This window comes from Ferruginibacter lapsinanis, assembly GCF_020783315.1.
GTDB classification, from domain to species: Bacteria; Bacteroidota; Bacteroidia; order Chitinophagales; family Chitinophagaceae; genus Ferruginibacter; species Ferruginibacter lapsinanis.
In genome coordinates this window covers 2,931,269-2,988,939 of sequence record NZ_CP086063.1, presented here as the reverse complement: position 1 = coordinate 2,988,939, position 57,671 = coordinate 2,931,269, and the positions used below count along the sequence as shown (strand labels likewise).

The following is a 57,671-nucleotide window of genomic DNA, read 5'->3' as shown; positions in this document are numbered from 1 at the left end:
ACAGATGGCAGACCTGCAAACGGGGATACTTCGAAATGGAAAGCTACCAAGATTGGAAATAATGTTACACTTGGTTCTAACGCAACTATTTTGCCTGTAACTATTTGTGATAATGTATTAATAGGAGCCGGAGCAGTTGTTACAAAAGATATTAACTTACCTGGTATTTATGCAGGCAACCCTGCAAAGTTTATCAGAAAAATTTAGTTTAAAAAAATGAGTTCAATCACACATAACGCAGCCGATAAGCATGAACATTGGGATTTAGTAATTACTCCCAAGAATTCCTTATTTAACCTCAATCTGAAAGAAGTATGGAGTTATCGGGATTTAATGTGGCTATTTGTAAAAAGAGATTTTGTAGCACAGTATAAACAAACTATTCTGGGGCCATTATGGCATTTTATACAGCCATTGTTTACAACCCTTATGTTTTTTATAGTTTTTGGAACTATCGCAAAAATAAAAACAGATACGGGGATGCACCCGATTCTATTTTATATGAGTGGTGTTACAATCTGGAATTATTTTTCTGCTTGCTTGTCTAATACCTCAAATACATTTGTAGCAAATGCTGGTATTTTTGGTAAAGTTTATTTCCCACGTTTAGTGATTCCTTTATCAGTAGTTATTTCAAATATTGTAAAGTTTGGGATACAGTTTTTATTACTGTTATTGGTAATGGTATTTTTTTCATTCAAAGGATTCCCGATAAAATTTGGATGGGCATGGTTATTAATACCAGTATTAATAACCATGATGTCTGGATTGGGATTGGGGTTGGGAATTATTATTTCTTCGCTTACAACCAAGTACAGAGATTTTTCTGTTTTTATAGGGTTTGCTGTTCAGTTATTGATGTACATCACTCCGGTGGTATTACCAATGTCTTATTACAATCAAAGTAAATATAAGTTTTTGGTTACCTTTAATCCATTGTCGTCTATTGTAGAAGCATTCAGGTATGCGTTGTTTCAAACAGGCACGCTAAATACAGGAGGACTTTTATATAGCTTGGCATTCATCGTTGTGGTTATTTTCATAGGATTGATTGTTTTTGCCAAAGTAGAAAGATCATTTATGGATACGGTTTAATTTTTTTTAAGAACAAGAAGAGAGGAATATTATGTCAGTAGTTATTAAAGTAGAAAATGTTTCAAAGCAATATCGTTTAGGACAGGTAGGTACCGGATCATTGTCACATGACCTGAATAGACTATGGTATTCTATCAGGGGTAAAGAAGACCCATACCTAAAGATTGGCGAGGAAAATGATAGAACAGCAAAAGGCGAGAGCCAATATGTGTGGGCACTGAAAGATATCAATTTTGAAGTTGAGCAAGGAAAAGTATTGGGCATCATCGGAAGAAATGGGGCTGGGAAAAGTACGCTTCTAAAAATTTTGAGCAGAACAACCACACCAACAACCGGAAGTATAAGAGTTAAAGGAAGAATCGCAAGCTTGCTTGAGGTAGGAACTGGTTTTCACCCCGAACTAAGCGGAAGAGATAATATCTTTTTGAATGGAGCAATACTTGGAATGACAAAGGATGAGATCAAAAGTAAATTTGATGAGATCGTAGATTTTGCAGGTGTTGAAAGGTATATTGATACACCTGTTAAAAGATACAGTAGTGGAATGTATGTTCGCCTGGCATTTGCCGTAGCAGCTCATTTAGACCCCGAAATTTTAATTGTAGATGAAGTATTGGCGGTAGGTGATGCTGAATTTCAAAAAAAATGTTTGGGCAAAATGAAGGATGTGAGTGTTAATGATGGCAGAACTGTTTTATTTGTAAGTCATAATATGTCTGCAATCAGAAATCTTTGTGATGAGGTTTTATTAATGAGCAGAGGTACAGTCGAAAGTATTGGGCCAACGGAAGATATTATTAATGCCTATTTCAAAAAAAATATCATTGACCTGGTTTTAAAGGACAGAACGGATAGAGTAGGTTCTGGATTGATTAAATTTACCAATATTGTTTTTCTGAATGCCCAAAATGTACCGGTGGAAAATATTTTTACCGGCGACTATTTGAAAGTAGAAGTTTATTATGAAGTGAACGGTGAATTTGATCTGAAGGATTTAATAGCTGCAGTGGTTTTTCAAGATGATTATCAAAAACCAGTGATGATGTTTGTTTCAGATGAGATGGTGGTAGAAAGATTGTCTCATACTGAAAATAAGATCACATTAGAAGTAAACGCTCTGCCACTTAGAGGAGGGACTTATTCAGTTAAATTATTTTCTTCTCATAAAACTACAGCCCCTACAGATTTTTGTGATGTTATTGAAGATGCCGGTTCAATAAATATTTTATCCTCAGATTTTTGGGGTGTTGGAAGAAATGTAAGAAATGAGCTTTCTGCAGTAACACCATCAAAGTTTATATACTATTAATTATCATGCATTCAAATATACCTTTTAATATACCTTATATTTCAGGCACTGAAATAAACAAGGTCACTGAATTATTTAACTACGCCAAATTTTGTGGTGATGGGAAGTTTACTAAATTATGTAATGAGATCATAACTGAGCAAACGCAATGTAAAAAAACTTTACTTACAACTTCCTGCACACATGCACTGGAAATGGCTGCAATATTGTGTGGCATTGCTCCGGGGGATGAAGTGATCATGCCTTCTTTTACATTTGTTTCTACGGCCAATGCATTTGTATTACGTGGCGCCAGGATAAAGTTTGTAGATATCAGGCCTGACACAATGAACATTAATGAGCTGTTAATTGAAAATGCGATCACCGCAAAAACAAAAGCAATTGTTGTTGTTCATTACGGTGGCGTAGCATGCGAAATGGATACAATATTGACCATCGCTCAAAAGCATGGTCTTTTTGTTATTGAAGATGCAGCTCAGTGTGTACAAGCATTTTATAAAGGAAAGCATTTAGGAACAATAGGTGAGTTTGGTACATTAAGTTTTCATGATACAAAAAATATTCATTGCGGCGAAGGTGGAGCCTTATTGATCAATGACGAACGATTTACAGAACGGGCAGAGATAATAAGAGAAAAAGGTACAGACAGATCCAAATATATTGCAGGGTTAGTTGACAAATACAGTTGGGTTGACCTAGGATCCAGTTATCTTCCTAATGAATTGTCTGCCGCTTTTTTATCGGAGCAATTAATTAATGCACAAAAGGTTACAGCCAAAAGAATTGAAATATGGGATCAGTATTTTAAGCGACTTAGTGTCCTTAAAGATTCCGGAAAAATAATGCTTCCATTTATTCCGACTGATTGTAAACATAATGCTCATTTGTTCTTTATAAAATGTGCAGATATTGAAGAGAGAGCTGCGTTGATGGCTTACCTTAAAAATAAAAATATAACTACAACTTTTCATTATATACCCTTACATAGTTCCAAGGCTGGTGCAGCATTTGGTGATTTTGTTGGAGATGATGAATTTACGACAAAAGAAAGTAACCGGCTTTTAAGATTGCCTATGTATTATTCTTTAAATGCTAATGAAGTAGACTATGTCTGCGATTCAATCCTTTCATTTTATAATTAATTATTCATGATCAACTTTTTAAAAAAAATATTTAAAAAGCACGATTTTAAAAGTATCGAATACTGGAGAGACAGAGCTTCAAAATTCGGGAATAAATCTGTTGTAAATATGTCATATAGTGAATCGGAGGCAGAAAAGATCACTCAGTTACAAAAGGATAGCATTTTTCCTATTGTAAGTAAATATTTAGCAGGTACGACTGAACAGATCATGTTGCTGGATTTTGGTTGCGGGCCTGGTCGGTTTACAAAAGATTTATCTGTGTTGGTAAAAGGAAAAGCAGTAGGTATTGATCCGGTTCCAAGCTTTATACAAGCTGCTAAGGAGAGTGATCATCATTCCGGTAACGAATATGTTGTGGTAGATGATTATACAATACCTTTCCCTGATAAGACTTTCAATGTTTTATGGGTATGTTTAGTATTGGGTGGAATTTCTGAAAAAAATTTAGTTACAGTAGTGAGTGAATTAAAAAGAGTTTCTAAAGATAATGCGATATTGGTATTAACTGAAAATACTACTAATCAAAAGAATAATGAGCATTGGTTTTACAGAAGTGCAGATTATTACAAACAACTCTTTGCTGATTTTTCCCTAACAGTAGAGAACAGTTATAACGAATTAACTGAAAATATCACCATTTTAGCAGGAGTAAAGAAGTAAGTATGGTTATCTTTCACTTAGTAGAGGTTTACTTAAGAATTACAGAGACTTTTATTTACAATTACATTTGTAAATCTTCCGAAAATTCGAAACATAAAGTTTATATCATTTCTTTTTCTTCAGAAAACAGGCCTCTATTTCCCCTGCCAGATAATGTAGAAGTGATTTTTTTAGATAAGGATGTACGAAGAAAAAGAACACTTCTTGATAAAATTACTAGAAAGATAGATACTACTCCCAAATGGTATGATGATTTCAAAACCTTGCTGCTTAAACATAAACCCGGTGTAGTACATTGTCATTTTGGTACCATGGGAGTGTTGATGAATGATTTTGTAACAACAACATCTGTCAAACAAAAATATGTTGTTTCTTTTTATGGAGCAGATGCAGGAAGATTGCCAGAATTAATTCCGGGTTATAAAGAAGATCTGATCAAAATGTGGGCTACCTGTAATGCTGTTTTTTGTGAAGGCCCTTTTCTGAAAACTACTTTGGTTAAACTTGGAGCAGATACTGAAAAAGTATTTGTCAATCCAATCATTATTGATACTACAAAATACCCACGACGACCATTTTCGAAATGGAGCGGAGTTGTAAAATTTCTGGTGATCGGACGCTTCATTGAAAAAAAAGGTATTCATCTGTTTTTAACCGCAATAGGGAAAATCAAAAACAATGGCTTTAAAGATTTTGAAATTACCCTGATCGGCGATGGTGATTTAAAGAGTAAGTATCTTGATATAATTGAAGAGTATCATCTCAATGAGAATGTAATTTTCAAAGGCCTGCTTCCGCTAGAGCAGTGTAAGGAGTTTCTTCTATCTCATGATGCTCTGGTCCATCCGTCTATGGAAGCCCAAAATAAAGATACGGAAGGAGGAGCCCCTACGATCATTTTAGAAAGTCAGATAGTTGGCTTGCCTGTTATTACTTCTGATCATGCAGATATTCCTAATGTACTGGGGTACACCCAATTCATGTGCAAGGAAAATGATATTGAAAGTTTGGTTGTAGCAATTGAAAATTTCATAAACAGTTCTTCAGAAGAATTGCAGGCGCTTGAAATCGCTGGTAGAGATTTTGTAATAAAAAATCATAGTTTCAGTAATTCAAAATATATAGAATTATTAGGTAATGTCATTAACGAATAGTTGTCTATAAGTGTCATGAAGACCCCAGCCCCGATTTTATTATTTGTTTACAACAGGCCGCTTCATACTGCGGCGGTGTTAAACGCTTTACGCAATTGCGATGGGATAAAGGATTCTGTGTTATACATATTTGCAGATGGCCCTAAAATGGGAGCGAATGAGAAAGAGGTAAAGAAGATCGATGAAGTAAAAGCGCTTTGTAAACATATAGATTGGTGCAAAGAAGTTGTTCTTTATGAACAGAAATTTAATAAAGGATTAGCCAATTCAATAATAGCTGGCGTAACAGAAATAGTGAATCGTCATGGAAAAGTAATTGTACTGGAAGATGATATACAGCCTGAAAAAGGTTTTTTAACATACATGAATCAGGCGCTGGGCCTTTACGAAAGTGATGATAAGGTAATGCAGGTAAGCGCTTATATTTATCCGCTAAAAAGTGCACCTTCAACATCCTCTTTCTTTTTAAAAATTTTATCATGCTGGGGATGGGGAACATGGGCAAGAGCATGGAAAAATTATTCACATGATATTGATGCTCATCTGAGTTTTTTAAATGATACTGACAAACGAGATGAATTTAGCTTAAATGGACAGGCCGATTACTATGAGCAATTATTATTGAATAAATCAAAAAACATTTATTCATGGGCTGTAAGATGGTATGCATCATGGTTTGAAAAAGATGGGCTTTCACTTTTCCCTGCTACATCTTTGGTAAAGAATATTGGCTTTGATGGTTCCGGAGTACATTATACAGAAAGTAATAACGTTTTTATTTCTCCTACGACAGAATATATCGATCTGCAAAAAATAGATCTTATTGAAGAAGATAGGCAGATTAGGAACAGTGTAATTGATTTCTATGCCAATCGACCAGATAGGAAACCGCATGAAAGGTTGCCCCAGCCTGGTCTTTATCAGCGACTGAAAAATGGAATCAAACGACTGATCCCATTTTATTCTACCTACACTTACTACAAAAAAAGGGCGAAGGAAATATTGAATTTCCCATTTGATCTGTACAGGCCTTCTAATAATTCATCTACGATAAGTACATTAGCGAAGATGTATCCTCCATATAAGATCAGTCATTCAACTATAGATGATTATACCTACGTATCTATTAATTCAATTATTAATAATACCACAGTTGGAAAATTTTGTTCTATTGGCCCTAATTTAGTTTGTGGCTGGGGTATTCATCCTATCGACGGAATCTCAACCTCTCCTTATTTTTATTCTACCCATAAACAAAATGGAGATACTTTATCTGATTACAATAAAGCAGTTGAGCAAAGGCCAATTTTTATTGGTAATGATGTGTTTATAGGAGTGAATGTAACAATACTTGATGGTGTTACAATCGGAGATGGTGCAGTAATAGGTGCAGGAGCTGTGGTGGCAACGGATATTCCTCCTTACGCTGTGGCAGTAGGGGTTCCGGCAAAAGTGGTTAAGTACCGATTTGAGGAAAGAAAAATAAAAGAATTACTTGAAATTAAATGGTGGGATTTTTTTGCAGAAAAATTGAAGGACGTAGAAAAAGATTTTTTTGATATAGAAAAATTCATAGAACAACATAAAAATGCCTGATCAGCAGATAATAAAGAGGCAATTGCCAGTTAATTTTAAAAATGAGGATATTTCTATTTTTAAGAAAGCGATTGACTACAAGATTGCAGGAAATTCGATAGAAAAAAATGCATATTTTGTTTTGTATAACTTTAATTTATTTAAGACATACAACAAGATCGATTTTTTTACTAAGAACAAAATGCAGGTTAGTACGGGGAAGATCAAATTGTTGGAAATAGTGAGATTAAAAATTATTTTTAATGAATACATTTTTTTTAATCATTGGAGTCTGAATTATTTTCATTGGTTTACAGAAGTGTTACCGAAAATATACCACGTTTCAACTGCTGCAAAAAAAGTGATCAGTGTATACATTCCTAATTGGTTATACAAAGTTGATTTTATTTGTAAATCATTATCACTCCTGCCTAATATAAAAATTTGTATTTGTAATAAGACAGCCTTGTTCTTGAATGCAAAAATTTGTGATTTACAAGTTAGCTCCGGGAATTATAATGATATTTTTATAAAGCAATTATTTGACAGCATCACGCCGAAAATTAAGAAACTAAGCGACACAAAATATAAAGGTATTTTTATTTACAGGAAACCGGAGGAAAAAAGAAGTGTTACTAATTACGAAGCATTTTCTGCTGTTTTGAATAAGTATGATATTTTATCAGTTGATTTTTCCAGGTACAGCTGGGAAGAACAGATAAGTTATGTAACTGGCACGAATTTATTAATAGGAATACATGGAGCAGGACTTACCAATATGCTGTTTATGAAGGAAAATAGCAATGTTCTTGAATTGCGCAGAAAAGATGATGGACATAATAATTGCTATTTTAGTCTGGCAACAACTTTAAAACATAAATATTGGTACCAACTATGTGATGTTGATGATTATTCAATTGACACACAGAAAAATAATTTCCATATTGATGTATTCCATTTTGAAAAAATACTTGTGGAAATTTTTAAAAAATAAGTTAGAACAATAGCTAAGTTGGTGTAGTGGTTTTGGTACGCTTTTTTCTGTGCATCGGAAGATCCTTGGTATTTGATTTTATTATTAGTTTGGAAAGATGCGACACAGTAATAACTGATATTTCTCTTTGATCTGTAGCTGTTGCTGTGCACGTAAAAGTAGTTAAATACAGATTTAAAGAAAAGAAATTATTTTAAATTAAATAGGGAATAATTCTACTGAAAAAATTTATACGATCCCAAAAATAAAATGGATTTGATAAAGAGAACAATTAAAAAAATTTTGGGTATTAAAGATTTATTACCTGAAGAACCGAATATATCTTTTGATGGTAAAACTGAGTCGGGGTATTGGAAGGAAATAGTTTCTTCTGATAAAGCCAATCTATTTATAAAAAATGCTGTTGTAAGTGATATCCCTTGCATGATTTCTAGAATTGGTGCTTCAGAGTTGAAAGTGATCAATAATTACATTGTAAAAAATATAAGCGGTTATACAAAGTGGAACGATCATGTTATTGAAGAGCTGCATACACATTCGGGTGTATTTCCTCCAACAGAACAAATGGCTGACGAGTTTAGCGCTATTTTTATTGATGCATTAAGAGATATTGATCTGCTTGGAGTTTGGAATAATGTCGGGGAAAATATGGTAGTAAAATTATTAGCTCCCGAAACAACTTTATGTAAATTAAGCGATTTAGAGCCTTTTTTTGTTGATGACCCCTGGTCTCAATATTTGCAAGGGAAAAAAGTTTTAGTAATACATCCCTTTGAGGAATCCATAAAAAGGCAATATGCTAACAGAGAAAAGTTATTTACTAGTCAAAAATTTTTACCTGACTTTGAACTGACGATCATTAAAGCTGTGCAATCGATAAGCGGTAATGATGAACGGTTTAGTAACTGGACAGAAGCACTTCGTTATATGGAAGCAGAAATAGCAAAAAAAGAGTTTGATATTGCCATTATAGGGGCGGGGGCTTATGGACTACCACTTGCCTCTTTCATAAAAAAATCAGGCAAAACCGCTATTCATTTAGGAGGTGCATCGCAATTGTTATTCGGGCTTAAAGGAAAGCGTTGGATAGAGATCGAAAAATACAAGCCTTTATTTAACGAACATTGGATCTTCCCGGTTCAGAATGAGAAACCGGAAAGTGGAAATAAGATTGATAATATAGGACCATACTGGGCCTGATTTAACGTAGTACTTTTTAATGCTTTTCAATAGTATAGAATTTATCATATTTGTAATATTAACGTTTGGTATTTATTATCAACGTTTTTTAAAAGGCAGCCAGGTTGGTGTATTAGTTGTGGCAAGCCTTTTTTTTTACGCATGGGAAAATCCCTGGTATCTACTTTTATTATTTGCTTCGGCGGGTATTAATATACTTTGCAGTTATAAAGTGGTGCATACCGACAATGTTGCTATAAGAAAAAGATGGGCTGTTGGTGGAGTGATAGTGAATTTGGTTATTTTATCTTTTTTTAAATACAGCAGGCTGCTGTCGGTTACTTTTTTTCAGCAGGAAAGTGAAATAGGCCGATTCTTATTACAAGTGCCTCTGGCAATCGGTATTTCATTTTTTACATTCGAAGGAATCAGCCTGGTTGTTGATGTGTTCAGACAAAAAGAAAAACAGGGATTTACAGCAATTGTACCTAAATCACTGTTGCAGCATTCGGGCAATGTATTCCTGTTTATTGTATTTTTCCCTCATTTAATTGCAGGGCCAATATTAAAGGCGCATGATTTTATTCCGCAAATAAGTAGAAAATATTTTAAAGACATTGACTGGAACTTTTGTTTCAGGCACCTGGTATTGGGGTATTTTTTGAAAATGGTTGTTGCAGATAACCTCAAAGACCAAACGTTTTGGATATCATTTCCATATTTTGAAGGACATTCTTCATTTACACTCTTCATATTACTTATTGGCTATTCTGCCCAGATATTTGCTGATTTTGCAGGGTATTCGCTGATCGCTCTGGGCTTGGCAGGTTTATTTGGTTACAGGCTGGAAGAAAATTTCAATTTCCCCTATATTTCAAGATCGTTCTCTGAATTTTGGAGAAGGTGGCATATCTCATTGTCAACTTTCCTGAAGGAATATTTATATATTCCATTGGGAGGGAACAGGAGAGGTAATTTCCGTACCTATTTAAATTTAATGATAACGATGTTTCTCGGAGGCTTGTGGCATGGGGCGGCATGGAGTTATGCTATCTGGGGTAGTTTTCATGGGATCGCACTGGCTTTTGAAAGGTTTTTTCAGCAATATATAAAACTGCCAAAATGGAAAGTGATATCATTTTTGCAAATGATTGTTGTTTTTGCATTTGTTACAATGGCGTGGCTATTATTTAAGCTGCCGGAATTTTCTCATGTTATCAAGTATTGTAATGCATTTTTTGTAAATACGGATAAATACAACGATTATAAAATTATTACTTACACACTATTATACACTATTCCGGTATTTGTTTTTCATGGAGTTTATCTTTTAAAAAATACTGGTGTGTATCATTGGGGCTTTAAAAAAATTGAGTTTGTATGGTATTCAATTTTATTGTTTTTGATATTGGTTAACAGTGGTAGTTCAGGTACATTTATTTATTTTCAGTTTTAAGAAATGATTTTAAAATCAATAGGTACAACTTTTTTATTACTGGCAGCATATTCTTTATATCTGCATAATAGTGTTGCGGATAAAAAGATAGAAGGGCAACATCAATGGCAGGATAATACGATCAAGGCACAGGATTATTTATATGCAAATGAAGTTCCTGATAATATTATAATCGGATCTTCATTGTCATGCAGGATCGAGAGTGAATTATTACCTGAAAATTTCTATAATTTATCCTTGGGTGGTCAAAGTGTGTTTGATGGATTAGAAATTTTAACGCATCAGCAAATATTTCCTAAGAGAGTCTTTGTTGAAATGAATATGGTTAAACGGGCAGGCGATCCTTCATTTGGGAAATCTTTATTTAATCCGATACTATTTTTTCTTCGAAAAGAGGTTGTTCCCATGAGGGAAAAAGACCAGCCGGCAGTGTATGCATTACATTCGTCTATTACTTTTTTGGGAGAAAAAATATATGACCCATTTACAAGAAGGCTTGTAAATCCTATGTTAAATAAATTAAATTTTTCTAAAAAAGAGGATAACAATGCTTCGGTGGCAACTGACAATTTTTATGATGATCTTATAAAAAAACAAAAAACTGAATTTGATATGCCATTTAATGAAGTGGCAATAAATGATCGATTCAAAGAATTGAAAGCCAAGATAGCGTTATTAAAAAAGCAAGGAACTGAAATAGTATTTTTTGAAATGCCTTTGCATCCTGAATTAGAGAATACTATCCAGATGAAAGAAATACGAAAATTGTTTTTGCAAAATTTTCCTGCAGATAGCTTTGTTTATCTTGATAAACCGGTGTATGCTGATTACACTACAACTGATGGGTTACATTTGGGCGGTGACAACGCAAAAAAATTCACTCATTTTTTTATTGATGATGTAACAGCTAAAGTTTCCAAATAATAAGATGGCACAACTTCCTAAAATATCAATTGTTACGCCTTCATATAATCAAGGACATTATATTGAGCAAACGATCCTGTCAATTATTGATCAGGGATACCCAAATTACGAACTCATTATTATTGACGGAGGAAGTACAGATAATACTGTTGAAATAATAAAAAAATATGAATCTAAAATCGCATATTGGGTTAGTGAAAAAGATAACGGTCAGGCAGATGCGCTGAACAAAGGCATAGCAAAGGCTACCGGTGATATTTTTAACTGGATCAATAGTGATGATTACCTGGAGCCAGGAGCGCTGGAAACTGTGGGCCAATATTTTAAAGAGAATCCCAATAAAAATGTTTTGTGCGGATTTACTCATTGTTTTTATGATGAGGATAATTCTACCAGCCATACTTACAGGATGGGAATTCAAAGTACAGCAACAGATACTATTTTAAATATAGCAATGAATCAACCCGGTACATTTTATCGTACAGAAGTTGTACGATCTGTTGGTGGGATCAATCCGAGTTTACGATATATCTTCGATAATGAATTATGGTTTAAGTTTTTAAGCAAATACGGTGTGGAAACGATCGGTACTACCGATAAACTATTAGCCCAATTCCGGTTGCACAAAGATTCAAAATCTGTATTTGAAGGATTTGAGCTATTCAATAAAGAATCAAAAGATATCTGGCTTTTTTTAGCGAAGAAATTTTCTTTCGATACTACGCTTATTGGTTTAATGGAAGATGAGGTGCCTGCATCAAAATATGTATCTGCTGACTGGGATTATTCTTTTGTTGACAAATTACAAATCGAAGCTCATTTTGCCGGTAAGTATATGCTTACCTTATTACAAAAAGGCAAATACAGTGAGGCAAGATTAGGTTGGAAATATCGGTTTAAAAACGAGTTTCCAAAAGATAGCAGACTATTATTTTCTACTTTTATTAAGCTGTTTGTATTGCCGGGTTATTTAAAAAAATAAACGATGCCAAAAAGAATACATATAGAATGCTCAATGAGGAAGGGGGCCAATGTTTTATTTCGTTTAGCCACTAAATGGAAAAAAATATGGAAACGCCATCTGAAAAATGATAAACAAATTCCTGTTATCATCAATAATTTTAACCGGTTAGAATATTTTAAACAATTGATAGAATGGCTGGAAAAGGCGGGGTATACAAATATCTATATCATAGATAATCATTCAACCTACCCACCATTATTAGCATATTACAAAACATTGCCGTATACAATTTTTGATTTAGATAGAAATAAAGGTCATTTCTCTTTATGGGAAACGATCATCTTCAGTAGGTTTTCTGATGATTATTATGTGTATACCGATCCGGATATACTACCTGTTGATGAATGCCCTGCTGATGCATTATCTTATTTCAAATCATTATTGGAAAAATATCCCAGGTTTAAGAAAACAGGTTTTGGATTGAAGATCGATGACCTGCCTGATCAGTATAATTTGAAAGAGCAGGTTGTAAAATGGGAATCGGAGTTTTGGAAAAATGAATTAGAAAAGGATGTGTATGATGCATTGATCGATACAACATTTGCTTTGTATCGTCCTGGAGCTAAGGGTGGAGCTGATGGACCAGCTATCAGAACTGCAGGTAGGTATGTAGCAAGACATTTACCATGGTATGAAAATTCAAATGATCTGTCTGAAGAGACTAAATTTTATTTGCAATCTGCAACTGCTGCCAGTTCATGGTACAGTGCTGTAAAAGGAGAAAATGAACAGTATTTTAAATAAGAAAGTATTTGTAATAATTGTTACTTATAATGGAGAACAATGGATTGACAAATGTTTAAGTTCATTGAGAGAGAGCTCTGTGCCTCTTGAAGTTTATGCACTTGATAATTGTTCTACTGACAATACGGTATCGGCTATACGTACTAGATACCCTGAAGTAAATCTGATTGAAACTGGTTCTAATTTAGGTTTTGGTAAAGCAAATAATATCGGATTGAAAATAGCAATTGAGAAAAATGCTGATTTTGTTTTTTTGTTAAATCAGGATGCCTATTTTTTACCCGATACGATGCAGGCTTTATTAATTGCATATCAAAATAATCCAGAATACGGTATACTTAGTCCAATTCATCTGCATCCGAAACATGGCGGACTAGAATGGTATTTTTCAACGTATGTAGTGCCGGAAAAATGTAAGGAATTTTATAGTGATATCTATATGCGAAAGCCCAAAGAGATATATGAATTACCTTTTGTAAATGCGGCAGCTTGGCTTATACCTGTTCATTATTTGAAAATAATAGGAGGCTTTGATCCGCTGTATCCGCATTATGGCGAAGATGAGGATTATTGTAGCAGGACGTTGTATAAGAAAATAAAAATAGGTGTAGTGCCTTCTTCAATAATTTATCACGATGGAGAGGTCAAGAATTGGGAAACTGTAAAGTTTAATTTAAAAAGACAGCTGATCGTTGTATTTATTGAATTAAAAAACATACAGCTTTCTTACAAATTTCTTTTATTGAATTTTCTCAAGACTAAATTTGACAGATGTGTATACCTGTTGATATTTAGAAAATGGAAAGAATTGTTTTTTACAATTAAGCTGACATTTACTTCAGTTACATATTTTCGAAAAATTTCGAAATCGAGAAAAGAGGCGAGGACAAGTATGGCCTATTTAAAATAAAAACTATGTCTTTGTTTAACAGAGCTATTGATAAGTTTTTACGATTGTTCCCTTCTGTAAAGAGACTTATCGCAGAAGTTGAGCATCTCCATGAATTATGTGGATTTCCTCCCGGCCATTATTACAGTTGTATTGTGAATGCCGAAGAATATTATGCTCAGCAGAAAACCCGGGAGGCATCTGATACTTATTTACCTATTGAGATCGACTTTAGAGAAAATGACCAAATTGAATTACTCAAGCTGTTTCAGAACTACTATAATGAATTGCCATTTGGAGATTCGGTAAAAGACGGATTAAGGTATTATTACAATAATGAATTTTTTACTTATGCAGATGCCGTAACCATGTTTTCAATGCTTAGGCATTTCAAACCTAAAAAAATAGTAGAGATAGGAGCCGGTTTTTCATCTGCATTGATTTTGGACACAAATGAAAGGTTTTTGTCAAACGAAACATCGATCACTTTTATTGAGCCCAATCCCGAAAGATTAGAAAGTATTCTTAAGCCCGGCGAAAATGTTAATATTCAAAAGAAAAAAGTGCAAGATGTTGACATTTCATTTTTTGAAACCCTCGAATCAGGAGATTTTCTTTTGATCGACACTTCTCATGTATCAAAATCTGGCAGTGACGTTAATTATATTTATTTTAATATTTTACCCTATTTAAAGAAAGGAGTAAAAATTCATATTCATGATATTTTTTTTCCCATGGAATATCCTGAAAAGTGGGTAGTGAAAGAATGGAGAGGTTGGAATGAAATTTTTTTATTGAGAGCTTTCCTTGCGTTTAATGCTGATTTCAGTGTATTATTTTTTAACTCCTTTTTGCAAAAAAGACACAAAGAGTATCTTTCCGAAAAGATGCCCCTGTTTTTAAAACAAGGCACTACGGTTAGTGGAGGGATTTGGATTGAAAGAGTATAAGTAAATTATGGTCTCGATTATAATGCCTTTATATAACAGGCAGGATTTTTTACCTGAAACATTAGATTCTATTGTCAGGCAAACCTACACTCATTGGCAATTGGTGGTAGTGGATGATGGCTCTACCGATAGTTCAGTGGACATTATACAGCAATTCGGTAAGATACATCAGGGTAAGGTAAAGCTGTTGCATTCATCCGTAGCGCAGTCTGGTGCAGCTGCATGCAGGAATATTGGAATAAAAGAAGCGGATGGTGATCTGATCATGTTTCTGGATTCAGATGATAAATTGGCTGATTTTTGTTTAGAGCAGCGGGTGAAAGTGATGAGTGAAGATGACGGTATTGATTGGGCCGTTTTTTTACAATACCTGTGGAAGCCCGAAGGTCCATTGCCTTATGCTACATTCAACAAAATAATTGACAATAAGTTTGCAGCGATCGATTGTTTTTTTCAGATGGATCCGGCATGGCAAACAATGGCTCCGATATGGAAAAGATCAGCTTTAGTAAAATTGGGAGGGTTTGATGTTACATTGATTTACATGGAAGATCCGGATCTGCATTTAAGGGCATTACTAGATACCTCCTTAACTGTTTCAATTAATTATCATTTACCACCCGATTGTTTTTACAGGGTAGATAATATGGATGAAACAAAGGCCAAGCGATTTTATGAATTAAGTATCGTTAGCAGGTTTTCTTTTTTGAAAAAACTGCCGGAGTTTTTCCAAAATATTGATTCTAAAGAACAGATGGGGCGATATAAAAAACAGGTTAGAAACGGATATTTTGCTTTTTTGAAAGGATTTGTTTTATCAAGGATCAATCAATATACGTTGCCTTTGAATCAATCAATAACATTATTAAGATCGTTAAAAATTATAAGTACATACGACATAGTGAAAATAAAAATTCTTCAGTTGGTTTTTGGCAATAATTCTTGGGTCATTACTAAATTAAGAATAAAGGGCTTGTTGTATAGAATAATAAATTAGTTGATGCAGGAGAATAATAAGAAATTTTCGTTAGGTCATTTGCCCGAGTTAGATGCATTGAGAACTTTTGCTGTGTTGCTAACAATGGTAGCACATCTTCTTCCTGCAGTTGGATTTCCGCTTATACCTTATACCTGGTATGGAGTAGAGATATTCTTTACCATTTCAGGTTTTTTGATCACCACGATTTTAATCTTATCGTTACAAAAACAAGCAGAAAGTAAATTAATGATCATAAAGAAATTCATGATCAGAAGGTTATTAAGATTATTCCCCATTTATTATTTATTTCTTTTACTTTTCTGGGGGGCAAAACATTTGTTACATATTGCTATATGGCAGGATATTTTTACGCCGTATTTTTTTTCCTATACACCTAATTTTTTGATCTACCAGGTAGGTTTTGGAGCGGTGGCGTGTTTTTCTCATTTATGGTCGCTAGGAGTGGAGGAACAATTTTATTTGTTTTGGCCATGGGTATTACTTTTTACTCCATCTAAATACAGATTGAAAATAATTATAGCAATGGTGCTGGTGTCGTTGGTTGCTTACTTTTTGTTTTTTAAAGATGCCCGTTTACATGTACTGCCTTTTGCAAATTTCCATACACTTGGTATGGGGGCTTTATTGGCGGTCTTTTATGTAGATCAGGGTGCTGTTATAAACTGGCTAAAAGACAGACGGCAGACAGTTTTTTTAATTACTTTATTAAATCTTTTGGTAGTACTCTTCTTTTATACAGAAGGCAATCCTTTTCTTACAATTTATCGGGAGTTGAGTTTATGTATTTCTACTTTTTCTTTTGTGCTGATGAGTATTTTCGGATGGAAGGGATGGGTGAAATTTTTAAGTACGAATAAGGCAATTCAATATATAGGAACGATCAGTTATGGAATATATCTTTTTCATATGGTGATCCCTGTCATATTTCAATTGATCCTGGGTAAAGTGGCCCCTGGGTTACATATTCCATCAGTGCCGTTATTGATTATATATTTCGGACTTACATTCGTTACAGCATATTTATCATATCGATTTATTGAAACTCCTTTTTTAAAATTAAAATTAAAATTCTCTTAGGATTTTATGCCGAGAATAAGTATTGTGATCCCTGTAAAGAATGGGCAACAAACATTGGGAGATTGTTTAAAAGCTATTTCAGAACAATCTATTTATCCGGAGATAGAAATTATAATACTTGATTCTGAATCTGTTGATGGTAGTGTTGAAATAGCAAAAAGTTTCGGAGCAAAAATTATTACCATTCCGAATAATACATTCGATCATGGTCTAACAAGAAATATCGGAGTGGGATATGCGCAAGGCGAATTGATTTTTTTAACTGTTCAGGATGCAGTATTAGCAGACAAGGTGATGTTGGAAAAAATGGCTGCTCATTTTCAGGATGCAAACGTAATGTCTGTTTGTGGGCATCAGGCAGTTTCGCATGATAAAGACAAAAATCCCCTTCTTTGGTTTAAACGATATTCTGAACCTAAGGCAATTGTCAAAAAATTTTCTCCGGAGGAGTTCAATCAACTGTCTATTCGTGAAAGGGTCGATAATGCACGCTGGGATGATGTTGTAGCCATGTATAGAAAAGAAGCTTTAATTGAACAACCATTCATTCAAACTGAATTTGCAGAAGATTGTGTGTGGGCTTATCAGGCTTTATCAAAAGGGTGGAAACTGGTGTATGATCCATCAATTTTGGTTTTCCATTATCATCATAGTGGATATAAATATGCTTATAAGGTAGCTTTTTCTATTAACTATCATTTTTATCATTTTTTTGGATATTTGCCCTCATTACCTATTTCGATGAAGCCAATACTACAGGTACCTTATCAGTTAATAAAGAATCCGGCTTTAAGTATACGAGAAAAAATATATTGGCTGGTATACAATTATTCAGAAATGCTGGGTAATTTTTTTTCTCATCTTTATTTTTTAACGATATATAAATTAAAAGGTGGAAATGGAGTAAAGAAAAGCTTTGAAAAAATTTGCAAACAGATTCCACAAGGTCAGCAAAAGAAATTGTAAATATGAAAAATTGTATTAAAATAAAATTCACCGATTTTTGGCCCGGCTTTGACAAGGAGAATAATATGTTTGTACATTTTTTGCAGAACTATTATCAGGTGGAATTTTCAGACGATCCGGATATAGTGATCTATTCTTGCTATGGATTCGATTTTTTAAAATATACCTGTTCTAAAATCTTTTATACTGCAGAGAATGTAAGACCAGACTTTAGAGAGTGTGACTATGCTTTTACATTTGATTATCCTGATTACAGCAATCGTAATTTTAGATTGCCGCTCTATCGTTGGAGAGGAGATCTGGATAAATTAATCCAGGTAAAAGATGCAGAAAAAATTGTAGCAGAAAAAACTAAGTTTTGTTGTATGCTCGTAAGTAATCCTAACGGGAAAGAAAGGAATTTATTTTTTGAAAAGTTATCAAAATATAAGCAGGTTGATTCGGGGGGAAAGCATTTGAATAATATCGGTTATAGAGTGCCCGACAAAAACGCCTTTATTGCTCAATATAAATTTACATTGTCTTTTGAGAATACTTCTTATCCGGGATATACTACAGAAAAATTAGTTGAACCTATGCTTGAGAATAGTTTACCGGTTTATTGGGGCAACACATTAGTAGGTAACGATTTTAATACAAAAAGTTTTATAAATATTCATGATTTCGCTTCGTTCGATGAGGCGATTGAAAGAATAATAGCAATTGATAGCAATGATGATCTCTATATCCAATATTTGAATCAGCCATATTTTAAGAATAATGTATTCCCACATGAATTAGAGTTTAAAACCATAGAAGATAAATTTATTGAAGTGGTAAATACATTATTGCATAACAAATCTGTTACTAATGGCTTTAATAGATGGTATAGTGTTGGAAAGATGATCAAAAAGAAATTGATTAGTAAGGTCACCAAAGAGCCGCTTTGGTATTGCTGATAACAAAATTTATATAAAGTGGGATTACTTAGATTAATACTTGCATTAGCTGTAGTTATAGCACATTCGACTGATTTTTTTGGATTAAAATTTGTCGGTGGCCAAATTGCTGTTCAGGCATTTTATATCATTTCAGGTTTTTATATGTCTTTGATATTAAATGAAAAGTACATAAACAAAAATGGATCGTATAAACTCTTTATCACCAACAGGTTTCTCAGGCTGTTTCCGATATACTGGCTTATACTTTTCTTTACCATATTGTTTTCAGCATATCTTTATTTTAGTACCAATGGAACTCAATCAGGGGCATTGTTTTCATATACACATTATTCGGGCCACTTAAATTTAAAAACATTTTTCTTCCTGATCTTCACTAATATTTTTCTATTCTTTCAGGATATTGTAATGTTTTTGGGACTAGATAATTCCGGAGCTCTTTTCTTTACAACTAATTTTCAAAATTCATCTCCTCCTGTATTTACTTTTTTACTTATTCCTCAGGCCTGGACTGTTGGAGTGGAAATTATGTTTTACATTTTTGCTCCATTTATAGTAAGACGGAGTATAAAAGTAATTGCTGTATTGATCTTTATGTCATTGTTATTGAGGGTGCTTCTGTATCATAATGGATTGAATTTTGACCCATGGACATACCGTTTTTTCCCTACAGAATTATTGTTCTTTCTTTTAGGTAATGTATCTTATCGGATATATACTAAAATGAAAACTGTTAATATGCATCGGTACATACCTACTGCGATGTTAGCCTTGTTATTTGTATTTACTTTTTTCTACAATCAAATTGTATTTCCAAAAAAAATGTATGTATACTTTTTAGTATTCTTTTTGTTTCTTCCGTTTGTTTTTCAAAAAACAAAAAAGTGGAAATGGGATACTTTTATCGGAGATCTATCGTATCCGGTTTATATATCTCATGTGTTTATTTTATCCCTGATTCACTATTTTAAAGCACCGTTACTATTTAACAATCTTGGTATCACCTTAGCTATTTATACCATAATTTTTTCGATTCCGATAAATCTATTAATTTCTAAAAATATAGAGAAATACCGTCAACGGAGGGTGTCTGGGGTTTGATTTTGTTGATAGCGAAGGATAGTAACATTTATATCTTATTTCAATAGTATATGAACAAATTAATTAGTGTTCTCATGACTTCCTATAATAGGGAGAAATATATAGGAGAAGCAATAGAAAGTGTTTTAAGATCTACTTATCAAAACTGGGAATTGATAATCGTAGATGATGCGTCGAAAGATAGAACTGTTGAAATAGCAAGGTCTTATGCAGAAAAGGATGAAAGAATAAAGTTGCATGTAAATGAAATTAACCTTGGAGATTATGCAAACAGAAACAAAGCCGCTGGATATGCAAAAGGAGAGTATTTGAAGTATTTAGATTCGGACGATAAAATATGCCCATGGGGGTTAGGGGTGATGGTTGAGTGCATGGAAAGTGATGCTTCAATAGCAATGGGATTTTCTTCGAACATTCTTATAAATTGTATGTTGCCTGTGGTATTATCTCCTGAAGAAAGTTTTAAACTATATTTTTTCAGAGGTTTTTTATTAGGAATCGGCCCGTCGGGTACAATCATCCGAAGAGATGTTTTTGAATCGTTTAATGGTTTCAGTGGTAGACAATTTGTAGGAGATACCGAACTGTGGTTTAAAATAGCATCTAAACATTCGGTTGTTTGCATGCCAGCTAATTTGGTGTATTGGCGTGAACATGAACAGCAGCAGATTGTTCTGGAGCGAAAGGACTTTCATATAGAGTCAGTAAGATTGGCGATGATCAGAGAAACGCTTGTTGGGGGTGATTGTCCATTACAAAAAAGTGATGCAGATGCAGCATATCGGAATATTGTAAATATAAAATGCCGCGGTTTAATTAAAAGTTTACTGGCTGGCAAATTCAGGGAGTCTTTTGCCAGAATAAGAACACTGAAATTAAGTTTTACCGATTTTCTGCTTTCGCTTAAGAAAAACGTTATCCCGGTTTTACGTACCCCTATTCATGATTTTAATAATTAATGTCGAGTTTAGTAAGCATAATAATTCCCTGCTATAATGCAGCAGCGTATATCGGTCAAACGCTTGAAAGTATATTGTCTCAAACATATACAGATCTTGAAGTGATTGTTATAAATGATGGATCTAAAGATGATTCAGAGAAGATCATTCAATCTTTCAGCGATAAAAGAATAAAATATTTTTCAATCCCTAATCAGGGGCAATGTAAAGCCTCCAATTTTGGATTATCCAAAGCTACGGGAGAGTATATAAAATTTTTTGATGCCGATGATCTGATGAATGATACTCATATAGAATTGCAGCTAAAAAAATTAGATGGAAGAATAGATGCAATGGCATCTTGCGAATGGGGACGCTTTTATGATGGGAATCCTCAATCTGCCGTCTTTACTGCTGAATCTGTTTGGAAGGATATGTCTTCTCTAGAGTGGCTGAAAAGTTCACTCAGTCAAAAGTATGATATGATGGGTGCCTGGGTATGGCTAATTCCCAAAAAAGTGCTAGATAAAACTGGAGGGTGGGATGAAAGACTTTCACTTAATAATGATTTTGAGTTTAGTATAAGATTATTGACCAATGTGAATGATGTGCTTTTTGCCGAAGGCGCAAAAGCATTCTATCGATCGGGCATTAGCGGTTCTATTTCCGCTTCATTATCCGAACAGGCATATAAAAATGCGATATTATCTACTGATCTTGGATGCACATATTTGCTGAATAAAGAAAATTCGGTTCTCACACGATCACTTTGTGCTGATAGATATAATATTTGGTTACATCGGATGTACCCAGATCACCCCTTATTGTGTACTTATCTGGAAAATAAAATTAAGGAATTGGGAGGAAGTAATCGTCAAATAGAAGGAGGGAGGTTTTTTATATTGCTCAGTAAAATTGTTGGATGGAAATTCGCTAAAAAATTAAAATTACAATTGTCCAGGATCGGGATAAAAAATCCTTTTAAATAATTAATGCATTTCTATTCAAGGTTTATTTTATAAAATTTTAACCTGACTTATATGACGAGTTCCCCGCTTTTTAGTATTCTAATGACTGCATATAATAGAGAGAAATTAATTGTTGAAGCCATTGAAAGTGTTTTGAATTCAAATTATACTAACTGGGAATTGATTATTGTAGACGATAGATCCACCGATAATACATTTGCAATTGCACAAAAATATGCTATGCAGGATGAGCGGATCAAAGTGTATATAAATGAACAAAATTTGGGAGACTATCCAAATCGAAATAAGGCGTCAACTTATGCCAAGGGAGAGTTTATGTTATATGTTGATTCTGATGATGAAATATATCCTGAAACAATTTCTAACTTGATCGAAGTATTGAAAATATATCCGGATCTGAATTTTGGAATGTTTTATGCTCATTCCCCTTCTCCAATAAAAGTCGAATCGGCAGAAGCAATCCATAATCATTTTTTTAAACAACAATTTTTATATATAGGTCCCGGGGGAACTATTTTACGTCGTTCGTTTTTTAATGAAATAAATAGATACCCTGAAAAATATGGCCCTGCTAATGATATGTATTTCAATTTGAAAGCATGTTGTTATTCTCCGATAGTCCTTTTTCCTTTCCAATTGGTTAATTACAGGGTACATGACGGCCAGGAAATTAATAATTCATACAGTTATTTATATAATAATTACAGGTATGAAAAGGATTCTTTCAATGAATTGCCCCTGCCACTATCTAAAAAAGAACGTCTTTGGTTGATAAAAAAAATGAAGCGACGCTTTTTAGTAAATGTTACAAAGTATTTTATCAAAACAAAAGATTTAAAAAAAACATACAATGCAATTAAATTGACAAATTATAAATTTAGTGATGCGTTAATTGGCATTTTTCAATAAATATTTTAATAACACTGTCTACAAATAAGATTGGCAGTTTTTTAATACTGGTTTTAGCAAGTATAAAAAATCAGAATAGTAATAAAGAAAATCATAATAGACATTGCATATACTATTTATTACAACACACAATTTTGCTACCAATCCTCGTCTGGTCAAAGAGATCAATTTAGCATTGACCAATAATTATAAGGCTACAGTTGTATGTTTTGATTTTGATAACTGGAGTAAACAATTAAATAATAAGTTCAAGTCTGATTTTAATGATAAGGGGGTTAGTATTATTGAAATACCTGCAGGAAGAAAGCCATTTTTGTCCTGGCTTTTTAGTACTGTTGTCAATAAACTTTCAAAAGGGGTATCTCTACTTAATCCTTCCTCAATTAAACTTATTGCATATCAGTTTAATAAAAGATCCTGGCTATTAAATAATGCATTAAATAATTTGTCCGGTGATTTTGATCTGATTGTAGCACATAATCCGGGTAGTTTTTACCCGGCATTTCATTTTTCAAAACAAAAAAAAATACCTTTTGGTATTGATATAGAAGATTATCATCCGGGAGAAGCATCAAATGAAGCCCAAATTGGCATACTGAAAAAGCTTCAAAACGAGATATTCCCTCATGCAATGTATTGCAGTGCAGCTTCTCCATTGATACTTGAATATTGTAAAGCGGATTTAGCACCTGCAGAAATGCCCAATGATGCGGTCATTTATAATCTCTTTTCTGCGGAGGAGTTTGTTGCACCCCAATATATTGATAATGCAAGAGTTAAAATTGTGTGGTTTTCTCAAAATATTGCAGCCGGGAGAGGATTAGAAGAGGTTGTTCCTGTAATAAAAAAATTAGCTGATAAATTTGAATTACACTTATTTGGTAATTTAAATAAGGCATTTGCCAATGAATGGCTGACGAACGCTGAGAATATTTATACGCATGATCCACTATTACAAAGTGATTTGCACAAACAATTAAGTCTATTTGATATCGGCCTTGCGATTGAACCCGGGAAAGACCTGAATAATAATCTGGCAGTATCAAATAAAATATTCGCTTATATGCAGTCAGGGCTGTATATAATAGCATCATCAACCATGGCACAAAAAAGATTATTAAATGATTTCCCGGATATAGGAATTATCACTTCATTAGATAATAATAGTTTGGAACAAACTTTTTTAGATTGTTATAACAGAATGGAGTTAATTCGCAGTCAAAAAGCAAATAGGTTTCAACGGGCAGGTTCTTTTTCCTGGGAAACTGAAGGGAATAAACTATTGTTACTATGGAAACTAATAAAGAAATGAAAAAAATACTTATAATATCGCCTCATTATCCACCATCCAATCTTGCCGCAGTACACAGAAGCAGATTGTTTGCTCAACATCTTCCTGAATTTGGCTGGGAGCCAATTATTTTAACTGTTGATGAAAAATACTATGAGGAAAAGTTAGACTGGAATCTACATAAATTATTACCTGCCAATCAGCGGATCGAAAAGGTAAATGCTTTCAATGTAACAAAACCGCGGATTATAGGAGATGTCGGCTTAAGAGGTTTTTTTCAATTGTATAAAAAGGCCAAGGCGCTTATTAAAAGCGAAAAAATAGATTTTTTATATATTCCTATACCCTCATTTTATATTGCTTTGTTGGGTAGATGGTTGCACACCTCTACCGGAGTAAAATATGGTATCGATTATATTGATCCATGGGTACATCATTTTCCCGGAAGCGATAAAATATTTACACGTCATTGGTTTAGTACTAAAATTGCAAAATTTTTAGAACCGATTGCGATTAAAAAAGCATCCTTAATTACCGGTGTTGCAGAGGGATATTATAAAGGCGTAATTGAAAGGAATCCGTATTTATTAAAAAGCTGTTTATTTGGGGCGATGCCTTATGGGGGAGAAAAAACAGATCATGAAAAGCTGGCCGGATTAAATATTGAACCTTATCTTTTCGTAAAAGATCCTGCTAAATTTCAAATGGTGTATGCAGGGGCTATGCTCCCCAAAGCATACGAACCACTTGAAGCAATATTCAAATCAATTGCCGAAAATCCAGCTGCCTTTGCCACCTGTGAAATTCATTTTATTGGCACAGGTAAGTTGCCTAATGATCCTAACAGTTATAATATAAAGCCTTTGGCAGAAAAATATAACTTATGGAATACGGTGGTTTTTGAATATGCACAAAGAATTCCATACCTGGATGTATTGGTGCATTTGAATGCAGCTCAGGGGGTATTTATTTTGGGTAGCACCGAACCTCATTATACTCCTTCTAAAGTATACCAGGCGGTATTATCGCATAAACCGATATTTGCAATTTTGCACATGGCAAGTTCTGCTAAGAATGTTATAGAAAAATCAAATAGCGGAATTGTGTTGGGATTCAATGGTGAGGCTGAAATAGAAAAAATCGCTGCAACATTTACTGATAAGTATAAAATGTTCCTTTCATTTTGTCAAACTTTTTCAGAAGATAAAGTATTGTATGATGTTTTTGAAGAATATTCTGCTAAAAGTGTTACAAAATCACTTAGTGATCTTTTAAATAAATTACCCTGATATTAATACACAAAAAATGAAGCTACTTACGTTAGTATACTCGATTGGAATGGGAGGCACAGAGAGGGCTGCAGTGAATTACGCTATTGGATACAAACAATTTGGTAATGATAGCAGGGTGTTGGCTTTAGGTAGTGGAGACGAAAGGTTACCAGAACTTGTTAGAAATAATGTGGATACTATTTTAATGAGTAAGGAAAAAAGGTCAATTGAAGAGGTGGAGAAAGAACTTAAAATTTGGGAACCAGATGTAATACATGTACATAATTTTTCAAAAGAACTCATACCTCATATTGAAAGGATTAAGGGTAGTCACACGATCGTTGTAGAAACAAATGTATTTTCAAGGCCCAATTATGAAAAGGAATATGCTATTGTGAATTTGTCGATGCAATTATCCAATTGGGGGTATTGGAAATACGTAAAATGGATGCGAAATGAAAAATATTCGCCGGAGGTGGCAACCATTCCATATATAGTTCATGCAGAAAATTTTGATATAAAGGTTGATAGAACGAATTCAGATTTCAGAAGAAAAAACAATATTCCGGAAGATGCATTTTTAGTAGGTAGAGTTGGGCAGCCGCATCCATCCAAGTGGTCTGTAAAATTGGTCGATGTGATCAAGAATACAATCACTGATGAAAATAGAATTTATTATGTATTGGTAGGACCCCCAAAAGATCTGCTGGCAAAGATCAACGAATTGTCAGATGCTCAGAAGAAAAGGGTTATTTGCCTTGATGTAATCCATGGAGATCATGCCTTATCTGATTTTTATAATTCTATTGATTGCTTTGCACACATGGCCAATATTGGCGAAAGTTTTGGGTATGTATTGGCGGAGGCCATGCTTTTCAGCGTTCCGATCGTTACATTACTTACACCATTAAAAGACAATGCACAATTTGAGATGATCGGTCATTATTATGGAGGGATATGTGTTACAAATAAAGAAGAATTTTCAAGAGCTATTCTGCAATTAGCTAAAGACGGAGAGTTGCATAAAAAATTAAAAGAAAATTTGACCAATTGGATTGTTGATAGGTTTAGCCCTGAAGTTGTTATTCCAAAACAACTAGCAGTTTATCAATCAATTCTTGCAGGGCAAAAATTAAAAAAAGAAAATCACGATGGGTTGATTAATGATCAATTCAAATTGTGGGGAGGTAGAAAATTTTATTACCAATTTTTACTCCAGGTTATTCAATCCCCAACCTTTAAAAAATCTATTTCTTTTCTAAAAGGAAAACTTAAAAATATAGTATCAAAGAGTTGAAAAAGCTAGTAATAATAACAACACACCCAATACAATATAATGCTCCGCTTTTTAAGTTAATAAGTTCGAGGAAAAATATTGACTTAAAGATATTTTACACCTGGGGCCAAGCTAAAGATAAAGTGTATGACCCTGGATTTGGAAGAGAAAGAGAGTGGGACATTCCTTTACTTGATGGGTATGATTATGAATTTATCGATAATGTTTCAAAAGCTCCTGGATCAAACCATTTTCAGGGAATTGTAAATCCTTCATTGATCAAAAAGATAGAAGATTTTAATCCCAGTGCTATACTTGTTTTTGGATGGTCATTCAACAGTCATCTGAAAGTGTTACGTCATTTTAAAAATAAGATTCCGGTTTGGCTTAGAGGAGACTCTAACTTGTTGGATATGTCTTCTGGGGTTTCCATAAAAAAGAATTTACGTAAACTTTTTCTAAAATGGGTATTTAAACATATTGATAAAGCATTTTACGTGGGTACAGCTAATAAGAAATATTTTCTTGAATATGGGGTTCCTGAAAATAATACCGTCTTTGCTCCACATGCAATCGATAACAACAGATTTGCAGATAATAACGGGGAATATGATAATAAGGCAAAAGAATGGAGAAAGGAGCTTGGTATAATGGAAGAAAATGTGGTCTTTTTATTTGCCGGTAAGTTGGAATCCAAAAAGAATCCTGCATTATTGGCCATGGCATTTGAAAAATTAGCTGAGGATAATGCCCATTTAATAATTGTAGGAAATGGAGTGCTTGAGCAGGAATTAAAAGAAAAGTTCAAAAGTGTAAAGAATTTACACTTTATTGATTTTCAAAATCAAAGTTTAATGCCGGTTGTTTATAGATTAGGAGATATCTTTGTATTACCCTCAAAAGGCCCCGGGGAAACCTGGGGATTGGCAATTAATGAGTCAATGGCATGTGGTAGATCTGTTTTGGTTAGCGATAAATGTGGCTGTGCTGTTGATCTTGTTCAGAACGGCAAAAATGGGTATGTTTTCAGATCCGATGATATGACTGATTTGTGCGAAAAAATGAAAATTATGATCTCACAAAAAAAGAATTTTAAAGATATGAGCGCTGTTTCATTATCAATCATAAAAAATTGGAGCTTTGAAAATGTTGCTAAAGCAATTGAAAAATCCTTGTGTAATTAATTTATTATATAAATTTTGAAAAGCCTTTTTCCCAGTAATTTCAAGTGGCCCCTTTTTATAGGACTAGCTCTGCTTATCAGAGTTGCGTTTGTGGGGATGAGCTGGACTTCTTATTTCTCAGTTTTAATATCACTACATCATTTCCTGTTATTTTTTGATGCGGTAGGTAAAATAATACCTGTAAGATATCTTTTAGGTGTTTTCATGTGTTTGCAATTTTTTATTGGCCCATCATTGTCTTATAACGGGTTTGATGAATACCAATATATTGTTTACAGAATGAAAATTCCCGAAAACGAATATTTTGCATATGCTATACCAGCAGTGCTTTCTTTTATTATCGGGCTACACCTGAATTCCAAAGGACTGGCGGGAGAGTCTGTCGATCAGGAAAAAGTGACAAAATTTGTAAATGAAAATCCCAAGCTGCCTTATTATTTTTTGGCGATCGGATTTGTTGCCAGTATCACTTCTGGCTTTTTCTCTTCAGACCTGGCTTTTGTTTTTTACCTAATCGGAAGTTTTAAATTCATTGGTTTGTTTTTATTGGTGTTGGGAGGAAAGTATCTAAAACCTTTGCCACTTACCTTAGTGATTGGATCAATTGTATCATCCTCGCTTGGGGATGGTATGTTTCATGACTTGTTAACCTGGGTAATATTTGTAGCATGTGTGTATGGAGTTAGATATCGTTTTGGAGTTAATATTAAACTAATGGGGTTGGGGATATTTATTGTGTTTGCAACAGTTATTCAGCAAATGAAAGGTATTTACAGAGAGTCTATCGGTAGTGAAGGGGCCGGTATAGAAACTTTTGGTAAGCTATTAGAACAACAAAATGAACAAAATGGGATCTTTAGTTTTGAGAGTTTGGCTCCGTCTGTTACAAGAATTAATCAGGGGTTTATTATTACCAATATAATGAATACAGTACCGGATAAAGTACCATTTTCTAATGGAGAAGAAATGAGGCAAATATTTGAAGCCGCTTTTTTACCAAGGATTCTTGCACCTAATAAATTAAATGCCGGAGACCGAGAGGTATTTACCAAATGGTCTGGTATTAAGCTTAGGGCCGGAACGTCAATGGGCTTAAGTTCTCTGGGAGATGCATATTTAAATTTTGGTGTTTTGGGAGGCTGTATTTTTATGTTTCTTTTGGGGCTATCCTATAATAATATTCTAAAAGTATTTCATAATCAAGGGAAAACCTATCCAATACTTCCATTATTTACCACGTTGGTTTTTTACTATCCAATCAGGCCTGATTGTGAATTACAAACAATCCTTGGTCATTTGGTAAAATCGTGCTTCCTTATTTACGTCATGATCTTATTTTCTAAGGATATGTTTTCACTTAAGAAAAAAGAATCGTTTCTGAAAGAAACAATTTAATTTCCATCTCATCTTAAACACAAGTGTTGAAATCCTTCTCAAAATATTTTTTTAAATTCATCCTGATCTTTTGTTTCTTATATTTTGGAACACAGTTAATAATTGGTCTCACAGTACCGGGTAATCACTATAGTAGTTTTGTTCATCATTATCTAGACTATATATCCTTGCTTCGAAAATCATTATTAAAAGGATCTGAATTAATTATTGATGCATTAGGATACCGGTCATTTGTTGTTGATAATTACTTTCTTAAAATTGAGAACGGCAGTTATGTCCGTATGGTTTACTCATGCTTAGGTATAGGGATCTTCAGTTTTTGGGCAGCTTTTGTAATTGCAAATGAAGGTAAGATAGTAAAGAAGATAGAATGGGTCTTTATAGGTGTAATAATTATTTGGCTTATAAATATTGCAAGAATTTGTCTGTTATTACTGGCACATAATAACAAATGGACTGTGCCCTCATTTATCAATCACCATACTATCTTTAATATAGCGGCTTATGGGGCTGTTTTTTTATTGATGTATGCATTTGATCGTTCTCAAAAAAAACTGTCTTAATTATTGTGATACAAGAAAAACGTAAAAGAATATTGATTCTGATTGATTGGTTTGCTCCCGGATATAAAGCGGGTGGACCTATTCAATCTTGCGTAAATATTGCATTTGCTTTAAAAGACGAGTTTGAAGTTTTTGTACTTACAACTGATACGGATCATGGAGAAATTGTTCCTTATAGTAATGTAAGTACCAATGAATGGATAGATTATGAACAATCAGGAATAATGGTTTATTATGCCAGGAAACGATCTTTAAGTTTTGATCAGATCAAAAATGAGATTACATCAGTTAATGCCGATTTCGTATATCTTAATTTATTGTTTTCGCCATATTTCGCTATTTATCCTTTGTGGCTACATTTCAGGAATAAAATATCAGGTAAAGTAATTCTTTGTCCAAGAGGAACATTATATGAAAGTGCATTGTCTTATAAGGCGTATAAAAAAAGACCATTTGTGTTTTTGTATAAATTAATGGGTATTGCGAAAAAAATAAAATTTCATGCAACCAATGAAAGAGAATTCGAAGCTATTCAAAAATATTTCCCCGGAAGTAATGTTGTAATTGCTGATAATCTGCCCAATACCAACCAGCCGGCATTTACCGGTTGTATTAAAAATGTTGGCAGCTTACATTGTATTTTTATTGCCAGAATAGTAGCGATCAAAAATTTATTATTTCTATTAAATGTATTAGAGAATGTGAAAGCAGATGTGCTGCTTACAATTGTTGGACCTGCAGAAGACAATAATTATTGGGAAACCTGTAAACAGAAAATAGCCACACTGCCTGATAATATTAAAACAACGTATCTTGGGGCTAAACAAAATAATGAGCTATTGCGTTTGCTTCAACAAAATCATTTATTTGTATTGCCAACAACAGGAGAAAATTTCGGACATGCAATTTTCGAAAGTTTTTTGGCAGGCAGGCCTGTACTGATCAGTGATCAAACCCCATGGCTTGGTTTAAAGCAATACAAAGCAGGCTGGGATCTGCCTCTGGCAAAACCTGAACTGTTTACTGAAGCCATCGAGCAATTGGCAAGTTGTGATCAGCAAGAGTTTGATACTTATGCAAACAGTGCCTGGCAATATGCTAACAACTTTATCTCTGATCCAACATTAAAACAACAGTATTATAAATTGTTTTTATGAGTAATAATAAAACAGTAAATAATGCAAGTTTTGTTCCAACCCTTCAGGTTGAAGCATCTCTATTTAAACAGGTATTGTGGTATTTTACTAATATTCTTTTTTTTAAGAATCCATTAAATCCAAGTTCAGGGCTAAAAAAAATATTGCTGAAATTGTTTGGCGCCAAAGTAGGTAATGGAGTTGTTTTAAAACCGGCGATCAATATAAAATTTCCATGGAAATTATCTATCGGAGATTATTCCTGGATTGGAGAAAATGTATGGATTGATAATTTGGCAAAAGTATCTATAGGTAGCAATGTTTGTATATCACAAGGAGCTTATTTACTAACTGGTAATCACAATTACAAGAAAACAACATTTGATTTAATCACTGCTGCAATCAATATTGAAGATGGAGTATGGATAGGAGCGAAGGCAATTGTTTGTCCGGGGGTTACCTGCAAAACACATGCGATTTTATCGGTGGCATCTATTGCTTCCAAAGATCTGGAACCTTATTCTATTTACAAAGGGAATCCTGCCATTAAGATCAACGAAAGAATTATTGGTTGATTTTGTCCTTTTTTACAGCTTTCTGTAGACTTTTCCTTTCACCAATTATATTATAAATCAGTTAAATATAGAGAAAACCTGACTTGCTAACCAACAAATTAGGATTCTTTGTGTAATATTACAGTTCAATTTTCTTAACCTGTCATGAAAATATCACTAATAACAGTTACTTACAATTCCGAAAAGTTTCTGGAGGATTGTATCAAGTCTGTTGTTATACAAGATTATCATTCTATTGAACATATCATTATAGATGGAGGTTCTTCAGACGGTACAATACAGATAATAAAAAAATATAACGACCATATAGCTAAATGGATCTCTGAAAAGGACGAAGGTATGTATGATGCCATCAATAAAGGAATGGCGATGGCTACAGGAGATGTGATAGGGATATTGAACAGTGATGATATGTTGGCTTCATCAGATGTTATTTCTGCTATAGTTACTGCTTTTGAACAAAACGGAGTTGATTCTGTTTATGGCGATCTGGCATATGTAGCGCAGGAAGATACACAAAAAGTACACAGATTCTGGAAGGGAAATTCATACAAACGCAGTCGTTTTAATTTTGGCTGGATGCCTGCACATCCTACATTTTACGTAAAAAGATCTGTTGTAGAAAAGTTGGGCGGCTATGAAAGCAAATTTTATACTGCTGCTGATTATGAACTAATGGCGAGGTATTTGTATAAAAATAAGATAAGTGCCTATCATCTCCCTAAATTGCTGGTTAGAATGCGAACCGGGGGAATGAGTAATAGTAATTTAAAAAGTAGACTTAGAGCCAATCGTAGAGATTACCTGGCAATGAGAAAGAATAATATACCATTTGCTTTTTTAGTTTCCATTTTGAAGCCACTTAGAAAATTACCTCAATATTTTAAGAAAGTAATTGAATAAGTAAGTTTCCGGTAAATTATTTTTAGAAATCAACTACATTTATACAACATGTTCTCGTTTTTCAAAAAGAAACAAATTGTCGACCCCAATTTACGCTTACCCTTTAGTACAGACATACATTCGCATGTCCTTCCGGGTATTGATGATGGGGCACCCGATATAGAAACTTCTCTGCAATTGCTGAGAGGGTTATACAATTTGGGTATACGAGAAACGGTGGCAACACCGCATATCATCGGCGATATGTTCAGGAATACGCCTGAAACGATTGGAGCCGCTCTTACAAAATTAAAGCAGGCTGCTGAAGAGGCTGCAATAGATATTAAAATATCTGCCGCAGCAGAATATATGATCGACGATTATTTTTTTAATCTGATCAAACAAAAATCACCTTTGCTGACTGTTAAGGATAAAATAATTTTGACCGAACAGCCATATAGTGCACCTTCGGAACATCTGGTTGAGATAACATTTGAGATGATGACCGATGGATATAAACCTATAATGGCCCACCCCGAAAGATATTTTTATTATCATAATGATTATGAAAAATTTGAATACCTGAAAGAACTTGGGTATACCTTACAAGTCAACTTGTTGTCGTTAACCGGGTATTATGGCAAGGCTGTTGCAAAGGCGGCAAAACATATAATGGATAATGATCTGGCCGATTTTGTAGGAACGGATATGCATCACGACAGGCATCTTTTTGCTTTACAGCATTATGATAGTTTGAAAACAATCAATAAATATCTTGAAAGAAGAGAATTTAATGTTTTCCCTTCTTAACAATATTCATAATTCTTAAAGGGTTCAGCTAGCTGAACCCTTTTGTATTTATATTCCTACCAAACTTTTGATATACTTTTGTAATACATGAGGCATCTCTTTACGATCAATCACTTTTTTTGGAAACATCGCTGGCGATTTTTGCTAGGAATAGTATTTATCATTCTTACCAATTATTTCAGGATACTTTCCCCGCAACTTACCGGTTATGTTGTGAATGCGGTGGTTAAAAAAGCGGCTTCTGCTACCGCTGTAGCTGGGGATATAAAAAGTAATAATGATATCATTGTTCAGTTTATCATTTCAAAACTAGAATCAAAGGCGTTTTCAGAAAAAATAGTATGGAGTGGTATAATATTACTGGTGTTGGCTTTGATCAGTGGCTTCTTCATGTTCCTGATGAGACAGACCATTATTGTAATGAGCAGGCTGATCGAATATGATCAAAAGAACCAGGTATTCGCACATTACCAGCAATTAGATGCCGGGTTTTATAAAACTCACAGTACAGGAGATCTGATGAATCGTATTTCGGAAGATGTTAGCAGAGTTAGAATGTATACCGGACCTGCAATCATGTATTTTATCAACTTAGCTGCAGTGCTGGGGTTTAGTATATTTTTTATGCTTAAAGCTAGTCCTAAACTTACTTTGGTTGCATTATCTCCTTTACCTCTTTTGGCTATCACAATTTATTTTGTAAACACGATCATCAATAAAAAAAGTGAACGGGTGCAATCCTTGCTGAGCAGCCTGACAACAAATGCGCAGGAGTCTTACAGTGGTATCAGAGTGATCAAATCTTTTGTGCAGGAAAAAGCCATGCTTGGATTTTTTACTGCTAACAGTGATGCGTATAAACGAAACGCATTAGGATTAGCTAAGACAGAAGCTATATACTTTCCCAGTATGGCATTACTGATCGGTATCAGTACGTTGTTGACTATTATGGTGGGGGGAATGGATGTATTGCATGATCCCGTTAATAATAAAGTAGGTACTATAGCTGAATTTGTGATGTATATACAGATGCTTACTTTTCCTGTAAGTGCTATTGGCTGGACGGCAAGTATGACACAGCGGGCTGCGGCATCGCAAAAACGCATCAATGAATTTTTGCAGACAGAACCGACAATAAAAAATTCGCAGACTCCTTTGCATGCAACATTGAAAGGAGCTATTGATTTTACCAATGTTGATTTTACTTACTCACATACGGGTATACACGCAATAAACGATTTTTCTTTTTCTATCAAACCGAAGGAAAAGATCGCTATCGTTGGCAGAACAGGATCGGGAAAGTCTACTATAGCCCAGTTGCTTTTAAGAATGTATGATGCTGATAATGGACTGATACAATATGATGGAGTACCTATTAACAAGTTGGATATAGAAAATTTGCGATCGCAGATCAGTTATGTTCCGCAGGATATTTTCCTGTTCAGTGAAACCATCAGCAATAATATTAGGTTTGGTTTGGACAGCGCTACACAGGAAAAAATTGTCACAGCTGCTTCTCAGGCAAATATTCATAAGGAGATACAAGGATTTCCTTTAAACTATAATACGTTGGTTGGGGAGAGAGGTGTTACGCTGAGTGGAGGACAAAAGCAACGGATATCTATCGCCAGGGCATTAATTAAAAATTCACCGATAGTGATTTTTGACGATTGCTTAAGTGCGGTGGATGCTAAAACAGAAAAGGAAATTTTGAATACATTGAATCATTATATGCAGGATAAAACGGCTATAATTATTACGCATCGAATATTTTCTTTATTACAATTTGATAAAATACTGGTGTTGGATGAGGGTAAAATTGTCGAAACCGGTACTCATTACGAGCTATTGGCAAAAAAGGGGTATTATGCTGAAATGTATAACAGGCAACAGGAACAAGAGAGTGCCGGGTAAGAATTTCGGGTAAAAATCAGGTTTATTTTGCTATTTCAAAAACAGTTTTATCTTTGCCCTTATTCTTTAACATTAAACAAGATATTTAATTTAAAAACTTTACTACTGTGGCGTACGAAAATAATGACAAAAAAATGGAAAGCGTTTATAGCAAACGCATTAAAGCCGGAAAGCGTAGAACTTACTTTTTTGATGTAAGAGAAACCCGTGGAAATGATTACTATCTGACAATTACTGAAAGCCGTAAACGTTTTGACTCTGAAGGATATGACAGACATAAGATCTTTTTATACAAAGAAGATTTCAATAAATTTATTAAAGGCTTAGGTGAAGCAGTTGATTATGTGAAGACAGAATTAATGCCTGATTTTGATTTTGACGCATTTAACCATGATACACCTTATGAAGGTGATGAATCATCTGTTAACCATGATGGTATTGCTCAGGAAATAGCTCCTGAAGTTGTAGCTGAAGCAAAAGTTGAGATCCCTGTTGCTTCTGTAGACACTACTCCGTTAGATAATGGAAGTACTGAAGAGGTGGATAAATGGTAAGTATACAAAACCAATTGCTTATAAATAAAAACGGCTCAATTTATTGGGCCGTTTTGCTTTATTATCCACTTTGCTATAAACAAATATAAATACTGCATTATTCATGCATACACAACACGGGAATGTTTGTATGAAAAATCAGGTCTTTCGTCTGACTGCGTTTAAATAGTTTATCGATAAGATTATGTTTTTTAGGTATCACCACAATCAGATCTAATTTGGCTTTTTGTGCAAACCAATTGATGCCATCTGTAACATCAGGAGATTCTATGGCATGAAATTCGGGCTTGAAGGCCTTTAATAACTCTACCGCATACCCATTTTCTAATGCCCTTTCTTCCGAAGTACGACTTTGGCTTGTATTATCAACATTCATTACATGCAATTCAGCTTTGAAGTCAAGGATTAATTTCTTCAAAGGTTCTATCGGTGTAGTATCCTCTACCTGTTTGTAATCGCAGGCAAAACCAATTTTTCTGATTGGGATGAATTCGGCCTTTGTTGGCACGGCTAAAATAGGGTAGTCTAAATGATGAATTGCCCGTATGGTATTGCTGCCAACCACTAAACGGGTAAGTACATCCTTACCAGACAACCCCATCACTACAAGGTCAGGTTTTTTCTCATCACATAAATTTTTCAACCCTACTTCCAGGCTATTATATTCAGTCCTTAACTCAATATGTATGGCTCGTTTCAGCCTGGAATCTATTTTCTTTTTACATTCCTCCAATTCATATTCAGCCGCATGTTGCATTTCGGGTAAACTTACAAACGGGTATGTATACACTGTCATAGGTGTAATAACCTCGTATGTATGAAATAAGATCAGGTCAGCACCGTAAAATTCTGCAAGGTCTGCTGCAAAAAAAGCCGCGTTTAATGATTGCGGTGAGAAATCAACCGGGGCAATAATTGTTTTCATAAAAGAAATTTACTGCCACAAGTTAGGAATGCATCAAAAGGAATAAAATGATATTAATCATTTATCTACATGATCTTCAAAGCAAAGAAACAAGCCTGTCTATCTGAATTTCTTATATATATTTATCAGGTTGTTTGTTGAAGAATCGTGAGAATGAACAGATGCATCATCCTGTAATTCGGGTAAAATTTTATTAGCTAATATTTTCCCTAATTCTACACCCCATTGGTCATAACTGAAGATATTCCAGATAACACCCTGTACAAAGATCTTATGCTCATAAAAAGCGATCAATGTACCCAAAGTGTAAGGAGTGATTTGTTTTACCAGGAAAGAATTCGTTGGTCTGTTACCCGTAAATACTCTGTATGGATTGTCGTGATCTGCTCCATTCATCAAGGCTTCTGTTTGTGCAAAAAAATTGCTTAATAGTTTCTGATGGTGATCGCCAATAGGGTTGTGGCTTATTGCAGGAGCAATAAAATCGCAAGGGATCATTTGTGTTCCCTGGTGGATCAGTTGATAAAATGCATGCTGACCGTTAGTGCCGGGTTCTCCCCAAATAACCGGCCCCGTTTCGTAAGTTACTTCTACACCATTTCTGTCGATATACTTGCCATTGCTTTCCATATTTCCTTGCTGAAAATAGGCGGCAAAACGATGCATATATTGGTCATAAGGTAAAATAGCTTCGGTGGCAGCTCCGTAAAAATTTACGTACCAGATACCTAACAAGGCCATTATCACCGGAATATTTTTATCAAATTTTTCAGTAGCAAAATGGATATCAGCTTTGTGAGCACCTTTTAGCACTGCTTCAAAATTATCATATCCTATCGTCAGTGCTATTGATAATCCTATGGCGCTCCACAAACTGTATCTTCCTCCAACCCAATCCCAAAAGCCGAACATATTTTCAGCAGCAATTCCAAATTTCACTACAGCCGCTTCATTGGTACTTAATGCAGCAAAATGCTTGGCCACATGTGCCTCATCTTTCGCCTGTTGTAAAAACCAATCTCTTGCAGAATGAGCATTGGTCATAGTTTCCTGTGTAGTGAAGGTTTTAGAGGCAATTAAAAAAAGCGTTTCATCTGCCGTAACTTTTTTCAAAGTTTCAGCAATATGAGTGCCATCTACATTACTAACAAAATAGGTTTGTATACCATCAATCCAGTATGGTTTAAGTGCTTCAGTAACCATTACCGGACCAAGATCACTTCCCCCGATGCCGATATTGACAATATATTTTATCTTTTTTCCGGTAAAACCTTTCCATTCTCCGCTATGAACCTTAGCACAGAATGCCTTCATTTGTTCCTGTACTTTTTTAATATCCGGCATTACGTCTTTTCCGTCTGTAATTACCGGCTTGCCCGAAAAATTTCTAAGTGCAGTATGTAATACAGCTCTGTTTTCAGTTTCATTTATTTTTTCGCCATTGAATTGTGCATCGATCGCTTCTTTCAGTTTACATTCTTCGGCTAATTGCACTAAAAGTTCAAGTGTATTTTCTGTGATGATATTTTTTGAATAATCAAAAACAATATCATCCATACATAAAGAGAAATTGGTAAAACGATCTGCATCATTGGCAAACAGATCTTTCATATGTACTGGTTGAATAATAGCGTGATGTTGTTGTAAACCTTGCCAGGCTTGTGTAGATGTCGGATTGATCTTTGGAAACATTTATGTAAGTGTTAATTAGATTAGAAATGGATGCGAAGATATTTATAAAAAGGAAAACAAGTGTTGTAAAAACACCTCTTTATCTAAAAAGATGTGTAAAATGTACATTTTATAAAGAATCGTTGATCAGGCGTCAACTGAAAAGATTTTTGCCAATAGCAAACAGGTAATTACAGTTGTTCGATAACCTTCACCAGATCATCCACCATTTTATCAGTAATATCTAAATGCGTTACCATACGAACCTGTACCGGTGACACTGCCATCGCTAAAATATTAAATTTAGCCAGCACATTTGTAAAGCTGACCGCAGAGTAGGGGGCGCTAACTTCAAATATCAGAATATTGGTTTCAACCGGCATGATCTTGTGTACAAAACTTTTTTTCTCTAATGCGGCAGCTATCTGCCTGGCGTGCAGGTGATCTTGGGCAAGTGTAGCGATATTGTTTTCTAAGGCGTAAATTCCTGCAGCAGCCAGGTAGCCGGCCTGCCTCATTCCGCCTCCTAATACCTTTCGAATCCTTCTGGCCCTGTTGATGAACTCGGTTGTTCCCAACAATACACTTCCCACAGGTGCGCCGAGCCCTTTACTCAAACACACAGAAATACTGTCAAATATCTCCCCATACATTTTAGGCGTTTCACTCTTGGCCACCAGGGCATTCCAGATCCTTGCGCCATCCAGATGTAGTTTTAAGTTATTTTGTAAACAAGTGTCTTTAATTGATTCAATATCAGCAAATTCGTAACAATTTCCGCCACCTCTGTTTGTGGTGTTTTCTATGCTTACTAAACTTGTATTTGCCTTATACACTGCATCAGGATTGATGGCTTCTTGTACTTGAGAAGCGGTTATTTTACCATTTATTCCATCTATAGGACTAACCTGGCAACTGCTGTTAAAAGCAATGCCACCACCTTCGTAAATGTAGACATGGCTCAATCTTTCGCAAATTACCTCATCGCCGGGTTGGGTATGGCATTTAATAGCGATCTGGTTACCCATGGTTCCGCTGGCACAAAATAAGGCGGCCTGCATGCCAAACATGTCGGCAGCCATTGCTTCGAGTTTATTTACAGTTGGATCTTCTCCAAACACATCATCCCCAACTTCAGCCTTGAACATGGCCTCAAGCATGGCGGGGGATGGCTTAGTGAAAGTATCTGAGCGTAAGTCGGTTATCATCTAATAAAGATAATAAAAGAAGGAGCAAATTAAGATTTGGGGTGGCAGAGTTTAATAAAAGGGTCATAAAAACAAGATATTAGAGCGTCATTATGTCCTTTTTTTTCATAAACACTATGAAATACAAAATTTGCAACGTAACTTTGCACACAATTTTCAAGGAATTTGCTGTTTTTTTTAACTTCCCTTTGCAACATTTTCCCAACAAAAGTGGTCATATAAGCGTTATAACTTTAGAATACAATACACGACAATGAGGCAACTTAAGATAGCAACCCAGATTACAAACAGAGATTCTCAGGCAGTTGAGAAGTATTTACAGGAAATTTCCAAGATTTCGATGATCACTCCTGAAGAGGAAACCATTTTGGCGCAAAAGATCAAAATGAACGATCAGAGAGCATTAGATAAGTTGGTGCAGGCTAACTTACGTTTTGTGGTTTCTGTGGCTAAACAATACCAGCATCAGGGGCTTTCTTTGAGTGATCTGATCAACGAAGGTAACCTTGGTTTGATCAAAGCAGCTCAACGTTTCGATGAAACCAAAGGGTTTAAATTTATCTCTTACGCCGTATGGTGGATCCGTCAATCAATTTTGCAGGCTTTGGCTGAACAAGGCAGATTGGTACGTTTACCACAAAATAAGATCGGTACTTATAACAAAGCCAACAAAGCTTACATGGCTTTTGAACAAGAGCATGAAAGAGAACCATCTACAGAAGAATTAGCAGAATTGCTTGAAATGAGCGAAACTGAGATCAATAATATTTTCCAAAGTAATACCCGTCATACTTCATTAGATGCTCCGGTACACGAAGCAGAAGATGTGGCTATGGGTGATCTGTTACAAGGAGGCGATGATACAGATGAGGATGTAATGCATGATTCATTAAGAAATGAAATTCGTCGTGTATTAAAATCATTAAGCCCTCGTGAAGCAGAGATCGTAAATGCTTATTTTGGTTTAGATGGTGAAAATGGTGTTACCATTGAGCAGATCGGTCAAAAATATGATCTTACCAAAGAGCGTATCCGTCAGATCAAAGAAAGAGCGATCAAACGTTTACAAAAAGCCCGTTACAGCGGAGCATTGAAAGCGTACTTAGGTTAATTGTTTTTAAATGATAATATTTTCCCCGGTGATTGAGTTCATCGGGGATTTTTTTTTGTTGAATATTTAGTAACTATCATGTTCCTCAGTTTATAAATTCACATCGGAAAGCTTTTACTAAATGACCGTCTTCGACAGGCTCAGACTGACAGATTTTTATTTTGCAAGAGAGGCCTCTCTGAAATTCATAGAAGATCATCAAATTAAATGCGCTCAACCTAACAATACTTTTACTATCAGTCTGAGCCTGTCGAAGACGGTGTGATAAAATTAGGTGTTGAAATAGACGGCGTCTCCCCGGGCATTTGTTTTCAATTAAGCAACAAACATCGAAAGGGCAAAATGTGTAAATAGCTGTTTTCTTACCCGAAAGCTTGCCGGAAGCCCGGGGAAGGTTTCGGGAATACCCGACGGGCTGCCGGAAGTCCGGGGAAGGCTTCCGTATGATACCGAAAGGTTGCCGGAAGTCTGGGGAAGGCTTCCGTATGATACCGAAAGGCTGCCGGAAGATCCGGGAAGGTTTCGGTATCAAAAAATGGCAGGGTAGTGGGAAAATAACATGTTAAACAACAGCTTTTTGCCTAGCTGGTGGAAAATTGAAGTTTTTGAGTGATTTTAAGGAAATGAAATTGTATTGGCGCAATAACAATACAAAAAGTATACTACTAAACCGTTGGTTTTCAATGATTACTTTTTTTAGGGATAGCGTGTGATATCATATATATTTGTGTTAGCTACAATTTTATGAGTTACATCCAACAATACTTCGGCAAGACACCTCAAGACTTGAATTATCAAGACATAATAGATTTCTTTGCAACAGAAAAAGAGGAATCTGACAAAATTGAGTTTAAGTCATTTCATGCTCCAGGTGAGAATGATAAAGAAAAAGAAAATGGCATAATTAGAACAGTTTGTGCTCTTTTAAACTCCAGTGGAGGTCTATTAATTTGGGGTGCACCTGTTGGACAAAATGTGGCAGGAAGGACTGAAAAAGTATTTGTAGGAGCATTATCACCTGTGACAAGACTTGTTGAAAAAGATTATTTCATCAATCGAATTACAGACTCGATAACACCTGCTCCAAACAATGTAAACTTTTATACCCTAGTTGACAATGGGAACTACATCTATCTTGTGGAAGTTCAGCAAAGCGAATATAGTCCCCATCAGTTTCGAAATACTTATTACATGAGAATTGATGGACAAACTAAGCCTGCTCCTCATCACTATATAGAAGCACTTTTCAAAAAAATAACTTATCCGAAATTAAAAGGGTACATAACTCTTAACAACTTTCATCATGACGGCAGATACTTTTATCTTGAAATGACTGCTATGATTTTTAATTTGTCAAGACTTCAAAACGAATACAAAGCATTCTATAGAATTGTGGTTACTAATGGGGTGATTTTTAATGGCAGTTTAACTCCAATTCCAAATAGCCCTTACTTTATGAATGGTCATGAAATAAGAGCTGTGAAACCTGTTGACACAATTTACTACAATCAACCTTATAGATTTACTGAAGTTATACGCTTGAACCCACAAGAAATTCAACAACGTAATTCCGAATTTGAAATATGGTTCTACTTTGGAGGAGAAAAATCCCCGTTGCTCTTATCGAAATACAGACTTAGAATTAACTTCAATAATTTGACTCCCGCCAATTTAAATGACTTTTTTATAAACATTGATGAGAACCGATATTCTTTTGAGCATAGTGACGACCTAGGTTTGACTGAGGAACAAAGAATTAGTCAAATAATTGGTAGATAAAAACTGTAGCTAACATTGCATTGGCAATATGGCGGGGCGACGAATATATTCTCAGCTTTTTGTTCGCTGTTCGGTCTTGGTTTCAGCAGACAAATAACCCCCAGCAATAGAATAAACAATGACCTTTTGTATCTTTAATCAACATTGGTTCCGGGCTGGACATTCAATGAATGCCGCCACATCGCCAATGCTTTAACTTTGGTTGCTATTTTAAATGACACTTACTAATGACAAAACTCAACAACAGACTTCTTTCAATTTTCTTAACTCTTGGAATACTGTTTTTCATAGTTATTATTTATATGTTTTTGGTAAAGGAAATTTTACCAACTAGTTTAACAAAGACTAAGCATACAGTTAATCTCAATAGCGTTAAGTTTATTAAAAACGACTATTTAGACACGACACAAGTTCGGAAAATGCAATACGTTAATGAGGAAATGCGATACAACGAAGCAGCTAATGAAAATTGTACAATTTCATTGTTAAACTTGACAGACAGCATTTCTTATGTTGAGTCTATGAGTTTTAATTTAAAGACTTCCTTGCCACCTAAGACAATTGACTTTTATAATAATTCTGCAATTCCACAACCAGTCTTGAATGACAAATACAAACTTGTTTTTAGTTGTAGCAAAAAAGCTATTGTGGAGTTTTCTCTTGACAATTTGACTACGTTTTTGGACTTGAAAAATAAGAGTGACAACTCAACAGAAAAGAAAGAAATCAAATTGACTTCGGCAGACAAAAAACTAATTGTATTTGTAACGTTCACTGTGGACTAAGAAAAACAGCAACCAACATCAGGTTTGGCGTTATTGGGGCTTGACGAATATAGCCTCAACATTTGTTCTTCATTGTATTTCAGTTCAGGCAGGACGTTTTCGTCCCAGCGGGGTTTTCACCTACCTCTTCACAAATTATATATGTTATCTGTGCCCCCCGGCATACTGATATCCCCCAACACAATGCTCCCATTTCAACTTTAACTAAACCATTACCCGATTAGATTGTTATTATACTTTAATTTTGTACTATGAAGAGAGTCGCTTTAGTTTTAGCAGTAGTTTTTGTTTTATATGGCTGCGAAAAGGATATCAATTTTAATTTAAAGAATGCTGATGATGTATTGGTGGTAGATGCCAATATTGAGAATGATCAGCCTCCTGTGGTGGTACTAACTAAAAGTTTCGACTTTTTCAGTAATATCAATCCCTCATTACTGGTAAACTCATTTGTGCATGATGCGGTGGTCACTATTTCAAATGGAACGCTTACACATCAATTAAAGGAGTATACTGTTCCCTTAAATAATGGATATAGTTATTCATATTACTCTATTGATCCGGCAAGTCCTTCAACAGCATTTAACGGAGCATTCAATACTACCTACTCATTAAAAATTGTATCGGCCGGAAAGCAATACGATGCCATAACCACCATTCCTGTATTGGCCAAAAAGCCGGATTCTCTCTGGTGGAAACCAGCCCCGTTCTCAGATGATACCACCAATGTAATTTTGATGGTAAGATCAACAGACCCTCCGGGGCTTGGCAATTATATCAGGTATTTTACCAAAAAGAACAGCGGTAATTTTTTACCGGGAGATAACTCTGTATTTGATGACCAGGTTATTGATGGCATATCTTATCAATTACAGGTAGATCCGGGAATTGACAGGAATAATAAAGTAAGCTTTGATAGTAATTACTTTAAGAGAGGAGATACTGTTACCATGAAATTGTGCAATATAGACAAAGCCACCTATACATTCTGGAGTACCTGGGAGTTTGCCCAAGGCAGTATCGGTAATCCTTTCAGCCAGCCCAATAAAGTAATTGGCAATATCAGTAATGGGGCATTAGGAGCGTTTTACGGGTATGCTGCCTTTTACAAAACATTAATTATTCCCAAATAAATAACTGATACCGTTTACTTGTAAATATATTTGCACAATTACAATAAAATAATGTAATTCGTGCATTATAAACTTATCATTTTATAGAACAAAAAGAATATGGATACTAACACAAACGAAAAAGTACATTGTCTTATCATAGGTTCAGGACCAGCTGGTTACACTGCGGCAATTTATGCCAGCAGAGCAGGATTGAATCCTGTATTGTATCAGGGAATACAACCGGGTGGTCAGTTAACGATCACTACAGAAGTAGAGAATTATCCTGGTTACCCCGAAGGTATTCAGGGACCCGAAATGATGGTTCATTTTGAGAACCAGGCAAAACGTATGGGGGCAGATATCCGTTACGGGTTGGCAACAAAAGTAGATTTTTCTGCACAGCCATATAAAGTTGAGATCGATGAAGAAAAATGGATCGAAGCAGATGCGGTGATCATTTCAACCGGTGCAAGTGCTAAATGGCTTGGGTTAGAAAGTGAACAAAGGTTGAATGGTTATGGCGTAAGTGCCTGTGCTGTTTGCGATGGATTTTTCTTTAAAGGAAAAGAAGTGGCAATAGTTGGCGCAGGAGATACCGCTGCAGAAGAGGCGTTGTATCTTTCTAAAATATGTTCTCAGGTACATATGGTGGTTAGAAAAGGAGAGATGAGAGCAAGTAAAGTAATGCAGGAAAGAGTATTGAAAACAGCTAATATTAAAGTATATTGGCATAGTGTAACAGATGAGGTTTTGGGGGATAAAAAAGTAGAAGCGGTAAGATTGAAAAATGTAGAGACGGGAGAAAAAACAGAGATACCGGTGAGTGCCTTCTTTGTAGCGATAGGGCATCAGCCTAATAGCGATATTTTTAAAGGTTGGCTGGATATGGATGAAGCAGGGTATTTAAAAACTGTTCCGGGCTCATCTAAAACAAATATAGAAGGGGTGTTTGCTGCTGGTGATGTGCAGGATAAGATCTATCGTCAGGCGGTAACTGCTGCCGGCAGTGGATGTATGGCTGCATTGGATACGGAAAGATATCTAAGCGAAAAAGGACTTCATTAATTATCAATTATCATTTATCATCTATCAATTAGTAAGCTTTGTTAACGATCCATCTCAATAGTTTAAAGTTTCACTCTTTTCATGGTATACATGAAGAAGAAAAGGTATTGGGCAATGGCCTCGAATTGAATATTACTGTTGTTGTAAGAAATACAGATAAGATCGTTTCGTTGAAACAAACGGTCAATTACGTCTCTTTATATGAGATCATACAGAAAAGAATGGATACGCCAACCCCGTTGTTAGAAACTGTGGCACAGGATTTGGCTGACTTAATTTGTGCACATGATGAAAGGATCATTTCAGTTGATGTTGCAATTAAAAAATTAAATCCACCTATACACAATTTCCATGGACAAATTAGTGTTAGCTATAGAAAGGAGGTATAAAATGAAATTTATCATAACCTGTTTCTTTGCATTGTTTGCTGTATTCAATCTGTATTCCCAGGATATAAAAGCATTGATCAAAGAAGCTGACAGACTGGAAGCAGTTCCTAATGAAACGGGCGCCTTTCTTAAATTTAAAGAAGTAGTTAGTAGGGAGCCGGGAAATATATATGCATTATCTAAATGCAGTGAATTGTGTTGCAGGATCGGTAAACGTCAAACAGACCTGAAAGCCAAAGAAGATTTTTACAAAGCTGCAAAGGCATTTGCAGAAGTAGCCCTGAAAGTAGATCCTGCAAGCTCAGATGCCAACTGTGCCATGGCCATGGCATTAGGACATATTTCCATGAGCAAAACAAATAAGGAAAAAATTGCATCAGCAAGAGATTTAAGGAAATATGTAGATCTTGCTATTAAGGCTAATCCCAATAATTTTAAGGCATGGCATGTATTAGGCAGATGGCATTATGAAATAAGTAATTTGTCTATGTTTGAAAAAGCCGCTGTTAAATTATTATATGGAGGAATGCCCGCCGCTTCATTAAGATCTTCAATTGATTGTTTTGAAAAAGCCAGGTCATTAACCGGCCCCGGCTTTGTAATAAATTATTATGAGCTGGCCAGAGCTTACAAACGAAATAACGAGAAGCAAAAGGCTATCGAAGTGCTTAAAGCCATGTTATTATTACCCAACAATACAGAGGCCGACCCGGGCATAAAAGAAGAAGGCAAACTGTTGCTGGCTGAGTTATTGTAATCGGTTAGATGATGAACGGTATGCATTGTTAGAATGTTTTATTTACCTTCGGTAACTAAAATTATTCCAATGCTATTGAAGTCGTTTTTCAGTGTAATCACATTTAGTTTAGTCGTTACGTTTTCCTTTGCACAGGATGAAGATTCAGTTCAATCCAAATACGATCCTCACAAATTATTTTCACCACTATTTTACCCGGTAGGCGCAACAGCTACAAGGGCAGCCAATGGTGAGCCAAATACAGGCTATTGGCAAAACAGAGCAGATTATCAGATAGCTGTTTCATTGGATGATATTACACACGAAATAAAAGGGACAGTAACGATTACGTACAAAAATAACAGTCCGCTTACATTACCCTATTTATGGCTGCAATTAGATCAGAACCTGTTTTCACAATCAAGTCGGGGCGATGCTAAATTGCCTGTTGATAAACATAGCCGCTATGGAGATAGCAAAAGTGATTTTGACGGAGGTAATAAAATTACTTCAGTTAAAGTGGGTAACAGCGATGCCAATTATTTAATTACAGATACAAGAATGCAGATTCGTTTACCTAAGCCAATGGCTGCCGATGGAGATGTTGTTACGATCAAGATAGATTATTCATTTATCCTTCCTGACTACGGAGCCGATAGATGCGGTATTTTAAAAACCAAGAACGGAGATATTTTTGCTGTGGCACAATGGTATCCACGTATGTGTGTGTTTGATGATGTACAGGGATGGAATACAGCTCCATATCTTGGAGCAAGTGAATTCTATTTAGAATATGGCGATTTTGATTTCAGCATTACAGTCCCTGCATCGCATATTGTTGTGGCAAGCGGAGAATTATTAAATCCTGCTGAAGTGCTTACAGCAGCTCAGTTAAGCAAATACAATGAAGCTAAATCAAGCGACAAAACTGTTATCATTCGTTCTGCTGCAGAAGTAAAAGATCCAGCATCAAGACCAGCAAAGAATACGCTTACCTGGCATTTTAAGATAAATAATGCAAGAGATGCATCATGGGCTTCTTCAAAATTCTTTGTATGGGATGGAGCCAAAATAAATTTACCGAGCGGTAAAACCGCTTTTGCAAATAGCGTTTACCCTGTAGAAAGTGTGGGACAAAAAGGATGGAGCAGAGCCACAGAGTATACAAAAGGCAGCATAGAAAATTATAGCAAACGCTGGATGGAATATCCTTATCCTGTTGCTTCAAATGTAGCATCAAATATCAGCGGAATGGAATATCCCGGTATTGTTTTTTGCGGATATCAATCTGAAACAGATGGGCTATTTGGTGTAACTGATCATGAATTCGGACATACATGGTTTCCGATGATCGTTGGTAGTAACGAACGTAAATATGGCTGGATGGATGAAGGATTTAATACATTCATTAATTCATTGGCAGATGATGATTTTAATAATGGCGAATATAAAAGCGCCGGCTACAATATGCCAGCTTTTGCCGGTTATTTGTTTCATAATAAAACAGAACCTATCATGACCACTCCGGATGCAATGAAGGAGTCCAATATCGGGATCGAACTATATTACAAACCGGGCTATGGGTTGGAATTATTAAGAAATGAAATTTTGGGTGCAGACAGATTTGATTATGCATTCAAAACATATATCAGCAAGTGGGCCTACAAACATCCAACTCCATGGGATTTTTTCAGAACGATGGATAATGCGGCAGGAGAGGACCTTAGCTGGTTCTGGAAAGGGTGGTTCATCGAAAACTATAAATTGGATCAGGCGGTAATTGCAGTGAATTATGAAAATGACCTGATGTCAAATCCTGCCATAGTTACCATTGCTAATTTAGATGAAATGGCTATGCCTGTTACGTTAAGCTATACCACAAAAAGCGGTAAACGAGGAAAGATAAAATTACCCGTTGAGGTTTGGAATAATACTAAAGTTTGGAAAGTAAAATTGCCCACCACCGAAGCGATCAGTCAGGTAGTGATCGATCCGGATAAAGTATTACCCGATATGAACTTTACCAACAATACATGGAAAAGCAAATAATACGAAAACTTAAACCGGTTGTTTAGTTTTCCATTTGCCACTTTTTAGAAAAGTAAAAGAAAGAAGAAATACGATCGACCAGTAAATGATTTCGTTGCTCCATGCCATTGCCAGTGATACATAATGAGCTTTGGTAAAATACCAGCTATAGAATAGATAGCCGGTGATCGCAATGATCTCTATTGCTAAATTCATTTTCGTTTTCCCTGTACCGGTTACACCGTTCAGCCATATATTGGCCATGCTCATTATTAACAGGCCTAATGAGACTGTTCTTAATACCGGTGTGGCTTCAGCAATAAAGGCATCTCCCTGACCAAAAACGCTAAAAAATATTTGCGGAAAAAGATTGATGAATAAGCACATCATCAAGCAGGAACCTGTACTCCAAAGCATGATACGGGTAATTGCTTTTGTTACTAATTCTTCTTTTCGTTGTCCCATTAAATTGCTGACCATTGCATTGCAGGTGCCAGCAAATGCCCAGACAAATACACCGGTAAGGCCAAATACATTACGCATGGTATTACTGATCGCTTTTGCAGTTTCATCATGAAGAGATTCAATTAAAATAAAAAATACCAACCAGGTTGTCACGCTGATAATAAACTGCAGCATCAAGGGGGTGGCTATTTTTATAATCTCTTTGCTCTTGATCTTATCGTAAACAAAATTTTGTAAAAGCGAGTATTGTCTTTTTAATCCTGTTCTATACAAAACTATAAACACAACAATACAGCCAATGATTTCAGCTATCACTGATGCAACTGCAGCTCCGTTAAAGCCCATTTTTGGCAAGCCCCAGTAACCGTTGATCAATAAATAATCCAGTAAGATATTTATCAATGACTCAAAAATAAATCCGATCATTAAATAACGGCTATTGAGTGATGCTACTAAAAAAGCATTGCCCATTTGAAATAAATACAAAAAGGGCAGACCGAATATTCTGATTCGTAAAAAACTCATTTCCTGCGGATATGCTTTGGGGTCTGCTACAGAACTCAGGATCATCGGAGCTACCAGCCAGGTAATTAAAATACCAGCGAAAGCAAATTGCAGACTGATACGGATACCTTGTGATAAAATAATTTTAAAAGCATTGGTATCTCCGGCTCCGGCATATCTGCTGAAAACAGATTGCATAGCATTGTTTAAACCGTGGCCCGCCACCGCAAAGATCAGGTAAAACACACCCGTTACCCCTGCATTTCCTAAGGCTTCTGTACTCAGATTACCCAAAAAAATGCTGTTGGTGAGCATATTAATTTGCGGAACCAGTATTGCAAGCGTTATAGGAAGTGCAATAGATAGTATTTGTTTATTGGTAACTTGTACTTTTAAATCAGTCGCATTATCCATAAGTCGACAAAATTATCTTATTTTGCCACTCAAACTTTTTTATTGACACCTTTATTTAACATACAGCCAATCGGGATCGATCTTTCTACTGCTCATTTATTTATAGAAATGGGAGAACATGGACTGTCTCTTTATATACTGGATGATACCAATACATTTTCTTCAATTTGTGTATATCAGTTTCCTGATAAATTAAATGTAGAAAATAACATACGAAGTATTTTATACGAAGAACCTTTTTTGAAACAAAAATTCAAAAAAGTTGATATCATCTATTGTTTTTCAGAATCTGTTTTAGTGCCAAAAGAATTGGCTGAAATGGAAGCAAATAAAAATATGCTGGATCTTGTTTACGGAGATTTTCCTGATAAAGTGATACGAGGAGATTTTATGTTCAGGTATGGTATTCAAAATGTATATCGAACACCCAAGTCAGTAGAGATGATAATGAATAATCTTTTTCCTACTGCTACAATTACACACTTATATTCGGTATTACCTGATCTGGTCAGTAAACAAGGCAATAATTTATTCGCAGCATTTTGCTCGAATCATATTATTACGTTGTTGATGAAGGATGACAAGATTCAGGTGATACAGAAATTTGCGTATCAAAAACCGGAGGATGCGGCGTATCATTTATTGAATGTATGTGTAAGTTTTGATACAGCTGTTGCTGATGTAAATCTGACCTTATCAGGGATGATCGATACAACATCTAATTTGTATAATGAGTTACATAAATATTTTGAACACATTGAGTTTGGTTCTTTGCCGGATAAATTTCAATATACAGATGAGATAGCGAATTATCCTTCACATTTTTTTAGTCATCTTTTTGGTATAGCTGCATGCGTATAATTAGCGGAATACATGGTGGCAGGAGGATCAATCCTCCTGCGGAAATGCCTTACACAAGGCCAACAACAGATATTGCAAAAGAAGGTCTGTTTAATATTTTGCAAAATAACCTGGAGATCGATACTCTAAAAACACTCGATCTGTTTGGTGGTACCGGTTGCATTAGTTACGAACTGGCAAGCAGAGGAGCAATTGATCTGACCATCGTTGAAAAAGATAACAAGATGTATGACTTCATTAAAAAGACATCAACAGAATTAGGATTAGAAAATTTCAAGCTGGTTAAATCAGATGTATTTAAATATATTGACACTTGTACAGAGCAATATGATTTTATATTCGCAGGTCCCCCTTATGCATTAGGAACCATTGATGATCTGCCGATCAGAATATTTGAAAGAAATTTATTAAAGCCAAAAGGCTGGTTTGTGTTGGAACATACACCAAGAAATGATTATAAGAAATTTGATCATTATAAAACAGAACGTAATTACGGCACCACAATCTTTTCTATCTTTATTGCTTAATTGTAACGATGCTTAAGAAAGAAATAAGAGACACCTATAAGGCAAAACGTAAGACTTTATCTGCTTCGCAATTAGAGAAGATGGATGACCTGCTTTTAATACAGTTTCAGCAATTGCCGATTGAGATTCCTGCGTTGATAATGACCTATGCGCCTATGGAAGAGCAGAAAGAGTTTAACCCTCAGTTGATCACAGATTATTGTTATTTTAAAAACCCCAGCCAGGTATTGTTATATCCTGTTATTGGTCCGGATGATGAAATATTAAGTGTAGTAGTAAATGATAATACTACATTTGTAAAGAACAAATATGGGATAGACGAACCCGCTGATGGGATAGATATTTTTCCTGAAGAGATAGATCTGGTTATTGTTCCATTGCTGGCATTTGATAAAAGTGGGTTTAGAGTTGGGTATGGCAAAGGGTATTATGATAAATTTTTAAAAGAGTGCAGGCCGGATGTAATAAAGATCGGGTTCAGTTATTTTGCACCGATCACTATGATCGACGATGTAAATGCATTCGATATCAAGTTGAACTATTGCGTAACGCCTGATACATTTTATGAGTTTGAATAATACTAATTAAAATGCAGTTGGAATAATTAATGGTTTATGTTTTTAATTCGTGTAATTCGTAAAAATTCGTGTAATAAAAAATATGCTTAAAAGCTTTAGATATTTATTCTTGCCATTTTCTTTTCTATATGGCGGTATAGTCTGGATCAGGAATTGGTTGTTTGATAAGAATTATCTTAAATCTGCCGCTATCAATTTTCCTGTAATATGCGTGGGGAATTTAGCTGTAGGCGGTACCGGTAAAACACCAATGGTTGAATATCTTATACGCATCTTAAAAAATCAATACAAAATTGCTACACTTAGCAGAGGATACAAGAGAAAAACAAAAGGCTATGGCCTTGCAGATGAAAACACTACCGCATTAGAGATAGGTGACGAACCAATGCAATTTCATCAAAAATTTCCCGGGGTGGCTGTGGCCGTAGGAGAGGAGCGGTTGGTTGCTATTCCAAATATTTTGCACGACAAGCCTGATACACAAGTGATCATTTTAGATGATGCGTTTCAACACAGGGTGGTAAGAGCCGGGTTGAATATTTTACTGACAGATTATAATAATTTATACACCAGAGATTTTCCATTACCGGCAGGTGATCTGAGAGATATTAAAAAAAGTGCTATCAGAGCTGATATTATTGTAGTTACAAAATGCAAACACAAACTGAGTGAGGATGAAAGTGAAATGATCAAAAAGGAATTGGCGCCGGCTGATCACCAAAAGGTTTTCTTTACAGAAATAATGTACGCTAATCCTTATCATTTATTTAGTAAAAAAGAGATTGAGATCACTAATGATACTGCTGTTCTATTGGTTTGTGGTATAGCCAATCCTAAGCCCTTGAAAAGTTATCTCACCACGCATGTGCATACATATGATATGCTGCATTATGCAGATCATCATATTTTTAAAATTGATGACCTGGAAGATATTCAGAAACAGTTTGGAAAGGTATCATCAGATAAAAAAATTATCATCACTACAGAAAAAGATGCGGTTCGGTTATTGAAATTCGAAAATGAATTGAAGGATTTCCCTGTGTATGTGCTACCTATTGAGCATCATTTTATGTTTAATGAGGGAGAACAATTCAATAAAATGATTATAAATTTCATCAGGTCGTTCGATAAATAGAACAATTTTTTCTTTATTACGTTTCTATTCTTGAATATACTTAATCTTCAGATTTGACGGAACATGAGTTAATAGCAGGATTGCGGAATGCAGATGAATCTGCGTTCAGGGAATTAGTACTGCTGTTTCAGGATAAGGTGTTCAATACGTCTCTTGGTTTTCTCCAGCATGAGGCTGATGCAGAAGATATTGCACAGGAAGTTTTCATACAGATCTTTCGTTCCATTCACCAATTTAATGGCTTATCAGGTTTATCTACCTGGATCTATCGTATTACGGTTACCAAGTCTCTTGATCATCTACGCAGTAAAAAAAGAAAAAAAAGAATTGGATATATCCGGCAGCTTTTTGGATTTGACAATGCGCCTCTGCATGAGTTAACCGACTTTAATCATCCGGGTGTACAACTGGATAAAAAAGAAGATGCCGCAATGCTTTTTAAGCTGATTGCTCAATTACCTGAAAATCAGCAAGCCGCATTTATATTAAATAAGGTAGAAGAGTTGAGTTACAGGGAGATTGCAGCGATACTTACTATTTCTGAATCGGCTGTCGACTCACTTTTGCAACGAGCTAAACAAAATCTTCGTAAAATGATAAAAAATAATGGAGCCGACCGAAGGTTTTGATAAAAAATAACATCTAATTAAATGATAGAAATGAAAAGCGCAGACAAAATAATAGAGAGTTTAGATGGGCTAAAAAGAGCCGAAGCTCCTGCATTCTTTTATACAAGACTTTTAGGTAGAATGCAGCATACATCATCATCTGCTCAAAAAAAATATTATCTGGCTGTAAGGCCGGTATTTATAGTGAGTATATTATTACTTGCATTACTGATCAATGTAGCCACACTGATTCATTTTAAAGATTCAGGTGATCGTCGATCAGCTAATACTGCAACAATAGAATCCTTTACAAATGAATATGATTTTAGTGCTCGTTCAATATATCAATAACATTTTATGAATAATATCAATACACGTTGGCTTTCTGCTTTTATCATATTATTGTTGGTGGCCAATACGATAACCTTGTCTTTATTATGGTTGAATAAAAAAGATGAACCGGGAAATTTGCGTCGACAACCTCGTGGACAAGTATTTGAATTTATTACCAGGGAATTAAAACTAAACGAGCAGCAGCAAGAGGCATATAGTAAATTAAGAGATGAACATCAGGCAGGGGTAAGGTCAATAAAGGATAGTATCAGACAGGCTAAAGATGTTTTTTTCTCACTATTGAAAGAGCCGCAAGTGCCTGATTCATTGATAGTGGCAGCTGCCCAAAAAGCCAATGCCGCTGAGCAGCAACTGGATGTATTTACTTTTCGACACTTTCAAAAGGTGAGAGCTATATGTAATGCCGATCAACAAAAAAAGTTTGATAGCATTATACAGGAAGCATTGCATCAGATGGCACCACCACCTCCAATGCATGGAGGTAATCCTCCCCCGGAAAAATAATTTTTAATGCCCCGAAGGTTTCTGTGCAATTGAACGTCTAAAACGGAAATAAATTAATAACACTTAATTCCCCGGAATGAAAAAGCTAAGTTTTTTTCTCATTGTCGTATCTAATGCATTATTTAGTTGTTCTAAAGATGATGCGGTAGTTTCTACAGCAACTGTAAGTGCTATTGCCTGTAGCAGTGTGTCATTTTCCGCTTCTGCCAATGCCGGAGTTGTGTATAGTGCAACAGCCACCGTTCCTTATGCCGGAGGCAACGGAGTAGCATATGGGGCTGGTTCATCAATCAGTTCAACAGGTGTCACAGGTTTAACAGCAACATTGCAAGCAGGTACACTAACCACTGGCACTGGTAATTTGAACTATATTATTTCCGGCACCCCGGCTGCAACCGGTACAGCAAATTTTACAGTTAGCTTTGGAGGACAAAGTTGTAGTATATCCCTGCCTGTTAGTGCAGCTGTTGTATTACCGGCAGTTTACAATAAAATTTACGGAGCTTCCAGTGTTACAACAGATGGTACCTGGGTTATCATTAAATCCACCGGGTTGCCGGATCATAAGAGTGTGTATTATGCTACTTCTAATCCGCTATATGAAAATTTTTCAGGTACTACCTTTGGTGGAAATACATTTGCAAAGAATCCGAATACCATTGCTGCTTTTAATTATACATTTAAGATACCATTACATCCTGTAGCAGCTGCTACACATGCCACTACACCTATGGGGCCAATGGGAGTTGCCATTAACGGAGTTCCTTTATTTAATCAATATGCTGCAGGCGGGGCTGCATTGAGCGGAGAAATCGTAAGTTTTGATCAGGGATATGGACATCCTCAACAACAAGGCGGATATCATTATCACGTTGAGCCTATAAAACTTACTGCAATTAAAGGTGCTGATGCTTTACTAGGGTTTTTATTGGATGGTTTTCCTGTATATGGTCCTATGGAAAATGGATCATTAGCAACCGGACTGGACGTTTATCATGGGCATACCAGCGTTACAGCCGATTATCCTGCGGGTATTTATCATTATCATTTTTCAGCGGCAGCACCCTATCTCAACGGAAATGGTTTCTGGGGTACAGCCGGTACGGTAACTTATTAAGCGTTAAAAAATCAAACAATAAAATTGATCATTCAACCTTGGAGGTTTTTAACAAACGATATTTAGTTATTGCGATCATTTCGATGATTTTTATATCCTGTACCAGTATACAAAATAAAAATATCACGATCAAAATTGCAAAGACAGTAGCACCTATTTATATAGAGAGAACAGATAGCGGTTTTGCTATTCATAATGATACAGTGTATTATCAGAATAAATTATTTACAGGTTATCGATATTCATTATTCAATAATACTGATACCGAGTTTGTGCGTTCATATTTCAATGGGGTAGAGGAAGGAGAGCAGCGGGTATGGTATTCTAATAAACAATTGGCTGAGTATAGGTTCTATATCAATGGTAAAAAGGAAGGAACCCAAAAAGGGTGGTGGCCCGATGGCAGATCAAAATTTATTTACACCGCAGCAAATGATGCATTTGTTGGAGAGTTGAAAGAGTGGAATGCTGCAGGGTTGTTATGTAAGTGGTTTCATTATGTAAACGGGCAGGAAGAAGGTAGTCAAAAAATGTGGTGGGATGACGGCTCGATACGGGCTAATTATGTAATACGTAATGGCAAAAAATACGGTTTACTTGGAATAAAATTATGCAGCAATCCTTATGATTCGATTATTAAGAAATAGTATGTTTATTTTGTTGATAGCAATGACTGCCTGCAAAAACAGGTCGATATTATCAACATTACCATTTATCAATAAACCGGATTTTACACCTGAGTGGATAGACAAAAACAACAGCTCGTACGATAGCATTCATACCATCCCGCCCTTTGCATTTATAAACCAAAATGGAGAGACTGTAACTGAAAAAACTGTTGCAGGAAAAATATATGTAGCGAATTTTATTTTTACACGTTGCGGTGGTATTTGTCCTAAAATGACTGATAACATGAGCATCTTACAACAAAAATTTAAAGATGATCCTGCTGTTATATTTCTTTCTCATTCTGTAACACCTGATATGGATAGTGTACCTGTATTAAAAAAATATGCAGCAGATAAAGGAATAATATCAGGGAAATGGCATTTATTAACCGGAGATAAAAATCAAATTTATGCTCTGGCAAAAAAGCAATATTATGCCGGAGATACAATAGGATATTATCAAACAGGTAATCAATTCCTGCATACAGAAAATTTTATCTTATTGGATAAACATCGTAGAATAAGGGGTGTGTACAATGGGACTTTAGCGCTAGAAATGGATAGATTGGCAGATGATATCTATACTTTAAAACAAGAAGAATAACATTCATAACCCTCATTGGTTAAACTATATTTTTAAATTGAAGTCTACCGATGTATTCCCATTAATAATATACTACATATGAAAAAAATAATTGCCATACTCTCACTTATCGTAATAGTGGTTGTTTTTCAGTTCTGCTCTAAAAATGATGCAGGAGTTGTAAGTCCGGTTACAGTTCCATCTTTGCCTGTAACTGCCTTTAACTACCTTGTTGGCTACCCGGCACATATTCAAACAGCCTTATTGGCTAATGATAATACACCAGTAGATAATCCCATTACGAATGACGGAGCTACATTGGGCAGAGTACTGTTTTACGATAAGATTCTCAGTAAAAATAATAGTATAAGTTGTGGCAGTTGTCATAAACAGGATTTGTCTTTTGATGATGAAACTCAATTCAGTAAAGGATTTGATGGAGGGTTAACAACAAGGAATTCTATGTCTTTATTGAATCTTCGATTCTATAAAAATGGTAAAATGTTTTGGGATGAAAGAGCTGCAACGCTTGAAAAACAGGCGCTTCAACCCATACAAAATCATGATGAAATGGGACTTACATTGGCTGAGTTGGAATCAAAAGTAAAAGCACAAACATATTATCCTTCGTTATTTCAAAAAGCTTTTGGTACAGCAGATATCGATTCCGTTCG

Annotated in this window: 58 protein-coding genes (2 of these 58 running past the window's edge); 54 read left to right on the top strand and 4 right to left on the bottom strand. The window is 35.2% G+C overall.

The window, feature by feature from the left end; translation table 11 throughout:
* From LK994_RS12610 to LK994_RS12440, 35 genes are all read left to right on the top strand, one after another.
* Positions 1-207, top strand: partial view of an acyltransferase gene (locus LK994_RS12610; RefSeq protein ID WP_229760446.1) — the final stretch only. It extends 252 nt beyond the left edge of the window; 207 of the gene's 459 nt are visible here — the last part of the coding sequence; its start codon lies beyond the left edge, outside the window; its stop codon occupies positions 205-207.
* 9 nt (positions 208-216) lie between these two features.
* Positions 217-1,095, top strand: coding sequence for an ABC transporter permease (locus LK994_RS12605; RefSeq protein ID WP_229760445.1), 879 nt, complete (start codon positions 217-219; stop codon positions 1,093-1,095).
* A 31-nt stretch (positions 1,096-1,126) separates the two neighbouring features.
* On the top strand, positions 1,127-2,404 hold the full coding sequence (locus tag LK994_RS12600) for an ABC transporter ATP-binding protein (RefSeq protein ID WP_229760444.1): 1,278 nt from the start codon (positions 1,127-1,129) through the stop codon (positions 2,402-2,404).
* Positions 2,405-2,409: 5 nt separating this feature from the next.
* Positions 2,410-3,546 (top strand): dTDP-4-amino-4,6-dideoxygalactose transaminase, encoded by a 1,137-nt coding sequence (gene rffA, locus LK994_RS12595; RefSeq protein ID WP_229760443.1) that lies wholly within the window; start codon positions 2,410-2,412, stop codon positions 3,544-3,546.
* 6 nt (positions 3,547-3,552) lie between these two features.
* Positions 3,553-4,209 carry a class I SAM-dependent methyltransferase gene (locus LK994_RS12590; RefSeq protein WP_229760442.1) on the top strand — a complete coding sequence of 219 codons (657 nt, stop codon included), beginning with the start codon at positions 3,553-3,555 and terminating at the stop codon, positions 4,207-4,209.
* Positions 4,210-4,211: 2 nt separating this feature from the next.
* Complete coding sequence (locus LK994_RS12585) at positions 4,212-5,363, top strand: glycosyltransferase (RefSeq protein ID WP_229760441.1); 1,152 nt, start codon at positions 4,212-4,214, stop codon at positions 5,361-5,363.
* A 15-nt stretch (positions 5,364-5,378) separates the two neighbouring features.
* A complete protein-coding gene (locus LK994_RS12580; RefSeq protein ID WP_229760440.1) occupies positions 5,379-6,959 on the top strand; it encodes a DapH/DapD/GlmU-related protein in 1,581 nt (526 codons plus the stop codon).
* Positions 6,960-6,981: 22 nt separating this feature from the next.
* Positions 6,982-7,932, top strand: coding sequence for a glycosyltransferase family 61 protein (locus LK994_RS12575; RefSeq protein WP_229760439.1), 951 nt, complete (start codon positions 6,982-6,984; stop codon positions 7,930-7,932).
* A 249-nt stretch (positions 7,933-8,181) separates the two neighbouring features.
* A complete protein-coding gene (locus LK994_RS12570; RefSeq protein WP_229760438.1) occupies positions 8,182-9,132 on the top strand; it encodes a GT-D fold domain-containing protein in 951 nt (316 codons plus the stop codon).
* Between the two features lie 19 nt (positions 9,133-9,151).
* On the top strand, positions 9,152-10,567 hold the full coding sequence (locus LK994_RS12565) for an MBOAT family O-acyltransferase (protein ID WP_229760437.1): 1,416 nt from the start codon (positions 9,152-9,154) through the stop codon (positions 10,565-10,567).
* 3 nt (positions 10,568-10,570) lie between these two features.
* On the top strand, positions 10,571-11,491 hold the full coding sequence (locus LK994_RS12560) for a hypothetical protein (protein ID WP_229760436.1): 921 nt from the start codon (positions 10,571-10,573) through the stop codon (positions 11,489-11,491).
* 4 nt (positions 11,492-11,495) lie between these two features.
* Entirely contained in the window at positions 11,496-12,473 is a 978-nt protein-coding gene (locus LK994_RS12555) for a glycosyltransferase family 2 protein (protein ID WP_229760435.1), read from the top strand.
* 3 nt (positions 12,474-12,476) lie between these two features.
* Positions 12,477-13,259 carry a glycosyltransferase family A protein gene (locus LK994_RS12550; protein WP_229760434.1) on the top strand — a complete coding sequence of 261 codons (783 nt, stop codon included), beginning with the start codon at positions 12,477-12,479 and terminating at the stop codon, positions 13,257-13,259.
* A complete protein-coding gene (locus LK994_RS12545) occupies positions 13,240-14,169 on the top strand; it encodes a glycosyltransferase family 2 protein (RefSeq protein ID WP_229760433.1) in 930 nt (309 codons plus the stop codon). The genes LK994_RS12550 and LK994_RS12545 overlap by 20 nt, the downstream gene beginning before the upstream one ends.
* Before the next feature lie 5 nt (positions 14,170-14,174).
* Entirely contained in the window at positions 14,175-15,098 is a 924-nt protein-coding gene (locus tag LK994_RS12540) for a class I SAM-dependent methyltransferase (RefSeq protein WP_229760432.1), read from the top strand.
* A 7-nt stretch (positions 15,099-15,105) separates the two neighbouring features.
* The gene (locus LK994_RS12535; protein WP_229760431.1) at positions 15,106-16,095 is read left to right on the top strand and encodes a glycosyltransferase family 2 protein; all 990 of its coding nucleotides are present in this window, start codon (positions 15,106-15,108) and stop codon (positions 16,093-16,095) included.
* 3 nt (positions 16,096-16,098) lie between these two features.
* A complete protein-coding gene (locus LK994_RS12530; protein WP_229760430.1) occupies positions 16,099-17,175 on the top strand; it encodes an acyltransferase family protein in 1,077 nt (358 codons plus the stop codon).
* Positions 17,176-17,181: 6 nt separating this feature from the next.
* Positions 17,182-18,141: a glycosyltransferase family 2 protein gene (locus LK994_RS12525; protein WP_229760429.1), complete on the top strand. Its 960-nt coding sequence runs from the start codon at positions 17,182-17,184 to the stop codon at positions 18,139-18,141.
* A 2-nt stretch (positions 18,142-18,143) separates the two neighbouring features.
* Positions 18,144-19,079 (top strand): glycosyltransferase family 10 domain-containing protein, encoded by a 936-nt coding sequence (locus LK994_RS12520; RefSeq protein ID WP_229760428.1) that lies wholly within the window; start codon positions 18,144-18,146, stop codon positions 19,077-19,079.
* 18 nt (positions 19,080-19,097) lie between these two features.
* A complete protein-coding gene (locus LK994_RS12515; RefSeq protein ID WP_229760427.1) occupies positions 19,098-20,180 on the top strand; it encodes an acyltransferase family protein in 1,083 nt (360 codons plus the stop codon).
* A gap of 74 nt (positions 20,181-20,254) precedes the next feature.
* Entirely contained in the window at positions 20,255-21,139 is an 885-nt protein-coding gene (locus LK994_RS12510; protein WP_229760426.1) for a glycosyltransferase family 2 protein, read from the top strand.
* Positions 21,139-22,107, top strand: coding sequence for a glycosyltransferase family 2 protein (locus LK994_RS12505; RefSeq protein WP_229760425.1), 969 nt, complete (start codon positions 21,139-21,141; stop codon positions 22,105-22,107). Before LK994_RS12510 ends, LK994_RS12505 begins: the two co-directional genes overlap by 1 nt.
* 51 nt (positions 22,108-22,158) lie before the next feature.
* The gene (locus tag LK994_RS12500; protein WP_229760424.1) at positions 22,159-23,016 is read left to right on the top strand and encodes a glycosyltransferase family 2 protein; all 858 of its coding nucleotides are present in this window, start codon (positions 22,159-22,161) and stop codon (positions 23,014-23,016) included.
* 103 nt (positions 23,017-23,119) lie between these two features.
* Positions 23,120-24,328 carry a glycosyltransferase family protein gene (locus LK994_RS12495; RefSeq protein ID WP_229760423.1) on the top strand — a complete coding sequence of 403 codons (1,209 nt, stop codon included), beginning with the start codon at positions 23,120-23,122 and terminating at the stop codon, positions 24,326-24,328.
* Positions 24,307-25,596, top strand: a complete 1,290-nt coding sequence (locus tag LK994_RS12490) for a glycosyltransferase family protein (protein ID WP_229760422.1) — start codon at positions 24,307-24,309, stop codon at positions 25,594-25,596. Before LK994_RS12495 ends, LK994_RS12490 begins: the two co-directional genes overlap by 22 nt.
* Positions 25,597-25,612: 16 nt before the next feature.
* Positions 25,613-26,875 carry a glycosyltransferase family 4 protein gene (locus LK994_RS12485; RefSeq protein ID WP_229760421.1) on the top strand — a complete coding sequence of 421 codons (1,263 nt, stop codon included), beginning with the start codon at positions 25,613-25,615 and terminating at the stop codon, positions 26,873-26,875.
* The gene (locus LK994_RS12480; RefSeq protein ID WP_229760420.1) at positions 26,872-28,038 is read left to right on the top strand and encodes a glycosyltransferase family 4 protein; all 1,167 of its coding nucleotides are present in this window, start codon (positions 26,872-26,874) and stop codon (positions 28,036-28,038) included. The genes LK994_RS12485 and LK994_RS12480 overlap by 4 nt, the downstream gene beginning before the upstream one ends.
* Before the next feature lie 96 nt (positions 28,039-28,134).
* Positions 28,135-29,433, top strand: coding sequence for a hypothetical protein (locus LK994_RS12475; protein ID WP_229760419.1), 1,299 nt, complete (start codon positions 28,135-28,137; stop codon positions 29,431-29,433).
* A 26-nt stretch (positions 29,434-29,459) separates the two neighbouring features.
* Positions 29,460-29,996: an exosortase/archaeosortase family protein gene (locus LK994_RS12470; protein ID WP_229760418.1), complete on the top strand. Its 537-nt coding sequence runs from the start codon at positions 29,460-29,462 to the stop codon at positions 29,994-29,996.
* A gap of 5 nt (positions 29,997-30,001) precedes the next feature.
* On the top strand, positions 30,002-31,153 hold the full coding sequence (locus tag LK994_RS12465; protein ID WP_229760417.1) for a glycosyltransferase: 1,152 nt from the start codon (positions 30,002-30,004) through the stop codon (positions 31,151-31,153).
* Entirely contained in the window at positions 31,150-31,707 is a 558-nt protein-coding gene (locus LK994_RS12460) for a WcaF family extracellular polysaccharide biosynthesis acetyltransferase (protein WP_229760416.1), read from the top strand. The genes LK994_RS12465 and LK994_RS12460 overlap by 4 nt, the downstream gene beginning before the upstream one ends.
* A gap of 144 nt (positions 31,708-31,851) precedes the next feature.
* Positions 31,852-32,610: a glycosyltransferase family 2 protein gene (locus LK994_RS12455; protein WP_229760415.1), complete on the top strand. Its 759-nt coding sequence runs from the start codon at positions 31,852-31,854 to the stop codon at positions 32,608-32,610.
* A gap of 48 nt (positions 32,611-32,658) precedes the next feature.
* Positions 32,659-33,399 carry a tyrosine-protein phosphatase gene (locus LK994_RS12450; RefSeq protein ID WP_229760414.1) on the top strand — a complete coding sequence of 247 codons (741 nt, stop codon included), beginning with the start codon at positions 32,659-32,661 and terminating at the stop codon, positions 33,397-33,399.
* A gap of 87 nt (positions 33,400-33,486) precedes the next feature.
* On the top strand, positions 33,487-35,313 hold the full coding sequence (locus LK994_RS12445) for an ABC transporter ATP-binding protein (RefSeq protein ID WP_229760413.1): 1,827 nt from the start codon (positions 33,487-33,489) through the stop codon (positions 35,311-35,313).
* 107 nt (positions 35,314-35,420) lie between these two features.
* Positions 35,421-35,867: a DUF3276 family protein gene (locus LK994_RS12440; protein ID WP_229760412.1), complete on the top strand. Its 447-nt coding sequence runs from the start codon at positions 35,421-35,423 to the stop codon at positions 35,865-35,867.
* A 97-nt stretch (positions 35,868-35,964) separates the two neighbouring features.
* Here the strand turns inward: LK994_RS12440 and LK994_RS12435 are convergent, their stop codons facing one another.
* The 3 genes from LK994_RS12435 to LK994_RS12425 form a co-directional block, all read right to left on the bottom strand.
* Complete coding sequence (locus tag LK994_RS12435) at positions 35,965-36,792, bottom strand: universal stress protein (RefSeq protein ID WP_229760411.1); 828 nt, start codon at positions 36,790-36,792, stop codon at positions 35,965-35,967.
* Positions 36,793-36,891: 99 nt separating this feature from the next.
* Positions 36,892-38,484: a glucose-6-phosphate isomerase gene (gene pgi, locus LK994_RS12430; protein ID WP_229760410.1), complete on the bottom strand. Its 1,593-nt coding sequence runs from the start codon at positions 38,482-38,484 to the stop codon at positions 36,892-36,894.
* Between the two features lie 170 nt (positions 38,485-38,654).
* A complete protein-coding gene (locus tag LK994_RS12425; protein WP_229760409.1) occupies positions 38,655-39,671 on the bottom strand; it encodes a threonine aldolase family protein in 1,017 nt (338 codons plus the stop codon).
* 253 nt (positions 39,672-39,924) lie between these two features.
* Here LK994_RS12425 and LK994_RS12420 point away from each other — a divergent pair, with 253 nt between their 5' ends.
* From LK994_RS12420 to LK994_RS12385, 8 genes are all read left to right on the top strand, one after another.
* Positions 39,925-40,782: a sigma-70 family RNA polymerase sigma factor gene (locus LK994_RS12420; protein WP_229760408.1), complete on the top strand. Its 858-nt coding sequence runs from the start codon at positions 39,925-39,927 to the stop codon at positions 40,780-40,782.
* Positions 40,783-41,526: 744 nt separating this feature from the next.
* Positions 41,527-42,561 (top strand): AlbA family DNA-binding domain-containing protein, encoded by a 1,035-nt coding sequence (locus tag LK994_RS12415; RefSeq protein ID WP_229760407.1) that lies wholly within the window; start codon positions 41,527-41,529, stop codon positions 42,559-42,561.
* 227 nt (positions 42,562-42,788) lie between these two features.
* Entirely contained in the window at positions 42,789-43,346 is a 558-nt protein-coding gene (locus LK994_RS12410) for a hypothetical protein (RefSeq protein WP_229760406.1), read from the top strand.
* A 251-nt stretch (positions 43,347-43,597) separates the two neighbouring features.
* Positions 43,598-44,479 (top strand): DUF4249 family protein, encoded by an 882-nt coding sequence (locus tag LK994_RS12405; protein WP_229760405.1) that lies wholly within the window; start codon positions 43,598-43,600, stop codon positions 44,477-44,479.
* Positions 44,480-44,578: 99 nt separating this feature from the next.
* Complete coding sequence (gene trxB, locus LK994_RS12400) at positions 44,579-45,526, top strand: thioredoxin-disulfide reductase (protein ID WP_229760404.1); 948 nt, start codon at positions 44,579-44,581, stop codon at positions 45,524-45,526.
* A gap of 38 nt (positions 45,527-45,564) precedes the next feature.
* Complete coding sequence (locus tag LK994_RS12395; RefSeq protein ID WP_229760403.1) at positions 45,565-45,915, top strand: dihydroneopterin aldolase; 351 nt, start codon at positions 45,565-45,567, stop codon at positions 45,913-45,915.
* 1 nt (position 45,916) lies between these two features.
* Positions 45,917-46,672, top strand: a complete 756-nt coding sequence (locus tag LK994_RS12390) for a hypothetical protein (RefSeq protein WP_229760402.1) — start codon at positions 45,917-45,919, stop codon at positions 46,670-46,672.
* A 69-nt stretch (positions 46,673-46,741) separates the two neighbouring features.
* A complete protein-coding gene (locus LK994_RS12385) occupies positions 46,742-48,700 on the top strand; it encodes a M1 family metallopeptidase (RefSeq protein WP_229760401.1) in 1,959 nt (652 codons plus the stop codon).
* A gap of 9 nt (positions 48,701-48,709) precedes the next feature.
* Here LK994_RS12385 and LK994_RS12380 read toward each other — a convergent pair whose 3' ends face one another.
* Positions 48,710-50,062, bottom strand: a complete 1,353-nt coding sequence (locus tag LK994_RS12380; RefSeq protein WP_229760400.1) for an MATE family efflux transporter — start codon at positions 50,060-50,062, stop codon at positions 48,710-48,712.
* A 42-nt stretch (positions 50,063-50,104) separates the two neighbouring features.
* On the opposite strand from LK994_RS12380, the gene LK994_RS12375 reads away from it, so the two are divergent.
* The 11 genes from LK994_RS12375 to LK994_RS12325 form a co-directional block, all read left to right on the top strand.
* Positions 50,105-50,923 carry a DUF3822 family protein gene (locus tag LK994_RS12375; RefSeq protein ID WP_229760399.1) on the top strand — a complete coding sequence of 273 codons (819 nt, stop codon included), beginning with the start codon at positions 50,105-50,107 and terminating at the stop codon, positions 50,921-50,923.
* The gene (locus LK994_RS12370) at positions 50,914-51,450 is read left to right on the top strand and encodes an RsmD family RNA methyltransferase (RefSeq protein WP_229760398.1); all 537 of its coding nucleotides are present in this window, start codon (positions 50,914-50,916) and stop codon (positions 51,448-51,450) included. The genes LK994_RS12375 and LK994_RS12370 overlap by 10 nt, the downstream gene beginning before the upstream one ends.
* Positions 51,451-51,458: 8 nt before the next feature.
* On the top strand, positions 51,459-52,028 hold the full coding sequence (locus LK994_RS12365) for a 5-formyltetrahydrofolate cyclo-ligase (protein WP_229760397.1): 570 nt from the start codon (positions 51,459-51,461) through the stop codon (positions 52,026-52,028).
* A gap of 82 nt (positions 52,029-52,110) precedes the next feature.
* Positions 52,111-53,163 carry a tetraacyldisaccharide 4'-kinase gene (gene lpxK / locus LK994_RS12360; RefSeq protein ID WP_229760396.1) on the top strand — a complete coding sequence of 351 codons (1,053 nt, stop codon included), beginning with the start codon at positions 52,111-52,113 and terminating at the stop codon, positions 53,161-53,163.
* 53 nt (positions 53,164-53,216) lie between these two features.
* Positions 53,217-53,792: an RNA polymerase sigma factor gene (locus tag LK994_RS12355; RefSeq protein WP_229760395.1), complete on the top strand. Its 576-nt coding sequence runs from the start codon at positions 53,217-53,219 to the stop codon at positions 53,790-53,792.
* 30 nt (positions 53,793-53,822) lie between these two features.
* Complete coding sequence (locus LK994_RS12350) at positions 53,823-54,122, top strand: hypothetical protein (protein WP_229760394.1); 300 nt, start codon at positions 53,823-53,825, stop codon at positions 54,120-54,122.
* 6 nt (positions 54,123-54,128) lie between these two features.
* Positions 54,129-54,629 (top strand): Spy/CpxP family protein refolding chaperone, encoded by a 501-nt coding sequence (locus LK994_RS12345; protein ID WP_229760393.1) that lies wholly within the window; start codon positions 54,129-54,131, stop codon positions 54,627-54,629.
* 76 nt (positions 54,630-54,705) lie between these two features.
* Positions 54,706-55,746, top strand: coding sequence for a YHYH protein (locus LK994_RS12340; protein ID WP_229760392.1), 1,041 nt, complete (start codon positions 54,706-54,708; stop codon positions 55,744-55,746).
* Positions 55,747-55,784: 38 nt separating this feature from the next.
* Positions 55,785-56,393: a toxin-antitoxin system YwqK family antitoxin gene (locus LK994_RS12335; RefSeq protein WP_229760391.1), complete on the top strand. Its 609-nt coding sequence runs from the start codon at positions 55,785-55,787 to the stop codon at positions 56,391-56,393.
* Entirely contained in the window at positions 56,371-57,018 is a 648-nt protein-coding gene (locus LK994_RS12330) for an SCO family protein (protein WP_229760390.1), read from the top strand. The genes LK994_RS12335 and LK994_RS12330 overlap by 23 nt, the downstream gene beginning before the upstream one ends.
* Positions 57,019-57,096: 78 nt before the next feature.
* Positions 57,097-57,671 carry the 5' portion of a cytochrome-c peroxidase gene (locus LK994_RS12325; protein ID WP_229760389.1) on the top strand. 490 nt of this gene lie beyond the right edge of the window, so 575 of the gene's 1,065 nt are visible here — the first part of the coding sequence; the start codon lies at positions 57,097-57,099; its stop codon lies beyond the right edge, outside the window.

What these genes read in the sequence shown, in the direction of transcription:
- LK994_RS12605 (WP_229760445.1), top strand. Translation starts at nt 217, where the DNA reads ATGAGTTCAATCACACATAACGCAGCCGATAAGCATGAACATTGGGAT.
- LK994_RS12600 (WP_229760444.1), top strand. Translation starts at nt 1,127, where the DNA reads ATGTCAGTAGTTATTAAAGTAGAAAATGTTTCAAAGCAATATCGTTTA.
- rffA (WP_229760443.1), top strand. Translation starts at nt 2,410, where the DNA reads ATGCATTCAAATATACCTTTTAATATACCTTATATTTCAGGCACTGAA.
- LK994_RS12590 (WP_229760442.1), top strand. Translation starts at nt 3,553, where the DNA reads ATGATCAACTTTTTAAAAAAAATATTTAAAAAGCACGATTTTAAAAGT.
- LK994_RS12585 (WP_229760441.1), top strand. Translation starts at nt 4,212, where the DNA reads ATGGTTATCTTTCACTTAGTAGAGGTTTACTTAAGAATTACAGAGACT.
- LK994_RS12580 (WP_229760440.1), top strand. Translation starts at nt 5,379, where the DNA reads ATGAAGACCCCAGCCCCGATTTTATTATTTGTTTACAACAGGCCGCTT.
- LK994_RS12570 (WP_229760438.1), top strand. Translation starts at nt 8,182, where the DNA reads ATGGATTTGATAAAGAGAACAATTAAAAAAATTTTGGGTATTAAAGAT.
- LK994_RS12565 (WP_229760437.1), top strand. Translation starts at nt 9,152, where the DNA reads ATGCTTTTCAATAGTATAGAATTTATCATATTTGTAATATTAACGTTT.
- LK994_RS12560 (WP_229760436.1), top strand. Translation starts at nt 10,571, where the DNA reads ATGATTTTAAAATCAATAGGTACAACTTTTTTATTACTGGCAGCATAT.
- LK994_RS12555 (WP_229760435.1), top strand. Translation starts at nt 11,496, where the DNA reads ATGGCACAACTTCCTAAAATATCAATTGTTACGCCTTCATATAATCAA.
- LK994_RS12550 (WP_229760434.1), top strand. Translation starts at nt 12,477, where the DNA reads ATGCCAAAAAGAATACATATAGAATGCTCAATGAGGAAGGGGGCCAAT.
- LK994_RS12545 (WP_229760433.1), top strand. Translation starts at nt 13,240, where the DNA reads ATGAACAGTATTTTAAATAAGAAAGTATTTGTAATAATTGTTACTTAT.
- LK994_RS12540 (WP_229760432.1), top strand. Translation starts at nt 14,175, where the DNA reads ATGTCTTTGTTTAACAGAGCTATTGATAAGTTTTTACGATTGTTCCCT.
- LK994_RS12535 (WP_229760431.1), top strand. Translation starts at nt 15,106, where the DNA reads ATGGTCTCGATTATAATGCCTTTATATAACAGGCAGGATTTTTTACCT.
- LK994_RS12530 (WP_229760430.1), top strand. Translation starts at nt 16,099, where the DNA reads ATGCAGGAGAATAATAAGAAATTTTCGTTAGGTCATTTGCCCGAGTTA.
- LK994_RS12525 (WP_229760429.1), top strand. Translation starts at nt 17,182, where the DNA reads ATGCCGAGAATAAGTATTGTGATCCCTGTAAAGAATGGGCAACAAACA.
- LK994_RS12520 (WP_229760428.1), top strand. Translation starts at nt 18,144, where the DNA reads ATGAAAAATTGTATTAAAATAAAATTCACCGATTTTTGGCCCGGCTTT.
- LK994_RS12510 (WP_229760426.1), top strand. Translation starts at nt 20,255, where the DNA reads ATGACTTCCTATAATAGGGAGAAATATATAGGAGAAGCAATAGAAAGT.
- LK994_RS12505 (WP_229760425.1), top strand. Translation starts at nt 21,139, where the DNA reads ATGTCGAGTTTAGTAAGCATAATAATTCCCTGCTATAATGCAGCAGCG.
- LK994_RS12500 (WP_229760424.1), top strand. Translation starts at nt 22,159, where the DNA reads ATGACGAGTTCCCCGCTTTTTAGTATTCTAATGACTGCATATAATAGA.
- LK994_RS12490 (WP_229760422.1), top strand. Translation starts at nt 24,307, where the DNA reads ATGGAAACTAATAAAGAAATGAAAAAAATACTTATAATATCGCCTCAT.
- LK994_RS12485 (WP_229760421.1), top strand. Translation starts at nt 25,613, where the DNA reads ATGAAGCTACTTACGTTAGTATACTCGATTGGAATGGGAGGCACAGAG.
- LK994_RS12475 (WP_229760419.1), top strand. Translation starts at nt 28,135, where the DNA reads ATGAGCTGGACTTCTTATTTCTCAGTTTTAATATCACTACATCATTTC.
- LK994_RS12460 (WP_229760416.1), top strand. Translation starts at nt 31,150, where the DNA reads ATGAGTAATAATAAAACAGTAAATAATGCAAGTTTTGTTCCAACCCTT.
- LK994_RS12455 (WP_229760415.1), top strand. Translation starts at nt 31,852, where the DNA reads ATGAAAATATCACTAATAACAGTTACTTACAATTCCGAAAAGTTTCTG.
- LK994_RS12450 (WP_229760414.1), top strand. Translation starts at nt 32,659, where the DNA reads ATGTTCTCGTTTTTCAAAAAGAAACAAATTGTCGACCCCAATTTACGC.
- LK994_RS12445 (WP_229760413.1), top strand. Translation starts at nt 33,487, where the DNA reads ATGAGGCATCTCTTTACGATCAATCACTTTTTTTGGAAACATCGCTGG.
- LK994_RS12435 (WP_229760411.1), bottom strand. Translation starts at nt 36,792, where the DNA reads ATGAAAACAATTATTGCCCCGGTTGATTTCTCACCGCAATCATTAAAC.
- pgi (WP_229760410.1), bottom strand. Translation starts at nt 38,484, where the DNA reads ATGTTTCCAAAGATCAATCCGACATCTACACAAGCCTGGCAAGGTTTA.
- LK994_RS12425 (WP_229760409.1), bottom strand. Translation starts at nt 39,671, where the DNA reads ATGATAACCGACTTACGCTCAGATACTTTCACTAAGCCATCCCCCGCC.
- LK994_RS12420 (WP_229760408.1), top strand. Translation starts at nt 39,925, where the DNA reads ATGAGGCAACTTAAGATAGCAACCCAGATTACAAACAGAGATTCTCAG.
- LK994_RS12415 (WP_229760407.1), top strand. Translation starts at nt 41,527, where the DNA reads ATGAGTTACATCCAACAATACTTCGGCAAGACACCTCAAGACTTGAAT.
- LK994_RS12410 (WP_229760406.1), top strand. Translation starts at nt 42,789, where the DNA reads ATGACAAAACTCAACAACAGACTTCTTTCAATTTTCTTAACTCTTGGA.
- LK994_RS12405 (WP_229760405.1), top strand. Translation starts at nt 43,598, where the DNA reads ATGAAGAGAGTCGCTTTAGTTTTAGCAGTAGTTTTTGTTTTATATGGC.
- trxB (WP_229760404.1), top strand. Translation starts at nt 44,579, where the DNA reads ATGGATACTAACACAAACGAAAAAGTACATTGTCTTATCATAGGTTCA.
- LK994_RS12390 (WP_229760402.1), top strand. Translation starts at nt 45,917, where the DNA reads ATGAAATTTATCATAACCTGTTTCTTTGCATTGTTTGCTGTATTCAAT.
- LK994_RS12385 (WP_229760401.1), top strand. Translation starts at nt 46,742, where the DNA reads ATGCTATTGAAGTCGTTTTTCAGTGTAATCACATTTAGTTTAGTCGTT.
- LK994_RS12380 (WP_229760400.1), bottom strand. Translation starts at nt 50,062, where the DNA reads ATGGATAATGCGACTGATTTAAAAGTACAAGTTACCAATAAACAAATA.
- LK994_RS12370 (WP_229760398.1), top strand. Translation starts at nt 50,914, where the DNA reads ATGCGTATAATTAGCGGAATACATGGTGGCAGGAGGATCAATCCTCCT.
- LK994_RS12365 (WP_229760397.1), top strand. Translation starts at nt 51,459, where the DNA reads ATGCTTAAGAAAGAAATAAGAGACACCTATAAGGCAAAACGTAAGACT.
- lpxK (WP_229760396.1), top strand. Translation starts at nt 52,111, where the DNA reads ATGCTTAAAAGCTTTAGATATTTATTCTTGCCATTTTCTTTTCTATAT.
- LK994_RS12350 (WP_229760394.1), top strand. Translation starts at nt 53,823, where the DNA reads ATGAAAAGCGCAGACAAAATAATAGAGAGTTTAGATGGGCTAAAAAGA.
- LK994_RS12345 (WP_229760393.1), top strand. Translation starts at nt 54,129, where the DNA reads ATGAATAATATCAATACACGTTGGCTTTCTGCTTTTATCATATTATTG.
- LK994_RS12340 (WP_229760392.1), top strand. Translation starts at nt 54,706, where the DNA reads ATGAAAAAGCTAAGTTTTTTTCTCATTGTCGTATCTAATGCATTATTT.
- LK994_RS12330 (WP_229760390.1), top strand. Translation starts at nt 56,371, where the DNA reads ATGATTCGATTATTAAGAAATAGTATGTTTATTTTGTTGATAGCAATG.